The sequence below is a fragment of the Hymenobacter lapidarius genome (assembly GCF_001816145.1).
Taxonomy (GTDB): domain Bacteria; phylum Bacteroidota; class Bacteroidia; order Cytophagales; family Hymenobacteraceae; genus Hymenobacter; species Hymenobacter lapidarius.
The window spans coordinates 115,015-158,120 of sequence record NZ_MDZB01000120.1 but is presented as its reverse complement, the minus strand read 5'-3'; the positions used below and the strand labels follow the sequence as shown (position 1 = coordinate 158,120).

Below are 43,106 nucleotides of genomic sequence, written 5' to 3'. Positions count from 1 at the left end.
CCAGTGCGGGCCTGCTGCATCTGGCAAAGCTACCGAAAGGGAGTAGCAACTAAAGTCTTGCCCTAAAGGGCATAGCTTTAACTAGCGTGCTTGAAAAGTTAAAATCAGAAAACAACAAGCGTTCAAACCCGCGCCGCTGTGGCTCCCCTCTCTTTTGGAGAGGGGCCGGGGGTGAGGTTGCGGCGGGGAGGGCGACGCCTTTACTGCTTACTTCTCCTTCCCGTAGGAAATCATATTGGTAATCAGCCGGTAGGCGCCGGGCACGCCGGCTGGCAGCTCCCGAAACAGCGACAGGCCCGTGTAGATGTAGTGCCCTTTGCCGTAGTCGGCCACCAAAATAGCGCTTTCCTTGGTCTTTTCGCCGGGGTCGGCGCTGCTGATGACGGTTTGGTACTTGGGGTCCCAGGAGCTGGGGTAGTAGAGGCCCTGCTCCTGCACCCAGCCGGTGAAATCCTGGGCGGTGATTTTGTTGGGGGCGCTCAGGAGCGGGTGTTTCGAGAGCGTGACGGGGGCGTCTTCCACGGTTACCCGGTCGCTGCTCAGCTTCAGGGGGTACGGGCCGATTTCGGGTAGGACCGTGCTGCGCGATACCACGTACTGCACCACCACGTTGCCGCCCTGCTCGATGTATTTGAGGATTTCGGGCTGTTGGGTTTTGAGACGGTCGATGGTGTTGTAGGCCCGCACGCCCACCACCAGGGCATCGTATTGCTTGAGGTTGGGCGCGGTGAGGTCCTGGGGTTCGAGCAGGGTCACGGTATAGCCGATTTGGCGCAGGGCGTCGGGCACTTCATCGCCGGCGCCCATGAGGTAGGCCACGTTCTGGCCGCGTCGCTTCAGCTCCAGCTTCACGAGCGGGGCCACGGCTTCGGGAAACAGGGTTTGGGTGGGGATGTGGGGGTAGGTGATTTGCTGAATGCCGCGGCTATAGGCCTGACCGTCGACGTGGCTACGGCGCGCAGCTCGGCTTTGCCGGGGGCGGCGCCAGGGCCGGGCTGCACGCGGAACTCCACGGTTTGCTCGGCGTCTTTGGTGGCCAGGGCGAAGGACTGGCGGGTGGGGGTGCTGGTCCAGCCGGGGGGCAGGGTGAGGGCCAGCGTGCCGGCCACGCCCGCGCGGCCGGCTTTGAGGGTCACGGGCACGGTCTTGGGCTGGGCATCGGCGAAGACGTAGGCGCGGGCGGCGGGCAGGTTCACGGCCACGGGCGGCACTACGGCCAAGGGTTGGTAGAGTTCGCCGAGCACGGGGTCGGTGTGCTTGTATTGGACGGGGACAGTGAAAATCTGGGTTGGCCCACCATTAATACTGTAGAAGAAGGAGGCAGAAGCAACAGGGAAATTTTCAGGAAAGTTGACTACTCTCTCCAAACCTGTTTTGTACATGCCAATAGTCCCCTGTTCACGTAGCCAGTAGGGTTGCGAAATCAAAAAGTTGTTACGGCCGTTAACGGTTAGTTTCCCACTTGCTCGTTTATTCTGCCCTAATTCAGCAGCCTGTGAAGCATCTTCTTCCGGGCCATCATTGGAAATTGTCATTGGGTCTCCCCGATAAGCAACTTTATTGACTTTAACCATTTTCAATTTTATCGGTAGTGCCGAACGATTTACCATCTCGTAAGTAACCGATGCTTCGCCGCCACTTACAAACGTGGATTCATTCGCCACGGCTTCTGCATATACGCCTGCACAAGCTTGTATCAGCGCTGAAGTGGCCCCAAGCTTCTCCCCAATCCAGAATCGTTCCTTATTATTTATGCCCACCTTCCCCATGGCTTCGTGGACTTTCTCAAGCCCCGCCACGCTGGCGCTCGGGTTGCTCGCGTCATACTTGCGAATCACCTCCTCGATGAGCTTGCCCACGGCCGCTCCGCCGGGCACCCGGTTCCAGGTTTGGTCCACGCCTTCGAACAGGTCTTTGGTGGCCTGGGTCCCTTTCAGCGGCTGGAAATACTCCAGCGCCTCGCCCCGCTGGGCGGCCGAGCCAAAGCCCTGGCTGCGGTGGTTGCTACGGCTGCGGGCCGCGATTTCGCCGTACGACTGCCCAAGCAGGGGGTTGTAGCCGCCGGCATCGAGCTTGAGGTAACCGTCCATGTTTTCGCCGGGCTTCACGAAGAAGCTGCCGGTGTTCCAGAACAGGCGCTTGGGCTGCCAGGCTTGCACGTATTGCAGCTGCTCGGGGAAGCGCTTGGGGTCGCCGGCGCGTCGAAGGCTTCGGCGGCGAGGATGGCGCTGGCGGTGTGGTGGCCGTGGCCGCCGCGGCCGTCGGTGGGGAAGCGGGTGATGAGCACGTCGGGCCGGCGCTGGCGGATGACCCACACCATATCGGCCAGCACCTGCTCCTTGTCCCAGATGCGGAAGGTTTCGTCCGGGGTTTTGGAGAAGCCAAAGTCGTTGGCGCGGGTGAAGAATTGCCGGCCGCCGTCGGTGTGCCGGGCCGCCAGCAGCTCCTGCGTGCGAATCACGCCGAGGCCCTCGCGCAGCTCGGGGCCGACGAGGTTCTGGCCGCCGTCGCCGCGGGTGCAGCTCAGGTAGCCGGTTTCGAGCAGGCGCTCGTTGGCCAGGTAGGCAATGAGGCGGGTATTTTCATCGTCGGGGTGAGCGGCAATGTAGAGCACCGAGCCGAGGACGTTGAGCTTTTTGAGGCCCAGCAGGATTTCGGAGGACGAGTAGGTTTTAGGCGTTTGGGCTTGCGCTTCGCTAATTAGTAATTGAGAATTAATAATTAATACTGCCAGGGCGGCCAGGGAGCGGAGGGAACGAATCATGAACGAAGTAAGCGTGGGCGGCGCGTTAGGCCGGGTTTTCCGAAAAGATATCGGCCCAATTCAGGTTCAGCCCCGGCAGGGTGCGGCACGGAATGGGACCGGGGCCGGCGTACTCGCCCACCAGGCGGTAGCGGGCGGTAGTTTCGTCGAGCACGAACACCGAAATGTCGTTGTCCTGGGGCAGCACTATCCAGTATTCAAGCACGCCGGCTTCTTCGTAGAGGTCGAACTTGTCTTTCCAGTCGCGGGCGGCGGTACGAGGCGAGACTATTTCAATAATCAGGTCGGGCGCCCCCAAGCAGCCGCGCGGCTCAATCTTGCCAGGGTCGCAGATAACGCACAAATCGGGCAGTACCACGGTGTAGATGGCCGCGTCGGCGGTACGGCCGGGTTTGGGCAGGCGCACGTCGTAAGGCGCTATGCGTACCTGGCAGGCCTGCCGCCGCAGGTGCGTGTGAAAATGAGCATGCAAATCCCCCAACAACGCTTGGTGGCGGTCGGTGGGGGCACCCATGCGGCGCATAATTTTACCGCGCAGCAGCTCCACTACCTCCGTAAACTGCCAAGTTAGGTAGTCGGCGTAGGAATACGTGTTGTTGAGGTTGAGGTCGGTGAGGGAAGTGACGGGCGTAGGCATAAAGCAAAAATACGCTAGGCCCTGCGATTGGGGGCGCAAGAAGCCACGATGGCGCGGTACTTCGCCCCTTGCCGGCTATTTGTGTAACTCTGGCCCGCTGCTGTAGGGCGAGTACAGCGGACCGGCGCCTGCCCCGCGCCGCCGAAGATGCCCTGCTGGCCGTGGTGCTGGGGCCGCCCGGCCGTGGCCCCGGCGCAACATCGCGCCGGCCGAGCACGTCTTTACAAGACCTGAACTTCATTTGTAGTGAATTCAGTTTGTCTCCTACCTAAGCTGCGCCCAAGCGGCCTTTTCCTGATTTATGACGCTACACTTTTCCCGCGTATCGCTGCCGGTGCTTCTGGCCGCTACGCTTCTTTCCTCGTGTGCCCGCCGCCCCCAGGCCAGCACGGCCGCGGGCTCTACTGCTATCAGCACCCCGGTTCCAGCGCCGGCCGGGGCCACCACGCCGGGAGTGATATCGACGCCGCCCAAACCGGCTCCGGTGGGCGACCTCAGCTCCTCGCAGTGGTATCTGAAAGACCCGCGGCTGGATAAGGTGCCCGGCGTGGGCGCCAACCGGACCTACAGCGAGCTGCTGAAAAACCTGACGCCCCAGCCCGTGATTGTGGCCGTTATCGACTCGGGCATCGACACGGCGCACATCGACCTCAAGCCCATGCTGTGGCGCAACACCCAGGAAATAGCGGGCAATGGCGTGGACGACGACAAAAACGGCTACATCGACGACGTGCACGGCTGGAACTTCCTGGGCGGGGCCGACGGCCGCAACGTGAACGCCGAAACCCTGGAGATGACCCGCATTGTGGCCGCCGGCCGCAAGCGCTTCAAAGGCAAAACCGCCGCTACCGTCAAGCCCACCGAAAAGGCAGATTTTGCGCTCTATCAGAAAGCCGAAAAGGCCTACACCGTCCGCGTCAAGGACGAAACCGAGCGCAGCCAGCAGCTGGAAAGCATGACCGAGCCCATCACCCAAATGGTGGCAGGCATGAAGCAGGCCCTGGGCACGACCATCCTGGACACCACCGCCCTGCGCAACGCCAAAACCGACGACCCCAACCTGAAGCGCGCCATTGCGGGCATGCTGGACATGATGGCCCAGACCGGCGCCCCCGACGCCGACGCCCTGCTCAAGGAGTTGAAAGCCGGCGCCAAACAGGAGCGCAGCCTGCTGGAAAACTCGCTGAACCTGGACTTTAACCCCCGGGCCGACATTGTGAAAGACAACCCCAACGACCTGACCGAGCGCTACTATGGCAACAACGACATTCAGGGCCCCGACCCCATGCACGGCACTCACGTGTCGGGCATCATCGGAGCGGTGCGGGCCAATAACCTGGGCGTGATGGGACTCGCGCCCGACCTGGTGCGCATCATGACGGTGCGGGCCGTGCCCGACGGCGACGAGCGCGACAAGGACATCGCCAACGCCATTCGCTACGCCGTGGACAACGGCGCGCAGATTATCAACATGAGCTTTGGCAAGGAATTCTCGCCCCAGCGTGAGGTGGTGGAAGCCGCCTTCAAGTATGCGGCCGGCAAGAACGTGCTGCTGGTGCACGCCGCCGGCAACGAAGGCGCCAACCTCGACGTGACCAGCAACTACCCGGCCTCGTTCTACATCAACAAAACCGCCGTGCCGAACCTGCTCACCATTGGCGCTTCCGGCCCGCGCGACAACGCCCAGCTCACCGCCAACTTCTCGAACTACAGCAAGAAAGCCGTGGACGTATTCGCGCCCGGCGTGGCTATTTTCAGCACCCTTCCCGGCAGCACGTTTGGCAACGAAAGCGGCACCAGCATGGCCTCGCCCGTCACGGCCGGCGTGGCCGCAGTACTCAAAGCCTACTTTCCCAAGCTCACTGCGGCTGACTTGAAGCGCATCATCATGCAGTCGGCCCAGGTGCACCGCACCAAAGTGCAACTGCCTGGCTCCGATAAGGTGGTTGACTTTTCCACCCTCTCCGTGACCGGCGGCGTGGTGGACATGTACGAGGCCGTGAAGCTGGCGCAGAAGATGGCGCTGTAGGTTTTCGCACGGAGTTAAAAGGAGAAATGGGGAGGTTTACGGAGCCAATGCTTCTCCGTAAACCTCCCCATTTCTCCTTTTAACTCCGTGCAAGAATTTTACAGCACGCCCTTCTCCTCTTTCCGGAAGTGGTTCAGCACCAGCTTATCCATCAAGCCGGGCAGCAGCTTGTTCATGAATACCGTGAACTTGCCCTGGCCCGTGAGCACGAGCGTGCGCCGGCGCTGCTGCACGGCCCGCAGGATTTCATCGGCCACGGTTTCGCTGCTCATCATGGTGCCTTCGTCGCGCGGCGACTCACCTTGCGCGGAGCCGTTGGCGGCCAGCGCCACCTGGCGGATGTTGGAAGCTGTGAAGCCGGGCGCGGCCGTGAGCACGTGCACGCCCTGGTCGAGCAATTCGGTGCGCAGCGCTTCGAGGAAGCCGTTCATGGCAAACTTGGAGGCCGAGTAGCCGGTGCGGCCCGGCAGGCCCCGGTATCCTGCTATACTACTGATGCCCACGATGCTGCCCTTGCTGGCCAACAGGTGCGGCAGCGCAAACTTGGTGGTGAAAACCGTACCGAAGAAGTTGGTTTGCATGAGCCGCTTGATGACGTCCAGGTCGGCGTCCTGGAAGCGGGCGCGCATGCTGATGCCGGCGTTGTTGATGAGCACGTCGAGGCGGCCAAACCGCGCTACGGTTTCGGCAATGGCGCGCTCGGCGGCGGCTTCGTCGCCCACATCGGCCCGCACGGCCAGGTGGGCAATGCCGGCGGCGGCCAGCGCCTGCGCGGTGTCGGCCAGCTTGGCTTCGTCGCGGCCGGTGAGGGCTACCTGGTAGCCGGCGCGGCCAAAGGCCAGGGCGCACGCCCGGCCAATGCCCGACGTGCCGCCCGTGATAAGAACTGTGGAAGTTGACATGGCTGCTAATGCCCGTGGCTTCGCGCCGCAACTGTGAGCAGCACGAGAGGGATTCGGCCAAAATTACGGCTGCCATTGGCTTTATAGGCGCGCCGGGCTCCGCTGCCGGGCCAGGTGCCGCGTGGGGCCGGCCGGCCCGGAACCAGCACCGGGCCCGGCCCGGCAGGAGCAAAACCGCTCGGCGCTTTGGAAAACAAACCTGGCAAACGGCTCAGCCGGGCACCAGCCAGCCCCTGCCGTGCTTATATTTAGCCACTGAATTCCATTCTTTACAATTCGAATACCGTATGGCCCCATTTTTACGTTTCTGGTCCCGCTTTGCACCGGGTGTTGTGGCGGTGTTGCTGGCGGCGGGCGGGGCACCCGCGCAGGCCCAAACCGGGAGCTGCCCCGTGGCCGCGGCCTGCACGCCGGGCCGGGCCAGCGACGCGCAAGCCGCGGCCTTCAACATGGGCATTCTCAACGTCACGGTGGGCAACAGCCTCATCAACCGCACCTCAGTGGGCCAGGCCGAAGGGTACCAGGACCTGAGCTGCAGCACCAACGCGGCGCTGGTAGTGGGCCAGAGCTACGCCATCAGCATTCGCACGGGCGCCAACAGCCCGGAAAACGTGCGGGTATGGATAGACTACAACAACGATGGCCAATTCACAGGCACCACCGAGCTGGCTTTCAGCTCCGATAATGCCACCCTGCACACCGGCAGCATTGTGCCGCCCGGCGCGGCCACTCTGGGCGTGCGGCTGCGCATGCGCGTGGCGGCCGACTTCAGCAACGGCATCATCCCCACGCCCTGCTCCACGCCGCAGTACTCCCAAACCGAGGACTACAGCGTGACGCTGGCCGCCAATAGCAGCGCCCCCACGGCGGCCTTCACCACCAACGGCACCACCACCTGCACCGGCTGCGTGCAGTTCACCGATACCAGCCAGAACCTGCCCACCGCCTGGCTCTGGACGTTTGGCGATGGCACCACCAGCACCGCTCAAAACCCCAGCCACTGCTACGCCGCCGCTGGCACCTACGCCGTGACGCTGCGCGCCACCAACGCGGCGGGCACTACTACCAGCGCCGTCACCAGCATCGTGTACAACGACGCCGTGCCCAAGGCGGCCAGCTGCTCGCCCCAAACCGTGAACTACTTTGCCAACTACGGCATCACCCGCGTTCGGCTGAATACCATCGACAACACATCGGCAGATGGCAGCGCGGGCTACGAGGACTTCACCTGCCTGCAGCGCACCGAGCTAATCGTGGGCGCGGACTACTCGGCCACCATCACCACGGGCGGGGTCAATCCGCACGACATCCGGCTATTCCTGGACAGCAACAACGACGGCGTGCTGACGGCCGCCGAGCAGGTGTTTCAGCGCCTGAACACCCCCCCTCCCGGCGCCACCTTCAGCCTGAGTCTGCCCGCGGGCACAGTGCTCAACCAGCCCCTGCGCCTGCGGGTGGTAGCCGATGCCGTGGGCAACAACCCCGGCCCGTGCACCAGCCCCGCCAACGGCCAGGTGGAAGACTACACCGTGGTGGCCCTGGCCAATACGCGGCCGCCCATAGCCGAATTCAGCAGCAACTACACGCCCGGCGGCTGCGTGAACCCCGTGCAGTTCACCGACGCGAGCCAGAACCTGCCCACTGCCTGGCTCTGGAATTTTGGCGATGGTACCACCAGCACCGCCCAGAACCCCACGCACACCTACGCCGGCGCGGGCTCGTACACCGTGAGCCTGACGGCCACCAATGCCTTTGGCACCACCACCACGAGCCGCCCCGATGCGGTGGTCATCACCGTGCCCTGCCTCACTTACTGCGCTTCTAACGGCTGGGGCGGCATTGGGCCGGGCGGCACAGCGCTGGCCAGCCCATTCTTCACCACTTCGGTGCAGGTGGCCAATGCGCTGCCGGCCTTTTTGAATAGTACTGGGAATGCCCCCGGGGGCTACGCCGACTTTACCGCGACGCCCATCATCGTGAACTCGGGCAGCGCGCTCAGCCTGGTCGTGGTCACCAACCTGTCCATCAGCCACCGCGTGGCGGTCTGGATTGACTTCGACCTAAATGGGGTCTTCGATTCCTCTGAACTCGTGGCTAGCGGCGTGACGCCCAACAACACCAACGCCTACACGGCCAGCATTGCGCTGCCCGCCACCACCAGCCCGCTCAATACCCGCATGCGCGTGCTGAGCGTGGCCAATGCCAATACGCCGGCCCCCTGCTCAGTGAACCTGCTGAACGCGGAAGTAGAGGACTACCAGCTGCGGGTGCAGCCCCTGGCCACCCGCGCCGCCCAGGCCCTGCCCGCCCTCGGCGTTTTCCCCAATCCCACGCCCAATGGCCGGGTGCGCCTGCGCCTGCCCGATACCCGCGCGGCCGGCCGCTACGCCGCCGAGGTGCAGAACGTGCTGGGCGCCACCGTGCTCCGCAGCTCCCTGCGCCTGGGCCCGGCCGCCGATGCCGAGCTTGACCTGAGCGCCCTGCCCCCCGGCGTGTACGTGCTGCACCTGCGCGACGCGCAGGGCCAGACGGCCGTGCGGCGCATAGTACGCGAGTAAAGCCCGCCCGGCTCCCATTCGTTTCTGATGACGTTTCTCCTCCCGGCCCAACGGCTTTTCCCGGCCGTTGGGCAATTACTTCTTCCTTGTATCACCTCCCCTTCTTGTATGTCAACACCTTTACTACGGCAGTTTTTTGGGTCATTGCTGCTGCTCGCGCTGCTGGTGGTAGGTGCGCGTCCGGCGCGGGCCTCGCACTTGCTGGGCGGCGAAATGAGCTACCGCTACCTCGACGCCACCGGCCCCAGCGCCACGCCGTTCCGGTACGAAGTCACGGTGACGCTATACAGCAATGGCTTGTCGGCTATCGACCCCACTGTGGCCAACCCGCCAGCCAACGTAGTGGTACAGATTTACAACCGCACTTCGGGCGCGCTGGTTACCAGCTTCAGTGCTCCCCGCCAAGGCGTCCTCGGCCAGCCCATTCGGCCGGCTATCCCGGCGGGTTGCGCCGTAGTTGGTCCCAACCAGCCCTTTTATCTGCTGAAATACGTGCGTACGGTGAACCTACCGGTGTCCTTTGATGGCTACTACGCGGTGTTTTCGCAACAGGCCCGCAACTACACCCTCGCCAACCTCAACGCGCCGCTCAACGCCGCCCAGCCCCTCACGCTGTTCGTGAGCATGGCCCCGCCGCTCATTCCGAACCGGTCGCCGGTGTTTTCGGATACGGCCGTGGCCATCGTGTGCCAGAACGACACCACCATCACCCTGAACAACGCGTTCGACGCCGACGGGGACCGGCTGGTGTACTCGTTTGGCAGCCCCTACGGCATTCGTACCACCACTGCCACTTTTCCGCCGCTGCCGCCGCCCGTTCCCTACCTGCCGGGCTTTAGCGTGACCAATCCCTTCGGCACGGGGGCGGGCAATTTTGCCCTCATCAACGCCAGTACGGGGGTTGCAAAGTTCGGGGCCCGCAACAACGGCCTGTACGTGGTGGCCGTGGACGTCTCAGAATACCGCACCATCAACGGCCGGGAAGTGCTAATTGGCACCACGCGGCGCGATTTGCAGCTCGTCGTGTCCAGCTGTCCGCCCACGCCGCCGCCGGTTCTGCCCCCGGTGGTTAGTACCCCTCGCAATTACACCATCGAAGAAGGCCAGTCGCTCAGCATACCCATTACGGCCTCGCAATCCAGCGGCAATCCGCTGGTAATGACCGTGAACAGTGCCCTGCTCGACGGCAGCGGGCCCTTCAACACCACCTTCAACGGCAATACCGGCACCGTGCAGCCCGGCAACCTGACGGGCACGGCCACGGCCTCGGGCGTCGGCTCGGTCAGCGGCACGTTTGTGTTCAACTCTGCCTGCGGTAATGCCCGCGACCAGGCCTACGATTTGGCCGTGACGGTGAAAGATAATGGCTGCGGCGGCCGCCTGGTATCAGACATTTTCCGCATTACCGTAACACGGGCCGCCGGCCCCACGGCCATCAACGGCCCCACCACCATCTGCGAGACGACCGTGGCGCAGACCTACACCGCCAGCGGCCCCGTCCCCGCTTCCTACAGCTGGCGGGCGGTGGGCGGCGCCATCAGTGGCGGCCAGGGCACCAGTGCCGTGCAGGTCACGTGGGCCAACGGCGCGACCACCGGCCAGCTCGTGCTCAAGGGCATTTCCTCGCGTGGCTGCCCCACCGATTCGGTGGTAAAGACCGTTGACATTCGCGCGCTTGCGCCCCTGGCCGTCACGCCCAGCGCCGCGCTTATCTGCATCGGCAGTTCTTCCACGCTCACTGTGGCGGGCCAGGCCGGCCTCACCTATACCTGGAGCGGCGGCGGCCAAACGGCTACCGGCCCCACCCTCACCGTGACGCCCACCGCCACCACCACCTACACCGTGGTGGGCACCGACGGTACCTGTACCATCGCGGCCAGCACCACGGTTACGGTCACCCAATTGCCCGCCGCCAATGCCGGCCCCGACCGTAGCGTGTGCCCCGGCGTGGCCTCGGCTCCGCTGGGAGCGCCGGCGGTGGCGGGCATCACCTACCGCTGGAGCCCGGCCCTGGGCCTGAGCAGCACCACCGTAGCCCAGCCCATCGTGACGCTTCCCAACGCCGGCACCACGGCGATTACCCAGGTGTACACTCTCACCGCCACCACGGCCAACGGCTGCGTGAACACCGGCACTGTGACGGTGACCGTCAACCCGCTACCCATTGCCGAGGCAGGTCCTGATGCGGCCGTGTGCGACCGCCAGCGCGTGACGCTGGGCGCCCCGGCCCGCGCCGGCTACACCTACAGCTGGAGCCCGGCGGCGGGGCTCAACAATTCTACCGCGGCCCAGCCCGTATTCACGGGCGTCAACCTCACCGCCACGCCAGTCACCGTTACCCTGACGGTGACCGTGACCTCGGCGGCGGGCTGCGTGAGTACCGATGCCGTGACCATTACCGTGAACCCGCGGCCGGCGGCCGAAGCCATTACCGGCCCGGCTTCGGTGTGCCCCACGGTGGTAGGCCTGGCCTACTCCGTGCCCACACCGGCCGCCACGGCCTACACCTGGTTGATAAGCGGCGGCACCATTGCCAGCGGGCAGGGCACGCCGGCCATTACCGTGAACTGGGGCGCGGCCAGCACCGGCGCCTTCCTCAAGGTTTTCCGCCTGAATACGCAGGGCTGCTCTTCAGACACCACCACCCTGCCGGTCATCATCAACCAGCGCCTGCAAACCGTGCGGCCCACCGGCCCCGGCGACATTGCGGCGTTGGCCCCGCTGCCGCGCTCCATTTGCCAGGCCGATGGCCCATATACCTACCGTAGTGGGGCATTTGCCAACGGCTCCAGCTATTCCTGGGAGATAATCGGCGGCACGCAGGTGAGCACCGCCCAGAACACGGTGACCGTGAGTTGGGCCCCCGTGGCCGTGCCCACCATCGGCAAGATTGTGGTGACGGAAACCAGCAACCCCGCTGGCGGCATCTGCCGGGGCGTTTCCGATACGCTGAAGGTGCTGATTAACCCCACGCCGCGCGCGCTGGCCCTCGTTGGCCCAGTGCGGGTGTGCCAGACCAACGGCCCGGTGACGTTCTCCCTGCCCGGCGGCTTTGTAGGTTCTACTTATGTATTTGAGCTCAACGGCACGGCCCTGGTCGGCAGCGGCAACAGCCGCGTGCTGAGCACGTTGCCTGCGCCCGGCACCTACGCCCTCACGGTGCGGGAAACCTCTGCCAGCGGCTGCGTCGGGCCACTGATTACCACACCTTTCATGGTGAACCCCACTCCGGTGGCACCGGTTATCTCGGGCTCTGGCTTCGTGTGCAACACCGCCGCGCCGCAGAACTACGCCATTGCCAATGCCGCTCCCTCCTCCAGCTTCCAGTGGACGGTGGTGGGCGGCACCGTCACGGCCGGTGGCACGAGCAGTCAGGTAACGGTGCTCTTCAATGCCACCGGGCCGTACTCGGTGAGCGCCGTTGAAATCACGGCCGCGCCGGCTTCCTGTGCCGGGCCAGCCGCCACGCGCACCATTTTGCTGGATAATCCCAGCATCATGTTGCGCGCCGCTTCGGTTGATGCCGCTTCTAACAACCGCATTATTCTGACGCTGAGTGCGCCCAACAGCGCCAACACCCCCAACCCGGTGCGCGTGCTGCGGCGGGTGGCCGGCACCGGCAGTTTTGCCGCGGTGGGCACGGTAGCCGCCTCGGCCACCACTTTCACCGACAACAACGCGGTGGACGCGGCCGCCACTTCCTACGAGTACCAGCTGGACCTGGCCAACGGCTGCACCACCTCCGTGCTCAGCACCCTGGCCCAGACCGTGCGCCTCACGGCCACCAACGCCGCCACGCCCGGCACCGGCGGCCGCAACCAGGGCAGCACCGCCCTCGCCTGGAACGCCTACGTGGGTTTCCCAGTGGCCGAATACCGCATTTTCCGGCGCATCGACGGCGGCTCGCCGGTGCTGCTCAGCACCGTGCCCGCCAGCGCCCGGCAGGCCACCGTAGCCAACGGCGAACCCGGTGCCATCACCGGCGCGGGCTTCCGGCAGGACTTCCGGGTGGTGGCCGTGAGCACGGGCACCGCGCCGCTCCTGGCCAACTCGAACGAGGCCAGCGTGGACTTTGCCAATGCACTCAGCACTTACAACGTCATCACGCCCAACCGTGACGGTCAGAACGACGTGCTGGTCATCGACAACGTGCAGCTGTATCCCGGCAACACGTTCACGGTGTTCAACCGCTGGGGCCGTGAGGTGTACAGCACCACCAACTACCAGAACAACTGGGGCGGCGACGACAAAACCCCGTCCGGCACCTACTACTATCTCCTGAAACTGCCCAACGGCAGCAGCGTGAAGAACTGGTTCGAGGTAATCAAATAGGACCACGGATTAGCGCGGATTGTAGCGGATTTCACGGATTTTGTGGACAGATTGAATGATTTGGAAAAAGCCGCTCACGAGAGCGGCTTTTTTTATGCTGTGCGGGCAACAATGTCCGGATTGGTGCGGCGTCTACAAAATCCGTGAAATCCGAATAATCCGAGCGAATCCGTGGTCCGGGCAGTAGTTTTGTAGTTCTATGAGCAGAGCCAAAAACATTCCCGCCGAGTTACTTCGCAACGTTAAAATTCAGGACATGGTGGCCGAAGGCAAGTGCCTGGTCCGCGTCGAGAACCTTGTCATCTTCGTGTCGCAAGTGGCCCCCGGCGATGTAGTCGATTTGCGCGTCACCAAAGCCAAGAAGAGCTTTCTGGAAGCCGTTCCGGTCAAGTTTCATGAGTATTCCAAGCTGCGCACCACACCGTTTTGCCAGCACTTCGGCGTCTGCGGCGGTTGTAAGTGGCAGCACCTGGAGTACGATTCGCAGCTGCACTTCAAGCAGCAGCAGGTGATTGACCAGCTCACCCGCATCGGCAAGGTAGAGCTGCCCGAGATTCCCTTTATTCTCTCCTCGCCGCAGCGTACGTACTACCGCAACAAGATGGAGTACACCTTCAGCGACAACGGCTGGCTGACCACCGAGCAGATAAACGACGACTCGCGCACCTACAACCGCGAGGTGCTGGGCTTCCACACCCCAACCCGTTTCGACAAGATTATCGACGTGGAGCACTGCTGGCTGCAGCCCGAGCCGAGCAACGAAATCCGCCTGTTCGTGCGCGACTACGCCCACGAGCACAAACTGCCCTTCAACAACCTCGTGCGCCAGACCGGCCTGCTCCGCAACCTCATCATCCGCATTGCCCAAACCACCGGCGAGCTGATGGTCATCCTGCAGTGCTACCACGCCGACGAGGCCATTGAGCCCCTGCTCGACGCGCTGCATGCCAAGTTCCCCGGCATCACCTCGCTCAACTACGTGCTCAACAGCAAGGGCAACGAAACCTTCCACGACCTCGACGTTATCACCTACAAAGGCAAGCCCTACATCGAGGAAGAGATGGAAGGCCTGCGCTTCCGCATCGGCCCCAAGTCCTTCTACCAAACCAATTCCGAAGGCGCCCACCAACTCTACAAAGTAGCCCGCGAATTCGCCGACCTCAAAGGCGACGAGCTGGTGTACGACCTCTACACGGGCGCCGGCACCATCGCCAGCTTCGTGGCCCACCAAGCCCGCAAAGTCATCGGCGTAGAGTACGTGGAGCAGGCCGTTGCCGACGCCCACGTGAACGCCGAAATCAACCACATCACCAACATGGAGTTCTACGCCGGCGACATGAAGGACATCCTCACCGCCGAGTTCACCGCCCACCACGGCCGCCCCGACGTCCTCATCACCGACCCGCCCCGCGCCGGCATGCACCCCGACGTGGTGGCCCGCCTCCTGGAGCTGCGCGCCCCCCGCATCGTCTACATCAGCTGCAACCCCGCCACCCAGGCCCGCGACTTAGAGCTGCTCGATGCTGCGTATAAAGTCACCCGCGTGCAGCCGGTGGATATGTTCCCGCACACCCACCACGTGGAGAATGTGGTGGCGCTGGAGTTGAAGTAGTTTCTCGTTATGAAATACATAGCCAGCGCAATTTTCATTTTGTTCTTTGGTTTCCTGCTGCTAACCCGTAGTGGCAAAAGCAAAGCAGAATTCAACCGTATTAGTGGGCCGGTTACGTATTTCCAGAAGCATCTCCCAGGCAACATCGACCGCCACGATGCTGACAGCGCGATGCGATACTTGCGTATTTCGGGTTTTCCAAAGACGTTTAGCTTCTTCGTTGGTAAAGAATGGGGCGATTTTAAACCGGACTTTGAGCAGCTTGACAAAATAAAACTGGGTGATACCCTGACAGTTTACTTTGCTGACGAACTTGACTTCCAGGCTCACAAGGCGGATGAGATTAACACGGATGCCCAATTCGTTGACCACGGCAGCACACCTTACTTCATCCGCGGAAGCAAGGACCGGCTGGGAGCTTATTTCTTCCTCGGCGTGGGCTCTATATTGCTCATCACTTTAATCATTTTGCTTAAGCGCGGCATTATTCATTAAAATGGACTACTTCAACGACCCCGAACTCAGCGGCAAATACCTCGGTACCATCACCAAGGATTTCGTCGTCGTGTGCGATACCCTGCTCGAAGCCTCTTCCCAGATTCGCAAGGGCGACTTCAGCAAATACCCCATTTTCGTGTTTGCCAAGCAGGAAGTGCCCCTCGGCGGCCTGCTCGTGAATGCCGATGATTTGAACCTGGAGTGGCACGTTTTCGCCAGCTACCTGGAGCTGTTCGTGCAGCAAGGCATTATCAGCGAAGAAGGCGTCGAAGGTTTCCAAGCCACTTACAAAGACGCCGACGAATTCTGCTGCCTCTTCGTGCTGGATAAGGAGTTCACGAAGTTCGTTTTCGTGCCGTACCCAGAAGATTAGCATAGGGAGCAACGTAATAAAAAGAACGTCATGCTGAGCTTGCCGAGGCATCTCCACCGCGATAGTAAATCAACTTGATTCAACGAAGCGGTAGAGATGCTTCGGCAAGCTCAGCATGACGTTCTTTGTTGTAACACCTTTACTTACACCCTACCATGCGCGCCCTTCCATCACTGCTACTTTGGGTCCCAACCCTGCTGCTGATAGGTGCGCAGTGCTCCTCCGCACCCGCCGAAACGCAGGCTGTGCAAGCCGCCCCACTCCCGCCCGAATTCGGCCAGTACTGGTTCCAGGGCAAAGCCGAGCTGACCAGCTACGACCTCACCCAGGCCCGCTACGGCGAGCTGCACCAGGGTGAAGCCGTGCTGATTTTTGTGACCGAGGACCTGTCCCGCAACAAGCAGGTAAAGCTGGACAACCCCGCCGCCGCAGGCGCCGACCGGCTGCCCGTGCTCAAGCTGAATTTCAACAAGAAGTTCAACACCGGCGTCTACCCCTACTCCATCCTCACTTCCACGTTTACGCCTCTGGACCTAGCCGCCGACCCGCACAGCCCCAAGGTGAGCATGTCGATGCAGGAATGGTGCGGCCACGTGTTCACGCAGCTCAATCTGGGTGCCAAGGAGTACCGCGTTTCCCAAAAGTCGTACTTCGAGAGCGAGGGCGACACTGAGACCAAGATGGAAGTGACTCTGCTTGAGGACGAGCTGTGGAACCGCATCCGCCTCAATCCCGCGGGCCTGCCCACCGGCCGCATAAGGCTCGTGCCCGGCGCGGCTTATTGCCGCATGCAGCACCTACCGCTACGCCCCGAGGCCGCCGCCGCCACGCTCAACACGGCCATGCCCGGTTCGAATGCATCCGGCGAAGCACCCTTCCAGGCCTACACCGTGGCTTACGCCGACGCCAGGCAACACACCCTCAGCATTCGCTTCGAAAAATCCTTCCCGTACCGCATCCTCGGCTGGGAAGAAAGCCACCTCGATGGTTTTGGCCCGGCGCCGCGCTTGCTCACCACGCGCGCTACCCGCCGACGCAGCATCAAGCTCGACTACTGGCGCACCCACAACAACGCCGATGCCGCGTGGCGCGATTCGCTGGGACTGCCCCGCTAGCAAGAATGCCACGCTATATCTACACCAAAAAAGGCCTTCATGCTGAGCATGAAGGCCTTTTTCAATCAGGTGTGCGGAAGTAATCTTATTGCATTCAGCACGTCATGCTGAGTTCAATGATTTTGCCCGGTTACTTAGTTTCGGCGCCGCACGGGTAGGCCTTCCAGTTGGGCGTAGCTGAGTTTCCAGGCTTTATCGGCGCCTTTTTTCCACAGGAAAATGTAGTTGCCTTCGCCAATGCCGCCGGGCTGGCCGGGGGCGGGCGGCAGCACGTCTACCGAAAACGTACCGGCTTCGTAGGCCGTGTTGGTATCAGTAGAAGAGCTTACCACGCTGGTTTTCAAGCTGCCGATGGTAGGCATTGTCTCATTCACCCATTTCTGGGACACTTCGCCTTTGCCTTTCCAGTGCACATCGCCCTGCACAAAGCTCACGTCATCGGCGAGGTACCCGTTGATTTTACCGGAATCCTTGCTGTTCCAGGCGCCAATGAATTCCTGGTTCAGGTTCTGAATATTCACCGCTTCGTCGGCTTTGGTGCAGGAAGTGAGCGTAGCGGCCAGGAGCAAACTATACAGGAGGGCTTTCATGATTCGAACTAAAAGGTGAAGAAAAAGTAAATGTAGCCGGTGCTAGCGCATATTGCTATACGGGCTATAATGAATAAACCCCGAGCACGGGGCCCGGGGTTTAGTAGTCAGACAACTCGGCCAATTACCAGCTCTTGCGGCGGTACTCGGAAGTAGAATAGGGGTGCGACGGGTCGCCGTAGGAGTCGTTGGGCAGGTAAGCCGCATTCGAGGCAGCGGGCATGGCCTGAACATTGTACTCGGCGCTCGAAGCTACGAGGCTGTTAGCCGGCATGGCCGTGGTCTGGATGCGGGTAGTCGTGGTGGTCTGGCGAGCGTTGCTGCGGGCAATAGAGCGGCGGTATTCCGCCTCACGGTTAGCGGCCGCACGGTTGGCGGCCGCAATGCGGGCCCGCTCTTTCTGCTTGTTATCAATGTGCTTGCCTACGCCGTAGCCAATGGCCCCGCCGGCCACACCGCCTACCACACCACCCACGGGCCGGTTGCGCTTGTTGATGATGGCACCGGCAGCGGCCCCGCCCAAGCCACCGATTACGGCGCCTTTGGCTTGGGGGCTCCAGCCCTTGCGGTCCTGGGCTTGCACGGAGGAAACGCTGAATATGGCGCTGAGCAGCATAATCAGGCTGAGAACGAATGGGAGCTTTTTCATGATGGAGAGATTAATTTTTTTGAGAGGAAACATCCCCGTTGCCAGGCAAAAGACAATTAGTGTGCCACTCCGGTTTTGTTCCTGCCCATTTTAACGGGTACGCGGGTACCAAGTTGAAGCCTACGCGACCAACTGGGTTAAAAACTCGTCCAACCCTGCGCCTGCAACGGCACAGCCTGTCCGGCCTTGGTCACCAGGTTGGCGCCGTCTTCCTTACCGGTCAGGTGGCCGATGATGGTGATGTCCGGGTGGTTCTTCAGTTTTTCGTGGTCCGTGACCGGCACCGTGAACAGCAGCTCGTAATCCTCGCCCCCGTTCAGGGCACAGGTCAGCGGGTCGAGATTGAATTCGGCCGCGGCCTCCAGCGTGGGGTTGGCCAGGGGCAGGAACTCGGTGAACACCCGGGCGCCGGTGCCGCTGGCGGCGCACAAGTGCAGCACCTCCGACGCCAGCCCGTCCGAAATATCTATCATGCTGGTGGGGCGGATGCCGCGCTCCCGCAGCTCGTGCACGATGTCGAGCCGGGCTTCGGGGCGGAGCTGGCGCTGCACTATGTATTCGTAGTTGGCCAGTTCGGGCTGCGTTTCGGGGTCGGCCAGGAAAGCCTGCTTTTCGCGCTCCAGCACCTGCAGGCCCAGGAAGGCCCCACCCAGGTCGCCGGTCACGCAGAGCAGGTCGGTGGGCTGGCCGCCGCTGCGGCGCACGGCCTCGCCGGCGGGAGCCTCGCCCAGCACCGTGATGGCCAGCGTGAGGCCCCCGCGGCTGGCGGTGGTGTCGCCGCCCACCAGGTCTACATTGTAGGCCTCGCAGGCCAGACGCATGCCCGCGTACAGTTCCTCAATGGCCTCCACCGTGAAGCGCGGGCCCGCCGAAATGCCCACCACCAGCTGCGTGGGCAGGGCGTTCATGGCCGCCACGTCCGACACGTTCACGGCAATGGCCTTGTAGCCAAGGTGGCGCAGCGGGCAAAAAGCCAGGTCAAAATGAATGCCTTCGACCAACAAATCGGTGGTCATCACCAGCTCGGCGCCGGCCGTGGGCGCAATAATGGCCGCATCGTCGCCGATGCCGAGCACCGTGCCGGGCTGGCGCATGCTCATGCCTTCTTGCAGGCGGCGAATAAGGGCAAATTCGCCAATGGCAGTCAGGGGCGTCAGTTCAGACATGTTGTAGTAGTTAGGAACGAGTATAGAAGCAGCAGCGGCACCTCCGCCGCGCGCGGGCTGGGGTTCCGCTGTTCGCGGAGCCGGCCCTCAATGCAAGGCCCACAAAAGTACGCCCACAAAAAAAGGAGGGAATTGCTTCCCTCCTTTTTATAACTTGAGTAGCTGGTTGGCACACCGGCCCCCACCGAATTGGGGTTATTGAACCACCAGCTCCTTGTAGATTTTGGTCTGGCCGTCGGTGCTCATAATCTGCACGAAGTAAAGGCCGGCTTTCAGGCCGGAGATGTCCAAGGTGAGCTTCTCCTGGCCCTGGCCCTTAGCCGCCGCCGAGATACGCTGGCCGAGGTTGTTGAGCACCACTACGCTGCCCACTTTGGCGTCCTTAATCTCCACCGTAGCCGTGCCGCGGGTTGGGTTAGGATACACGCTGATGTTGGCGTTGAACTTCTCCAGCGTGCTGGTGATGGTCGACTGGTACACGCCGTTCGGGCCGGTGTAGTCTAGGTGCTCGCCGAGGCGGTTGTAGAGTTGGCCGCCCGCGTTGATGGTTCCGCCCGCGCCGGTGAAAGCCGAGCCATACGCTACCCACTGGTCGGCAATGTTGTAGCCGCCGGGGTTGCGGGTGGGTGGGTTCGAGCCGGGCACGTTTTGGGGTTTGGGGTTGGCACGCAGGCCGCCCGATACCGCGCCGCGCCGCATAATCGACTGGTTGGCCGACAGCACGAAAACGGCGGGGGTACCGTCGGCACTGTTGGTACCGCTCCAGTTACCACCGACATTGCCGTTGGCTAACAAAGGTTGCTCTCCAATCGAACCGATGATGTCGATGATGATGCCGGCGCTCACGTTGGGCAGGCCCGCCGTGCCGCTGGGGTAGCGCACCAGGGCCATGGCGTCGTCGCCGTTGAACCACACCGTGCCGCCCACCTGAACGATGTTGGGCGAGGTAGTGGTGCTTACTGGCATGTTCTGGCGCGGGGCGCTGAACTGGTTGGCTACGCGCGTAATGTCCAGCAGGGTGGCCTCGGGGTTGGCTACCACGTGCGTGCTTTGCGGGTTCAGCACGTTGGCACCGGTGCGGCGCATTAGCCGCTCCTCTTCCATGAGGGAGCTGCCCAAGGGAATGCCGTTGGAGTAGCGCCGGATGGAATACGGTGCCAAGTTGACCGCCGAAATAGTGGGGTTGAAAATCTCAACGACCTTCTCGTTGCCGGTCGAGTTCGACGCGCCGCCGTTGTAGCTCAGGCCAGGCTGGTGGGCGCCTTCGTTGTATTCAGAAAAGAACAGCTCGGTGCCCTGCGCATGCGCAGCGCCGGTCAGCAGCAAAGCGGCCGACAGCAAATAGTAATGTTTTTTCATAAAATTGATTAGGCTGAGAAAAGTCAGTACCCTAGCAAAGATACTATTTTAGGTGGCTTTGAACCATCATTGCTTCGGATTTAATACCGCCTCGCTTTTCGCTCAAAGGAATAGTAACCAGTCATTCACTCATTATCAACTGAGAGAAAAAAACCTGCAACATTTTTTTGCTAACGAGCGTTAGGAAGTATACCTTTGTAATGCATCATGCCCACTGTAGCTCCCCAACGTTCGCGCAAGGCCCAGATAGACCGCACGGCCACGGCCATGTTTCGGGCGCGGGGCTTTGCCGCTACCAGCATGCGCGAGCTTGCCACCGAGCTGGGCCTGGAAGCCGGCAGTCTGTATTCGCACATCAAGTCGAAAGAGGAAATTCTGCACCGCGTGTGCTTTGGCTTGGCCGAGGATTTTTTTGCGGGCTTTGCCGCGGCCACGGCCCAGGGTTCGGCGCCGATTGCCACGCAGCTGCGGCAGGCCATTGAGGCCCACGTTCGCGTGCTTACCCGTGACAGCGCGGCTTCGGCGGTGTTTCTGCACGAATGGCGCCACCTGAGTGAGCCCGCGCGCACCGAGTTCCTGGCCCTGCGCGACCGGTATGAGGTTGCCTTTCGCGCGCTCATTCAGCGGGGCATGGCCCAGGGCGAGCTGCACGCGCCCGATGCCGTTTTTGCCGCTCTCACGCTGCTGGCAAGCCTTAACTGGCTGCCCGCCTGGTACCGCCCCGACGGCAAGCTCACCCCCGACGAAATAGCCCACCGCCTGGCCGAGCAGCTGCTCAGCGGGCTTCGGCGCACCGAAGAACCGGTCTAGCTACCGGGTTTTTTTCCTCTCTTTCGCATTCATTCAGTCCCACCCTCACTCAAAAGCACTCGATATATGTACGGTTCCGCCAGCACCCACGATTTGCCGACCACCGCCCTGACCGGCCTGGAAAACGAGGACCCCATTCTGTTGGCCGAGTTTGAGGCCCGCATTAACCGAGGCGAGAAGATTGAGCCCGGCGACTGGATGCCGGCCCTCTACCGCAAGCAGCTCACCCGCATGATTGAGCAGCACGCCCACTCCGAAATCATCGGCTCGCTGCCCGAGGGCACTTGGATTACCCGCGCCCCCGGCTTCCGCCGCAAAATGGCCCAAATGGCCAAGGTGCAGGACGAAGTGGGCCACGCGCAGCTGCTGTATTCGGCGGCCGAAACGCTGGGCAAGACCCGGGAAGAAATGCTCACCGACCTCATCAACGGCAAGAGCAAGTACTCCAACGTATTCAACTACCCCACCCCTACCTGGGCCGACTCGAACGTGATTTCCTGGCTGATTGACGCCGGGGCCATTGTAAACCAACTGGCCAACGCCAAGGGCAGCTACGGCCCCTACTGCCGCGCCCTCGACCGGATTTGCGCCGAGGAAGCTTTCCACCTGAAGTACGGGCACGACGCCGTGGTGCACCTGGCCACGGGCACGCCCATTCAGCGCAAGATGATGCAGGAAGCCCTCAACCGCTGGTGGCCCGCCATCATGACCTTCTTCGGCCCGTCAGATAAGATGAGCGTGCACACCGAAATCCTGATGCGCTGGAAGGTAAAAATGGCCAGCAACGACGAATGCCGCAACCAGTTCCTGGACATGTACGTGCCCAAAATCTGGGAAATCGGCCTGACACTGCCCGACGCCAACCTGCGCAAAAACGAGGAAACCGGCCAGTGGGAATTCACCGAGCCCGACTGGGAAGACTTCAAGCGCGTGATTAATGGCGATGGCCCCTGCAATGCCGAGCGCATTGCCGTGCGCCGCGCCGCCGAGGAGAACGGCGCCTGGGTGCGCCGCGCCCTGCTCACGCCTAAAACGCAGTACGTGCGCCCGCTGGCATAAGGAAGTTTTGAGTGTTGAGGGCTGAATGTTGAATTAAGAATCCGACATTTTTAATTCAACACTTACCCCTCAACATTCAACCCTTCTTATGATACATTCCCACGACCCGCGCATGAACCGCCTGGGGCTGCCCGATGCTCCGGCCACCGCCGCGGCCAAAGGCGCCCTGGACCAGTTTGGTACCTACGAGGCCTTTCACCAGAAGAAAGAAGGCGCGCCCTTTGTGTACGTGGGTCCGGTGCATGCCCCGGAGGCCGACGTGGCCTTCCTGTTTGCAAAAGAGCAGTATAGCCGGCGCTTCGCCTGCACGGGGCTGTGGGTGGTGCCCACGGCCGCCATCACCGTGACGGACTACGTGGGCGACCAGGAATGGGCTTACGATTCCCTGCCCTTGCTAACTAATCAGCAAGCCGCCGCTACGGCCACCGCCGACCCGCGCTTCGGAGATGACACGGCGGCGGAGGAAGCCGCCTACGCGGCCGGTGAGGAAGACTACGACATTTTCCATCTCAAAAAGCGCGGCAAGGCGCACCAGCACGTGGGCAAGGTGCGGGCCAACTCGCCGGCCCAGGCGCTTCAGGTAGCCAAAGCCGTGTTTGGCGACCAGCGCCCGGTGGTGAACGTGTGGGCCGCCCGCTCAGCCGACTTCCTGCGCTCCGATGACGAGGACCGCGACATCTGGACTACCACGCCCGACAAGAAGTACCGCGACGCCATTTCCTATAAAGTGCAGGACCGGATTGAACGGTTCAAGGCGGAAACCGGCACCTCGCAAGCCGACTAACTAAGTACCTGTTTCAAACTAAACAGGCAATGCGTTTATTGCAACTATTTGTTAGTGAGCGAAAAGAGCTGACAACTAGAAGTTAATGGCTCCGAAATTACTCCACTATTTGCTGGCGGCCCCAACGCCGCACCCCGCATGAACCCAACGCTCGACCTATTATACCGTCTCGCCGACGACCAGCTTATTCTCGGCCACCGCAATTCGGAATGGAACGGCCTGGGGCCCATTCTGGAAGAAGATATTGCGTTTTCGAGCATGGCCCAGGACAAGCTGGGGCACAGCCTGCAACTGTATTCGCTGCTGCGTGCTTTGGGCGAAGCCGAGCCCGATACGGTGGCCTTTACGCGCAACGCGCCGCAGTTTCATTGCTGCCAGCTAGTGGAGCTGCCCATCGGCGAATACGATTTCAGCTTAACCCGTCACTTCTTGTTTGACCACGCCGAGCTGCTGCGGTTTGAAGCGCTGGCCACCAGCAGCTACGAGCCCCTGGCCCAAGTAGCCCGCAAGCTGCGCGGCGAGCTGAAGTACCACGCGCTGCACGCCAACACGTGGATGAAGCGCCTCGGCACGGCCACGGATGAGGCCATTGAGCGCATGCAGCGGTCCCTGGACTTCACCTTGCCCTATGCCCTGGGCATCTTTGAGAAAACGGACGCCGAAGCGGAAATTATCAGCTCGGGTTTGTTTGTTGGCGAAGACGAGTTGCGGGGCCGTTGGCTGGAAAGCATCAGCAAAGTGCTGGCGCAAACGGCCTTGGAAGTGCCCGACGTGCTGGCCCTGACCCCGGTAATGGGCGGCCGCTACGGCCAGCACACCGAGCACCTGCAGCCGCTGCTGGACGAGATGGCCGAGGTGTTTCGGCTGGACCCCACGGCCGACTGGTAAGTGCTTTTAGCTGCTGGCTAATGGCGGCTAGCTGTTATCTTTTCCCTACCAATATCTTATGCTGACAGAAGCTAACAGTCACCAGCCAATAGGTAAAAGCCAAATATTAGAGTGGCTGCAGGCCGTGAAAGACCCGGAAATCCCCACGATTTCGCTCATTGACCTGGGCGTGGTGCGGGGCGTGGAGGTGGATGCCGTGACGGGCAAAGTATCGGTGCACCTTACCCCCACGTTTGCGGGCTGCCCGGCCATGGACTACATGAAGCGCGATGTGGAGCGCGCGCTGCTGGCGCACGGCGTGCCGGCCGTGGAAGTAGAAATCAGCATGCGCGAAGCCTGGACCTCGGACATGCTCACGGAAGCGGGCCGGCAGGCGCTGCGCCAGCACAAACTGTCGCCGCCCCCGGTCATCGGCAATCAGGTTTTCGACCTCGACTTTCTGGAGTATGCGGAGTGTCCGAACTGCCACGGCAACAATACGGAGCTGCGCACGCCGTTTGGGGCTACGCTGTGCCGGGCGGTGCACTATTGTAATGACTGCCGCCAGCTGTTCGAGCAATTCAAGCCGGTGTAGCTTCGGCGTTGATTTTTACCTGATTTACCTGTTACCACATGCCCAAGACCATGATTTCCTCCGTTAAAACGGCGGTTGTTGTCCTGATGATTACTGGAGGCTGCGCGGCCTCCTGCAAGCGCGACGCCACCAAAACGGCCGTGCTCGACCCGGCTTCGGCTGCTGCCGTGAAAACCCAGTTTGATGTGCTACGCGACTCCGTGGACGTAAAGTGGCGCAACATGACCGAGAGCGACGACCAGAAAATAGCAGTAACCCGCCTGCTGCTACGCGAAATCAAAAACCAGCCGGGCATCAACGCGGCGCAGCTCCAGGGGCTGGAACGTGCCAACACCCGCCTGAAAACCCGCCGCTACACGCAGCAAACCATGGCCAACTCGGACCTGATTGACCAGTACGACACGGCCCAGGATTCGCTGCTGCGCGCCGTGTACCCCGTTGCCGCGCCCAACGACAACGCCCCCACCGAAAACGCCCGCAACTTCGTGGAAGGCCTGCGGCAGCTTGACGAGGGCGTGGTGGGCTTCCGCCTACAGTACGACCGCGCCGCCAGCCAGTACAACACCTACCTCCAGCTCCACCAAACCGAGCTGCAGTCCCTGGGCGGTAAGTATGCAGACCTCAAAAAGCTGCCCTTGTTCACAATCGGCGCCAACTAATCTGGTCCGGATTATTCTATGAAAAAGAGCCTGGCACGCATGTCAGGCTCTTTTTTATGTTGTCGTAAAAAAGCGCTGCTCAGGAACTGCCAAAAAAGATAATCGGGGAAATGAGTCCCGCGCAACCTTGTGAAGCCCGGAGCGGTCAACCGCTTACAGAACCTTTTAAAACCCTTCATCTGTATGCGTCACACATTCATTACCTCGTCGTGGGCCGTTTTGGGGCTATTTGTAGCCTTGGCCTTTACGGGCTGCTCATCAGAGGAAGACGTGGAGCCGACAGCACCGTGCGGCACCAAAGCTACGGTGCGCTTCTGCCCCGGCAAGACGTTGATATGTCCTACTGTTCACACTGGCGCAGATGACTGCCAACGACGACCCCACGTTTCAACACGTGACGCTTTCCTGCCTGGAAGCCAAATCGGAGGACGGGCAGTAGTCTTCTCGTTTTTTAAGCTCCAACAAAAAGCCCCAATGTAACGAATACATTGGGGCTTTTTTTGAGCAACGCGCCTCGATTACAGCGCGGCCATCTCCTCGCGGATAAAGTCGGCCAGAGTGCGCAGGTAATCGGTGCTGAAATCGAAGCGAATACCGGCGGCGGCGTAAATCTGACCGATGGGCGCGGTGTAGCCCAGGGCCAGGGCGCGCTTGTAGGCAGCCAGGCCTTCGGTGGGATTCTGGCGGAAGTTGCGCCACACGGCAATGGCGCCGAGCTGGGCCATGGCGTACTCGATGTAGTAGAACGGCACTTCGTAGAGGTGCAGCTGCTTCTGCCAGAGGTAGGGCTTGAACGCCTCCAGGCCGTTCCAGTCCACGGTGCGCTGGTTGAATTCGTCGAAAATCTCGGCCCAGCGGCCGTGGCGCTCGGCCTCGGTGTGGCCGGGGTTTTCGTACACCCAGTGCTGAAACTTGTCGATAGTAGCCACCCAGGGGAAGGTTTCGAGCACGCTTTCCAGGTGGGTTTTCTTGGCCCGGCGCAGGTCTTTGGCATCGGGAAAGAAGACGTGCCACTGGTCCATGCTCATCAGCTCCATGCTCATGGAGGCCAGCTCCGCTACTTCGGACGGCGGGTGCTTGTCGGCGCCCAGCGGCAGGCCGCGGGTGAGGAAGGAGTGCACGGCGTGGCCGCCTTCGTGCAGCATAGTTACCACGTCGCGCAGGCTGCTGGTGGCGTTCATGAAGATAAAGGGCACCCCCGTCTCATCAAGGGGGTAGTTGTAGCCGCCGGGGGCTTTGCCCTTGCGGCTTTCCAGGTCGAGGTGGCCCATCTGGCGCATGGTGCGCAGGCAGTCGCCCAGGTACGAATCCAGGTTCTGGAAGACGGTGATGGTTTTTTCCAGCAGCTCTTCGCCGGTGCCAAAGGGCCGCAGGGGCGGCTGGCCGCTGGGGTCCACGTCCAGGTCCCAGGGGCGCAGGGCGGGCAGGCTCAGGTCCTGCCGGCGCTCCAGGTCGAAGTCGTCGATGAGGGGCACCACCGTTTCGCGGATGGCCTGGTGGAAATTGAAGCAGTCCTGCGGGGTGTAGTCGAATCGGCCGAGGGCGGCAAACATGTAATCCCGAAAATTGGAGAAGCCGGCGTTTTGGGCCACGTGGTGGCGCAGGCCCACCAGCTCGGTAAACAGGACATCGAGCGACTTGGAGTCCTGCAGGCGGCGGGCCTGAATGGCGCGCCAGGCGGTTTCGCGCACGGCCCGGTCGGGATTTTTCAGGCGGTCGGCGGCCTGGGGCAGGGTCAGCTCCTGGCCGTCGAGGACGACGTTCATAGCGCCCACCGTGGCGGCGTACTGCTGCTGCTTGGTGCTGATGTCGGTTTTAAGCGGAATGTTCTCGACCCGGTAAATTTCCGAGGCCCGGCGTACCGACCGCAGGAACACGCCGTAGCGGCCCTCATCCAACCCGGACAGGTGCGGCGAGGCCAGCATTTTCTCGTTCAGGGCGTGGTCGTAGGGCGCAACCTGGGGCTCCACTTCGTTCACGAAGTACTGGAACGCCTCAACCCGGCCGTTGTCCTGCGTGTCGCACGTCATGCGGATGTAGCGCCAGGCCAGGTCCTCGCTCAGCACCGATTCCAGCTCCGAGCGGTCGAGCAGCCACCGCTCCAACTCGGCAGCCGTGTACACCTCCCGGTGTTGCAGCTCCTGAAAAAACGGTTCGATGGCCGCCCAGTCAGTGACCGTAAAATCTTCGGGTAGGTAGTAGCGCGGCGGCCGGCTGGTGTCGGTGGCCGACTCGGCGGTGGGTTCAGCAATTAGCGTCATGGGATACTAGATACTAGTAGAAGAAATTCAGTAGCGACTGCCTAAAATACAGCCGTGGCGTGTTGGAGCAAGCGCTGGGCCGGCCAGGCGTGAAGCCGAAGCCGCCCCGGCTTCGGCTCTCCAAATTTACCCAATTTCAATTACTACGTCGTCCGTCATGGGATGGCCCACGCAGGTGAGGATGTAGCCCTGCTTCATTTCGGAGTCAGACAGGCCTTCACGCTCGTCCAGGTGCACTTTGCCGCTCAAGCACTTGCCGCGGCAGGCGGTACAAAGGCCGGCCTGGCAGGAATAGGGCAGGTCGATGTCTTGGTCGAGGGCAACTTCGAGGATGGTTTTGCCGGCGGGCACCTCAATGAGGTATTCGCTGCCTTCGTACTGAATGGTGACCGTGCGGGTGGTTTTGGTGTTGTCGGCAGGGTTATCCGTCACGTCGCCGTGGCCGTTGGGCTGGGCGGTGGCGGCTTCGGCCACGTCGGCGCTGGCCACAAAGCTCTCGCGGCGAATGCGGGCGTCGGGCACGTTCAGCAGGTCGAGGGCGGCGCGGGCCTCAATCATCAGGCCCTCAGGGCCGCACATGAAGTACTCGGCTTGCTCGGCCGGAAACTGGTGGCGCTGCTCCAGAATGCGCAGCATCATGGTGCGATTGAGGCGGCCGGTGTGGCGGTGGGGCGCCGCGGGCTTCAGGGGCTGGCTGTACACGTGCTCCACTTGCAGGCGGCCGTTGGTGCTGGCTTCCAGGTCGGCGAGCTGCCGCTGAAAAATCACCGATTCCTCGTTGCGGTTGCCGTAAATGAGCAGGACGTGGCTGTTAGGCTCGGTTTTCACCACGGCCTTGAGGATGGACATGAGCGGGGTAATGCCCGAACCCGCGCCGATAAGCACCAGCGAACGGGCCGCTTTGGGGCTGGGGCTCAGGGTGAAGTTGCCCAAGGGCTCCATCACTTCCATTGCCTGCCCAACCTGTACGGTATCAAGCAAATAGTTGCTAACCAGGCCACCGGGCACGCGCTTCACCGTCACCGACAGGCGCGGGGCTTCGTGCGGGGTGCTGCTGAGCGAGTAGGCGCGGCGCTCCTTTTTGCCGCCGGGCCCGCAGGGTAGAATCAGGGTCAGGAACTGCCCGGGGCGGCTGCTGATGGGCTGGCGGTCGGGCCGCTCAAGGTGAATGGTGACAGAATCGGCGGTTTCCTGGGTCAGCGCAACAACAGTCAGCGTTTGGTAGCTCATGCGGGGGAATGGGGTGGTGGGAGGTTGCGGTTATACGCAGTGCAGCCGTCTCCTGAACTTAAAAAAAGATTAAAAATAAAAGCAGTCCGGCGCCGCCTACGGCGCTAGTTCGTCCGCAAAGGTAACTTGCCGCCGCGGCTGCTATTCAACAGGGTTCCCCGGCAAACTGTTGAGCGCTGAGCTGTCCATTTTCATCCCCTACGCCTTCCATCCTTGTTGCTCGCTTCCCTCCTGCTCCGCCACCAGGCCGAATTCGGCCCCGTACTGCCCGTCGACCTCAATGGCCCGGCCGTGACCCGCCTCGACTTAACTGATAACAACCCCCTGGTTTGCAACGCCGACCTGCGCGACACGCCCGCCTTTGAGCAGATTGTGAACGCCATGCTGGCCGCGCAGGGCGCAAGCATTGGCGTGGGCGGCTACCTCGAAAACCGGGTGATTTACCGCCGCAGCCAGCACTTTGGCCCCGGCCAGGTAGAAGAAGCCCGGTCCCTGCACCTGGGTGTGGACGTGTGGCTGCCGGCCGGCACGCCGGTGCTGGCGCCGCTGCCGGCCCGCGTGCACAGCCTGGCCGACAATGCCGATTTCGGCGACTACGGCATCACCGTTATTCTGGAGCACGAGCTGGAAGGCGTCGCCTTCTACAGCCTCTACGGCCACCTCAGCCGCCTGGAATGGGCGCTATTGCGCGTGAGCCAGCAGCTGGAAAAAGGCCAGCCCTTTGCCAGCGTGGGCCCCTACCCGGAAAATGGCGACTGGCCCCCGCACCTGCATTTCCAGCTCATTGCCGACATGGGCGGGCGAGTTGGTGACTTCCCCGGAGTGGCGCGGCCCTCGGAGCGGGAACTATGGGCGGCGCTCTGCCCCGACCCTAACCTGGTGCTGCAGTGCCGCCAGCTTTAGTCGAACTTGATGGCCACCACCGGCTTAATCCGGGCAATCAGGTAGGTGGGGATTAGCACGGCCAGCAGCGACGTTACGAAGGTGGCGGCGTTCATCAGCAGGAGCATTTTGGGGTCCCAGGAAATCGGCACGCGGTCCATGTAGTAGTTTTCCGGGTCGAGGGGAATGACGTGGAAATAATACTGCAGGGCGCAGAATCCCACGGCGATGACGTTGCCGATGAGCATGCCGCGCACCGTGAGCGAGAGCCCGCGGAAAAAGAACATGCGCCGAATCTGATTGTCGGTGGCCCCCAGGGCTTTCAGGATGCCAATCATGTTGGTGCGCTCCAGAATCATGATGAAAATGGTGGCGACCATGTTGAAGGTGGCCACGAAAATTATCAGAATCAGGAAAATAATAACGTTGCGGTTCAGCAGCTGCAGCCAGTCGAAGAGCTGGGCGTACTGGTCCGTGATTTTATCAATTTTAAGGTCGTAGGGCAGCTTCTCGTAGAAGTTATCAGCGGTGCGGTCAATGGTATCGAAGTCCTTGAGCACGACTTCCATGCCTCCCACCAGCGAGTCGGGCCAGGCGGGCGAGTTCAGCTCCCGAATCTGCCGGATGTCGCCAATAACGTACACTTCGTCGAACTCATCGAGGCCCGTGGAATAGATGCCACTGACCCGAAACTGCCGGATGCGGGCCGGGGTTTGAATGAAGTAGAACAGCGCCTTGTCGCCCACCACGAGGCGGAGCTTGTCGGCTACTTTGCGCGACACCAGCACGTCGTCGCTGGCCGCCGAATCGGGAAAGCTGAGGAACTTGCCGGCCGTCATGTTGACGCGCATCGGCGACGGGCCGTCGGTTTCGGCAATGCCCTTGAGCACCACGCCCAGCACTTCGTCCTTGGTTTTGATGATGGCCGTTTTCACGGCGAAGGGGTGCGTAGACTTTACTTCTGGGAACTGCTTGAGCTCCTCTACCAACAACGGCGCGGCAATGGGCGCCACCTCCAGGGAATTGTTGGTGTCGTAGCGCGAAATTTGCAGGTGCGCCCCAAACGAGAAAATCTTGTTTTGTATCTCGTTGCGGAACCCTTGCAGGATGGCAAACGATACCACCATCACCGCCAAGCCCATGGCAATGCTGATGATGGCTATTTTTGTGACCGACGACGTGAACGAACCAGAATCGGCTCCTCCGTCAATCTTCTGCGAAATGTAGCGGGCGACATTCATTTTTCGACCGTAAAGCTACGTTTTGAACCGGTACTGGCCACGCTCCTTTTCTGCGGGCCTGCCGTTTTGCTACCCAGCACCCTTTTTTTCAGCCTTTTCGCCCTCCTTTATGATTGGTATTACCGCAAAAATCACCCTATCGCTGCTCCTGGCGTTGCCAGCCTGCGGCACCACAAAGCCCGCCGCTACCGTTCCCGCCACCACGGAGCCGGCTGATACGCTGGCCCCGACGGGCGCTCCTGGCAGCGCCGCCGCCGGAGTGGTAGTGGGCGCCGAGCAGCTGGAAAAGTACCTGCCCCAGTTGAAGAACAAGCGCGTGGGGCTGGTTATCAACCAGACTTCGCGGGTGGGCAACGCCTTTCTGGTGGACACGTTGCGGGCGCGGGGCGTGAACGTGACGGCCATTTTCGCGCCGGAACACGGCTTTCGAGGCGAAGAAGCCGATGGCGCCACCATCAAGGACGGGCGCGACGCGCGCAGCGGCGTGGCCGTGCGCTCGGTGTATGGTAAAACCAAAAAGCCCACGCCGCAAATGCTGGCCGACGTGGACGTGCTGATTTTTGATATTCAGGACGTGGGCGCCCGGTTTTATACCTTCATCAGCACGCTGCACTACGTGATGGAGGCGGCCGCGGAGCAAAACAAGGCCGTGCTGGTCCTTGACCGGCCCAACCCCAACGGCGACCTCGTGGACGGCCCCGTGCTGGAACCCGCGCACAAATCATTTGTGGGCCTCGACCCACTGCCCATCGCCCACGGCCTGACGGTGGGCGAGCTGGCCACCATGATAAACGGCGAAAAATGGCTGGCCGGCGGCAAAAAATGCCGCCTGACGGTGGTGCCCATGGCCGCCGGCTACACGCACTCCACCAACTACCCCCTGCCCGTGCGGCCCTCCCCCAACCTGCCCACCCACCATTCGGTGCGGCTGTACCCCAGCATCTGCCTGTTTGAGGGCACCAATGTGAGCGTGGGCCGCGGCACGCCCACACCGTTTGAAATCATTGGCAGCCCCACGCAGCCGGCTAGCCGGCCATTCTCGTTCACGCCCAAGCCCAACGCGGGCTCGCCCACGCCGCCGCTCAACGGGCAGCTGTGCTACGGGCTCAACCTAGCCACTGCGCCGGCCCGCGAATCGTCGGGACTCGTGCTGAAATACTTGCTCGACTTTTATCAGCAAAGCACTGACAAAGCCCACTTTTTTGGGAAATATTTCGAGCAGCTTTCGGGCAGCAACTCCCTGCGCGAGCAAATCATAGCCGGCAAGAGCGAAGCAGAAATCCGGGCTTCCTGGGAGCCGGGCCTAGTCAAATTCAAAACCTTGCGGGGCAAATATTTGCTGTACCCGGAGCGGTAGTCATCGGGTTGTTGAATTTTATTGGCTGGGTTGAATACGGCCGTGCTCCTGCCAGGAAAAACGCCCGGCACTTTTTACTACTACACTGACACCTGATATGTTGAAGCTGGTTTTCATGGGTACGCCCGATTTTGCTGTTCCCACGCTTGAAAGCCTGCTGGCTTGGCCGGGGGGCCAGGTGGTGGCTGTGATAACGGCGCCCGACCGGCCCGCGGGGCGCGGGCGCCAGTTGCAGGCATCGGCGGTTAAAGTGGCCGCCGAAGCGCACGGCGTGCCCGTACTCCAACCCACCAACCTGAAATCGCCGGAATTCCAGGCCGAGCTGCGGGGCTACGGGGCCGACCTGCAGGTGGTGGTGGCGTTCCGCATGCTGCCCGAAATGGTCTGGAACATGCCCCGGCTGGGGTCCATCAACATCCACGCCTCGCTGCTGCCGCAGTACCGTGGGGCGGCGCCCATCAACTGGGCCCTGATGCAAGGCGACACCGAAACCGGCGTCACTTCGTTCTTTTTGCGCCACGAAATCGACACCGGCGACCTGATTTTGCAAGACCGGATTACCATTGCGCCCACCGATGACTTTGGCAGTCTCTACGACAAGCTGAAGGTGGCCGGGGCTGCCTTGGCGCGCCGCTCGGTAGAAGCCATTGCGGCGGGCACCGCGCCCAGCACCGCGCAGGAGCAGCGGGAGGAGTTGCGCCCGGCGCCTAAAATCCAGAAAGAAATCGGCCGGCTTGACTTTACACGGCCTGTGGCCGAGCTGGTGAATTGGGTGCGCGGCCTCTCCCCAATTCCCACGGCCTTCGCCCCCTTGCCCGACGGGCGCATTATCAAAATATTTCGGGCCCAAGCCACTCCAGCCGAGGCCACCGACCAGCAGCCCCTTGCCGCCCCCGGCACCTGGGAATCGGACGGCCGGCACTACCTGCGCGTGGCCGCCGCCAATGGCTGGCTCGACCTGCTGGATGTGCAGCTTGAAGGCAAGAAACGGCTGCCGGTGAAGGAACTGCTGCTGGGGTTTAAGCTGCCCGCTCAATCCGTTTAACTCTTTTCTATTTAACTGTTTCCGATGGTTTCATTTGTAGTAGCCGTGGCCGAAAACGGCATTATTGGTGCCAAAGGTGAGCTGCCCTGGGGCCGCCTGCCCGCCGACCTGCAGCATTTCAAGCGTCTCACCTTGGGTCATCCGGTGCTGATGGGACGCCGCACTTTCGACAGCCTCGGCCGGGCCTTGCCCAAGCGCCCCAACATCGTGATAACGCGCCAGGCCGACTGGAGCGCCCCCGGCTGCGAAACCGCGGCCTCGGTGCCGGCCGCCCTGGCCCGCGCCCGGGAGCTCGACGAGGAAGTGTGCGTCATTGGCGGGGGCGAAATCTACCGCGAAGCCCTGCCCTATGCCGACGTGGTGTACCTCACCGAGGTGCACCACGCCTTTGAGGGCGATGCCTCTTTCCCAACGCTCCCTGCCGCTGAGTGGCGGGAGGAGTCCCGGGAGCACCACGAGGCCGACGAGCAGCACGCCTACGCGTTTAGTTTCGTCACGCTCCGGCGGCGGTAATTACGCGCCCTCATTGCAACAAAAAAAGGCCGCCCAACCGGGCGGCCTTTTTTATTGCGGCGGCAAGTCTTAGCGCATCAGCACCAGCTTGCCCCAATCGTTTTTGAAGGCGCGGTCGCCGGCCGTCTGGCGGCGACCGAACTCTCCGCTCGGGTCGTCCAGCGACACGCGGTAGAGGTAGGTGCCGTTGGCCAGCCGGTCGCCGAAGGAGTCGGTGCCGTCCCAGGCAAAGTCGGTAATGTTGTTGCCGATGTGCAGCGGGCCCAGCTCGTTCATGAAAATCTCGCGCACCACCCGTCCGGTGACGGTCATAATCTGGATTTTCATGTTCGTGGGCAGCTGCTGGCCGGTCACCGTGAACACGAAGCGGGCCTTGCTCGTCACCGGGTTTGGGTACGGGTAAAGGTTCGTAATTTTGGAGTCGTTGACCACCTCAAAGCTCACCTGAAAATCCTGGGCGCCGGCAGCGGCATTGCGCGGGTCGCGGCCCTGCACCCGCAGCGTGTACTTGCCGTCGGCCAGGGGCGCGCCCAGGCCCGGACGGTACTCCAGCTTGGCCACGCTGCCTTTGTCCACTACCACGCTGAACTGGACATTAGCGGCGTTCAAGTCAACCTGAACGGGCGTGGCAGTGCCCTGCTTTTGCAGGGAAAGCGTGAAGGCCGTGCGGTCGGTGATGGTGTTCACCCGGTCTTCGTCGCTAAGCTGAATGGCGATAATTGGCGTGGGCGACACGATTTCGCCGTTGAGGATGTGGCGGCCATCAAAGGCCACGTCCAGGGTTGGCGGCAGGTTGTTGTCGGTAATGGTGAACGGGTCCAGCAGCAGCTCGTTGTTGGAATACAGCTGCTCCGGCTGCACACGCGGGTTCACGAAAACCTCAATAACAAACGTGCCGAACAGGTTTTTCATGCTCACCTTGACCGGGATGGTGGCCGTGGCCCCGGCAGCCAGCACGCCCGGGAACACCACTTCCACCGTTCTCACGATAGGCTGCCCGGACGCGCTGGTATTGCGCACGTTCACCTGGGCCTTGAGCGGGGCCAGAAAGGCCACCGTGGACACGTTCTGGAACCGGACGTTGAAGGCAACATCGCCGGTGCCGGAGGTGGCCTGCTGGAGCAGGGTTGCAGGCGCATAGCTGGCCACGGGCTCCAGGTCGCGGCGCACCACGCCTTCCGGCACGCCCTGGTAGGTGACGAGCCACTGGCGCAGCTGCGGCGGCACGCGGGTCACGTCATCGCGCAGGGCCAGCTCCAGCCGCAGGTACGGGTACTGGGCGGCCGAAACCCCAGCCAGCGACTGCGGCTGCACCATCGACGGCGTGACGTTGGGCAGCACCACTGTTTCGCGGCCTTGGGCATCAACGGCGACCACGCTCAGGGTGCGCACGCCGCTGGCCGTCACGGTGCGGATGTTGGCGAACAGATTCTGCCAGTCCCTGGCGGGGCCAATGAGGGGCGAAACCACCCGGCCGGCCGTGGAGCTTTGCTGCAGGCTGCTGCGCAGCTCCAGGCCCTGGTCGTAGCCGGGCGTAGCGAGCGCGCCATCGGGGCCGACTTCGCGGATGAGGCGGCCGGTGCTGGCGGTGAGCTTCTGGCCAATGAGGGCCAGTGGCTCGCCATCGGCCAGCCTGGTAATGAGCTGCGAGCCCAGCAGGTTCTGAATAGAGGTTTTAAGCGCGGCGGGCAGCAGGCTGTATTGCAAACGGTTGGCCGATACCAGAGCGACGTACGACCCTGCCGGAATGGCCGCCAGGAAAGCGGCCAGCTCCTGCTGGCGGGCGGCGCTGAGGTTCAGGTTATCGGTGGCATCAACCGGCTGGGTGTCGCTGGCCGAGAAATAGTAGAAGCTGTTGGGGGCTTGGCCGCAGCGCTGGTAGTTGCCGGGCATGGTCACGGGGCGCAGGCTGCCGGGCTCGTACACGGCAATCAGCAGGTTGGGCGACCGGACGCCGCAGCCAGAGACCGATGGTACCCCACCGCCGTTTTGCAGAAAAATGCCGGCTCCCGACAGCGAGCCAAATTGCGCGGGGCTGCCAGCGACGCCGCCACCAGTCGTGCGCAGCACTATGGGAATTTCGGTGGGCACAAACGTCCACGCTCCCGATGGAGCACTTACTTCAACGCCGGTCCGCGTGGTGCGCTGCAGCTGCCCGTAGTGGCTCTGCGACCACCCGCCGGGGCTGCCCGGAATCACCCGGAACGAGGCAGTGACCCAGCCGCCGTCCTCGCCGGGCTCGGGGGTGTGGAAGCGCGCGCGCCAGTACCACACCACGCTGTCGCGCGGGGCCACGGCGGGGAGCGTGGGCGCCCACTCCGCCAGCAGGCCCGCCCGAATGAGCGGCGAGCGCAGGACAATGCCGCTGTTGAAGGTGGGAATGGTATCGGCCTCAAAATCGTAGTCGCGCGGTGCCCCGCCGCGGTTGTTGTTCTGCACCACGAGGCGCGGGGTGCTGCTGCTCACAATGGCAAACTCCGTGGGTGCTACCACCGTGAGGCCGCCCTGAAGGAAGGTAAAGTCGATTTGAGCGGTATTATTGGTTTCGCTCAGTTCGGCCACCTTGTTGTTGGGGTCCAGCACCACCTGGAACGTGCTCAGGCCGCCGTCGGCCAGGGTGTTGGGTAGCACCAGGGCGTAGGTGGTGTCCCGGCTCCAGGACTGGCGGCGCGTGAAGTTGAAAACCTGGGCCCGGCCGGCCACGGTCCGGGTTACTTTAATTTCCAGGGGGTCAGTGGTAATCTGGCCCGGATTGGTAACGCCCACATTGAGCACAAAGTCGGGGGAAGATGCCCGCACGGGGCCGTTGCCGGGCGGCGTGGGCACAATCGACAGATTGGCCGAGCTGGCGATAAAATCCGGCCGCTCCGGCGCAAACAGCGCCAGCGCCGGGTCGCCCTGCCAGCCGGTGCCCAGCAGCTGCTCAATGCCAATATCGTCGGTGAAATAGGGCGTGTTCTGCAGGCGCTTTACCGCCTCGGCGTATATCGCCGTGATGGGCTTGCCGTACGTCTTAGGGTCGTTGAACATGAGCTTATAGACGGTATCGAGCGATACTTCCAGCCGGTCAGCGTAACTCAATCCGTATGTGCCCAGCGAACCAAGCGCCCCTTTTTTGTCGGCAAACAGCCAGTCCTCAACTATGGTGTAGCCGCTGGTAAACGTATGGTTGGCCGCGCAGCCGTTGAAATAAAAGAACGGGTACTTCCCGGTGTTTTGATACGTGGGGTCCGATGGCGTGCCGAAGTTCAGGGAGAACGTGTTGTTGGAGCCGTGGCCGAAATAGGTCATCAGGGAGATTCCCGCGTTCAGTTCCGTCGAAATATTGACGCTCACGGGCAGGGCAGCATCCCGGATGTAGGTGGTCACCTTCCCGCCGAACAAAGGCCGCTCGACGCGCGCTTTGTTCCGGTTCATTATTACCGGGAAAACTCTTGCTTCGTCCGGGTCTTTGCTGCCCACCAGGTGCAGCACGTTTTTGCGCCAGGGCTCCAGTCCCAGGGCGTTGTGGGTGCGCAGTTTGCCCAGGTAGTTCGCTATTTGCTGGGGCGTGGTCACGGTGAGGCGACCGGTGCGCAGCTTAGGCACAAAGTCGTCGTTCTGGAAATTGGCCGTCAGCATGTTGTCGGACACGGCCCGAGAGCTGGTGGGCACCAGGTCGAGACCAAACTCGCCGCCGGTGCGATACCGGACCCCGCCCTCGCTGGGCACAATGCCTTTGCCCAGCAAGAGCAAATACCGTTCGGAATTGGTGGGGGCGCCAGCCGCCAGCCACAGGCCAAAGTGCCGCATGGCGAGCCACGAGCGTTCGCCGTAGTGAAACTGGTCATAGAGCTGCGCCGTGGATATGAGCAGCGTGTCGTAGCTGCCGCCAGCCGCGGAGGCTCGGTACTTAGCGTATTCCTTTGCCGCGTTGGGCACCGTGGCACCGTTGTCGGTGGCCGGGCCGTAGAGCTGGCGGTGCGAGATAATGGCAAAGTTTACAGCGGCCTGGTTGATGCTGCGAAAGCGTACCCGCTTGGCTGGCACCGGCACAAAAGGCCGTTGCGCATCGGCCAGAAACAACCGGCGCGACCGGGCCGCAGTGGCGCTCGGAAACACGAAACGCCGCCCCAGCGGGCCCAGCGTAAGGGCAGCGGTGGGCGCCACGCGCTGCACGTTCCACGGGTCGTGAATGTCGTAGCCCACCACGGAGGCAGGGATGTTGTCGATTTCGTAGGTAGCCGGACCGCCCAGCAGGGAGTCGCTGGCAAAAGCCAGGTGCCGCCGTGGGCCCAGCCAGCTATTTGCCTGGGGTGCCACCACGCGAACGAACCCGCGACGGAAATAGTCCGACCGGGTACCGATGTTGCCGGTGCTCCCCAAGAGCTTGACCGTAACCAGACCATTGGGCCCAATTTCGGCCCGTTCCAACGGGAATCTTCCACCCGCCTTATTATATGCAGTAAATACCAACCGGGTGACTGTGCGGTAGGTACCAGTTGCCGGATTCAGGACCGAAACTTCGACGTTGTGCGGCGCAAACGTAGCTCCTACTATGCTCAGCTCCATATACGGCGCCGGCCCCGTGGACACCACGGCCTGCAGCGTCGAATCGATGCTCGTAACTGCCGCTGCTCCGCCTAGCGTCTGCGAGAAAAACCCCTCGCCCGACTCCAGCCAAGGCAAAAAAGTATCGCCGCGGGCGGCGTCGGCAAATTGATTGGTTTCCAGCTTCAGGCTGCTGGCCAGGCGCCAGGCGTGCGGGGTGCCGCCCGCGGCCGCTGGCTCGTCCATGCGTTTAGCGGCCGGGGCCGAGGCGCCGGGGTAGGTCAGGAAATACGCGGCGGTATCGGTGTAGAAGCTATAGAGCTGGTGGGGCTGGTCGGAGGCTTTCTTATACAGGTCGCGGTCGAGTTGGCCGTCGTTGCGCTGCCCGTAGAACTCGATGGTCGTACTGGCATCGAATACCGTGGGGCTGCCGCCCTGGTACACGGCCACTTGCCGGCCCCGGCGCCACAGCTGCAGCCGGCTGGGGTCGATGCCGGACAGGCCGGCCTGGGTCAGGTACTGAAAGTCGAGGCGGTGAATGCCGGTCTGCGTCACCTTCACCTTATAGTATTGCTGGCTGGGCACTATCCACTCGTTGCCGTAGGGCCCCGACTGCGCCATGGCCGCCGGGCCACATAGCATCAACGCCATCAGCCAGACCCACCACCCACCAACTCGTTTTGAAGCAGTACTTGTATTTTCCATGCCTAAGTAGCTATATCTTATTTTATATCCTCTATTTCAGTCTATGGCACCTCTTCAAGCCAACAAACCGGCCCCAAAGGCTTACTTGAACCCGTAGCCAAGCGAAACAATCAGCGAGTTGGTTTGGGAAGTACTGCCCAGCTTTTCAACCGCCAGCCGCGACAGCGCTAGGTCGACGCGCAGGCCGCTGATGGCCACGCCGGCGCCCACGCTGTACTGCCCTTTCCAGCTGCTGCCGGGCGTGCTGCCGGGGCTGGCCGCAAAGTCCTGAATCTTCTGGTAGTTGCCGGCGCCGCCGCGCAGAAACACCAGGTCCTTATAGCCCAACTCGATGCCCACGCGCGGGTCAATGCTGCCGGCTTTGGTGGAGATGGGCGTGTTGCGCTCCCCGTCGGTGGTGGCCTCCAGGTCCACGGCTACCAGGGCCGAGAATTCCTTGGGCAGCGCCACCCGGCGGCCCACACCCAGCACAAAGCGCGGCAGGGTAATTTCGGCGCTGTTGGTGGGAATGGGGTCGTCGCCGTTGGCGATGGTGCTGTTGATGCCTTTCTGGTACTCATCGGCGTTGATGGACCATTGGGTGAAGGTGGTGGTGATGTCGCGCACCATCAGGCCCATGTTCCAGCCGCTGCGGTTGTACTGTACGCCCGCGTCTACGCCAAAGCCGTAGCCGGTGGCAAACTTGCCGATGTTGCGGTAGATGATTTTGCCGTTGACGCCCACACTCAGGCCTTCCACGTTGCCCAGCTTGCGGGCGTAGGACACCAGCAGCGCGTAATCGGCCACCGAGAAGTATTCAATCTTGCTGTAGTCGACGTAGCCGTACTCGTTGATGAGGTTGCGGGTGTCGGCAATGTTGTCCACGCCCAGGCGCAACACGCTCACGCCAATGGCGCTCTGGGCATCGAGCGGCATGGAAAAGGCCGCGTAGTCGTTTTTCACCACGCCCGAAAACAGCTCCGAGTGCATCAGCACGCCGTCGTATTTCTGGGTCTGGTTAGCCAGGCCCGCCGGGTTCCAATAGCCGGCGGTGGCGTTGCTGGCCAAGCTCACCTGCACTTTGCCCATGCCCAGGGCCCGGGCACCCACGCCCAGGTTCAGGAATTCGTTGCTGTACTTCGGCGTTTTGGTCGATTGGGCGGCCGCCGGCAGAACCAGGGCTATGGCAGCCAGCAGCGCAATGCCGCGGACAGTAGAGGAGAGTTGGGGCATATGCAGGAAGGCGAGTTTTAGGGCGCGCCAGCGGAACGCAAGTTACTTCAAGATAGTGCGTCATGCAGCCAAATTCACGCCAAACCCCCGCGATGGCCGGACGAATAACCGGGCTGCCGTAGATGTACGTTTTTTTTCGGGCCTTGGAGTTTGTGCTGGCAGCGGCCCTCGGCCCGCGCCTGATTTGCGGCGCTCCTGGCTGCTGAGTACCGGTTTTTGACCTGACTCGGGGCTTGCAGTTACCTAAATATAAAAAACAGACTCTTGCTATTAAAATTTTTCACATTGATAATCAATGCGTAACAAAATATTTACAAGCATTAATCGGAATTATTCATCCAGTACCTTGCGTTACAAAGTACCTACCATACATTTGTACTGTTTCTCACCCACTACTATTCGTTACGCCCATGAAACTCGAGAACACCCAGGTTCAGATGCGCAAGGGAATCCTTGAATTCTGCATCCTGGAAATCATCGCCCGCGGCGAAGCCTACGCCTCCGACATGCTGGAGGAGTTGACTTCGGCCCGCATGATAGTGGTGGAGGGCACCCTCTACCCGCTCCTGACCCGCCTGAAAAACGCCGCGCTGCTAGACTATGTCTGGAAGGAAAGCACCAGCGGCCCGCCCCGCAAATACTACACCCTGACCGACGCCGGCCGCCAGTTTCTGGCCGAGCTGCGCGACACCTGGGAGGAAATGGCTGCCTCGGTGGCCATCATCCGGCACAGCGCCCCACCCAAGCCCGCTGTTTGATTTAGCCGCCTTTTCCTTCTCCACTCACCAGAACTTAAACGGCCGTTTTTCAGCCTTTTGCCATGAAAAAGAACATCAGCATCAATCTGCAGGGGATTATCTTTCACATCGAAGAAGATGGCTACGAGGTGCTTAGCCGCTACCTGGCCGAAGTGAAAGCTCACTTTGCCAACTACCGCGGCCACGAAGACATCGTAGCCGACATCGAGGGCCGCATTGCCGAGCTGTTCTCGGCTCGCATCTCGCCTATGCAGCAGGTCATCGGGCTCGACGACGTGGAATCCATGATGGCCAAGATGGGCCGCGTGAGCGACTTCGCCACCGACGACCTTGACGCCGAAGACGTGGAAGCCCCTGCCGCCGCTGGCAGCGCCAGCACGTTCGGCCCCGAAGGCCCGTTTGGCCCCAAAGGCCCATTTGGCCCCGAAGGCCCATTTGGTCCAGAGGGTCCGTTTGGCCGCAAAGGCCCTTTCGGCTCCGAGGGCGCGGCCGCTACTGCCGCCGCCACCGCCACCACCGAGCCCAAGCGCCTGTACCGCGACATGGCCCACCGCAAGGTGGCGGGCGTAGCCGCCGGCATCGCGCAGTACTTTGCCATCAACCCGGTGTGGGTGCGCCTGGGCTGGATTGTGCTCGTGTTCCTGCTGCCCGGCGTGTTTGGGGGCTTCAACTTTCGCGACGGCGACAACCACTTCAGCTTCGGCGGCTGGGCGTTTCTGGCCTACATCATTCTCTGGATTGTGCTGCCCAAGCGCTACGACGCCCCGGCGCCCGCCGAGGCCATGCTCAACCAGGGGCCCCTGGCTGGCCGCAAGCTGTTCCGGGACACCGGCACTGCTAAAATCGCGGGCGTATCCGCGGGCCTGGCGGCTTATTTGAACATCGACGTGACCCTGGTGCGGGTGCTGCTGCTGGCCGGCTTGTTTGCCGGGGGCTTCACCTTCATCCTCTACATCATCCTGTGGATAGTCTTGCCCGAAGCCAAAACGGTTTCGGACAAGATGCGCATGCGCGGCGACGCCGTGACGCTGGAAGGCTACGACAGCAGCCTGCGCGCCAATGAGTTTGGCGAGGGCCCGACCATGACCAACCGCCCCGTGGGCGCGTTTGTGGAAGACGCCGCTCGCGGCCTGCGCCCCCTGGTTGATTTTGCGGGCTCGGCCATCCGCATTGTGGCGGGCGTGCTGCTTACCATTATGGGTTTCTCCCTGCTGCTGGGCCTGGCCGTGCTGTTGGGCGCCGGCATCGGCCTCATTCCCAGCTCCGAAAACATTCACTTGGGCGATGCCCCCGCTCACGTCATGCTGAACGGTATTCCCGCCTGGGGCATTGTTGCCGGCTTTTTCGCCCTCGGTATTCCGGCCCTGTCCCTGTTCCTGAGCGGCCTGAACCTGCTGCTGCGCCGCTCACTAATGTCGCGCACCGTGGGCTTGTCTATGCTGGGCCTCTGGATTTTGAGCATTGTGGGCGTGACCATGGCCGTGGCGCAGCAAAGCCGGCAGTACCAATACGAGGCCGAAGTGGAGCAGCTGGAACGCTACCCCGCCATCAGCGCGCCGGTGATAATGCTGGACGCCCGCCGGGTGGAGCGCGACTGGGAGCAGCGCGTGGACGTGCGCCTAGCCGCCGCCGACAGCGGCCGCGCCCTGGAAGTGCTGCGCTTGCTGGGCTCGAAAGGCCCCTCCGAAGACGAAGCCCGCCGCAACGCCCTGACTTCCATTGATTACACCATCCGGACCCGGGGCGACTCCTCGCTGGTATTCGACGACCACTTCTCCTTCCTGCCCAACGCCAAGTACCGCAACCAGGACCTGGCCCTTACCATTCGCCTGCCCCGCGACCGCACCTTCCGCCTGAGCCGCCGCTTTGCCGAAAACATGTTGGAAGACGAAAACTTCGTGAACAACCGCCGGCCCAATACCCCCGAGCAGTACCAGTACCGCCTGCGCGGCAACAAGCTTGAGTGCATTGGCTGCGCCGAAGCCGATGTCGAGTCTTTGAACGAAGACGAAGA

33 protein-coding genes (1 of these 33 running past the window's edge) are annotated in these 43,106 nt (G+C 62.0%); 19 read left to right on the top strand and 14 right to left on the bottom strand.

From position 1 onward, the window contains the following. Positions 1-207 precede the first annotated feature (207 nt). The 4 genes from BEN47_RS22240 to BEN47_RS13675 are packed head-to-tail and all read right to left on the bottom strand — an operon-like array spanning position 208 to position 3,401. Positions 208-864 (bottom strand): type 1 glutamine amidotransferase family protein, encoded by a 657-nt coding sequence (locus BEN47_RS22240; protein WP_239691607.1) that lies wholly within the window; start codon positions 862-864, stop codon positions 208-210. Beyond that, complete coding sequence (locus BEN47_RS22235) at positions 849-2,159, bottom strand: NEW3 domain-containing protein (RefSeq protein WP_239691606.1); 1,311 nt, start codon at positions 2,157-2,159, stop codon at positions 849-851. Before BEN47_RS22235 ends, BEN47_RS22240 begins: the two co-directional genes overlap by 16 nt. After that, complete coding sequence (locus BEN47_RS22230) at positions 2,105-2,764, bottom strand: PIG-L family deacetylase (protein ID WP_239691605.1); 660 nt, start codon at positions 2,762-2,764, stop codon at positions 2,105-2,107. The genes BEN47_RS22235 and BEN47_RS22230 overlap by 55 nt, the downstream gene beginning before the upstream one ends. A gap of 25 nt (positions 2,765-2,789) precedes the next feature. Beyond that, a complete protein-coding gene (locus tag BEN47_RS13675) occupies positions 2,790-3,401 on the bottom strand; it encodes a Uma2 family endonuclease (protein ID WP_070728952.1) in 612 nt (203 codons plus the stop codon). Between the two features lie 301 nt (positions 3,402-3,702). Between BEN47_RS13675 and BEN47_RS13670 the strand changes: the two genes are divergently transcribed. Further along, positions 3,703-5,430 (top strand): S8 family peptidase, encoded by a 1,728-nt coding sequence (locus tag BEN47_RS13670; protein ID WP_083322418.1) that lies wholly within the window; start codon positions 3,703-3,705, stop codon positions 5,428-5,430. A gap of 98 nt (positions 5,431-5,528) precedes the next feature. Here BEN47_RS13670 and BEN47_RS13665 read toward each other — a convergent pair whose 3' ends face one another. Next, positions 5,529-6,332 carry an SDR family oxidoreductase gene (locus BEN47_RS13665; protein WP_070728951.1) on the bottom strand — a complete coding sequence of 268 codons (804 nt, stop codon included), beginning with the start codon at positions 6,330-6,332 and terminating at the stop codon, positions 5,529-5,531. Positions 6,333-6,619: 287 nt separating this feature from the next. Between BEN47_RS13665 and BEN47_RS22700 the strand changes: the two genes are divergently transcribed. The 6 genes from BEN47_RS22700 (at position 6,620) to BEN47_RS13635 (ending at position 16,820) form a co-directional block, all read left to right on the top strand. Next, on the top strand, positions 6,620-8,890 hold the full coding sequence (locus tag BEN47_RS22700) for a GEVED domain-containing protein (protein ID WP_158011015.1): 2,271 nt from the start codon (positions 6,620-6,622) through the stop codon (positions 8,888-8,890). Positions 8,891-8,998: 108 nt separating this feature from the next. Then, positions 8,999-13,222, top strand: a complete 4,224-nt coding sequence (locus BEN47_RS13655) for a T9SS type B sorting domain-containing protein (protein WP_125921677.1) — start codon at positions 8,999-9,001, stop codon at positions 13,220-13,222. Positions 13,223-13,421: 199 nt separating this feature from the next. Continuing rightward, on the top strand, positions 13,422-14,834 hold the full coding sequence (gene rlmD / locus BEN47_RS13650; RefSeq protein WP_070728948.1) for a 23S rRNA (uracil(1939)-C(5))-methyltransferase RlmD: 1,413 nt from the start codon (positions 13,422-13,424) through the stop codon (positions 14,832-14,834). Positions 14,835-14,843: 9 nt separating this feature from the next. Next, entirely contained in the window at positions 14,844-15,329 is a 486-nt protein-coding gene (locus tag BEN47_RS13645) for a hypothetical protein (protein ID WP_070728947.1), read from the top strand. A 1-nt stretch (position 15,330) separates the two neighbouring features. After that, positions 15,331-15,705: a hypothetical protein gene (locus BEN47_RS13640; protein ID WP_070728946.1), complete on the top strand. Its 375-nt coding sequence runs from the start codon at positions 15,331-15,333 to the stop codon at positions 15,703-15,705. A gap of 155 nt (positions 15,706-15,860) precedes the next feature. Next, complete coding sequence (locus tag BEN47_RS13635; RefSeq protein ID WP_070728945.1) at positions 15,861-16,820, top strand: hypothetical protein; 960 nt, start codon at positions 15,861-15,863, stop codon at positions 16,818-16,820. A 134-nt stretch (positions 16,821-16,954) separates the two neighbouring features. Here BEN47_RS13635 and BEN47_RS13630 read toward each other — a convergent pair whose 3' ends face one another. The 4 genes from BEN47_RS13630 to BEN47_RS13615 form a co-directional block, all read right to left on the bottom strand. Next, positions 16,955-17,410, bottom strand: a complete 456-nt coding sequence (locus BEN47_RS13630; RefSeq protein WP_070728944.1) for a YybH family protein — start codon at positions 17,408-17,410, stop codon at positions 16,955-16,957. A 124-nt stretch (positions 17,411-17,534) separates the two neighbouring features. Continuing rightward, entirely contained in the window at positions 17,535-18,059 is a 525-nt protein-coding gene (locus BEN47_RS13625) for a YMGG-like glycine zipper-containing protein (protein WP_070728960.1), read from the bottom strand. Positions 18,060-18,196: 137 nt separating this feature from the next. Then, on the bottom strand, positions 18,197-19,225 hold the full coding sequence (thiL, locus tag BEN47_RS13620) for a thiamine-phosphate kinase (protein WP_070728943.1): 1,029 nt from the start codon (positions 19,223-19,225) through the stop codon (positions 18,197-18,199). Between the two features lie 195 nt (positions 19,226-19,420). Further along, positions 19,421-20,584, bottom strand: coding sequence for a T9SS type A sorting domain-containing protein (locus tag BEN47_RS13615; protein ID WP_070728942.1), 1,164 nt, complete (start codon positions 20,582-20,584; stop codon positions 19,421-19,423). 207 nt (positions 20,585-20,791) lie between these two features. On the opposite strand from BEN47_RS13615, the gene BEN47_RS13610 reads away from it, so the two are divergent. The 6 genes from BEN47_RS13610 to BEN47_RS13585 all read left to right on the top strand — a co-directional run bounded on the left by BEN47_RS13610 (position 20,792) and on the right by BEN47_RS13585 (position 25,358). Continuing rightward, positions 20,792-21,394 carry a TetR/AcrR family transcriptional regulator gene (locus BEN47_RS13610; RefSeq protein ID WP_070728941.1) on the top strand — a complete coding sequence of 201 codons (603 nt, stop codon included), beginning with the start codon at positions 20,792-20,794 and terminating at the stop codon, positions 21,392-21,394. A gap of 66 nt (positions 21,395-21,460) precedes the next feature. Beyond that, the gene (paaA, locus tag BEN47_RS13605; RefSeq protein WP_070728940.1) at positions 21,461-22,453 is read left to right on the top strand and encodes a 1,2-phenylacetyl-CoA epoxidase subunit PaaA; all 993 of its coding nucleotides are present in this window, start codon (positions 21,461-21,463) and stop codon (positions 22,451-22,453) included. An 88-nt stretch (positions 22,454-22,541) separates the two neighbouring features. Then, positions 22,542-23,237 (top strand): phenylacetic acid degradation b, encoded by a 696-nt coding sequence (locus tag BEN47_RS13600; RefSeq protein WP_070728939.1) that lies wholly within the window; start codon positions 22,542-22,544, stop codon positions 23,235-23,237. A gap of 138 nt (positions 23,238-23,375) precedes the next feature. After that, complete coding sequence (paaC, locus tag BEN47_RS13595) at positions 23,376-24,125, top strand: 1,2-phenylacetyl-CoA epoxidase subunit PaaC (RefSeq protein ID WP_070728938.1); 750 nt, start codon at positions 23,376-23,378, stop codon at positions 24,123-24,125. A 58-nt stretch (positions 24,126-24,183) separates the two neighbouring features. Beyond that, entirely contained in the window at positions 24,184-24,699 is a 516-nt protein-coding gene (gene paaD, locus BEN47_RS13590) for a 1,2-phenylacetyl-CoA epoxidase subunit PaaD (protein WP_070728937.1), read from the top strand. A gap of 50 nt (positions 24,700-24,749) precedes the next feature. Continuing rightward, positions 24,750-25,358 carry a hypothetical protein gene (locus BEN47_RS13585; protein ID WP_125921676.1) on the top strand — a complete coding sequence of 203 codons (609 nt, stop codon included), beginning with the start codon at positions 24,750-24,752 and terminating at the stop codon, positions 25,356-25,358. A gap of 518 nt (positions 25,359-25,876) precedes the next feature. On the opposite strand, the gene BEN47_RS13580 is transcribed toward BEN47_RS13585, so the two are convergent. Both BEN47_RS13580 and BEN47_RS13575 read right to left on the bottom strand, forming a co-directional pair. Beyond that, the gene (locus tag BEN47_RS13580) at positions 25,877-27,619 is read right to left on the bottom strand and encodes a M3 family oligoendopeptidase (RefSeq protein ID WP_070728935.1); all 1,743 of its coding nucleotides are present in this window, start codon (positions 27,617-27,619) and stop codon (positions 25,877-25,879) included. Between the two features lie 126 nt (positions 27,620-27,745). Further along, positions 27,746-28,849, bottom strand: a complete 1,104-nt coding sequence (locus tag BEN47_RS13575; protein WP_070728934.1) for a ferredoxin--NADP reductase — start codon at positions 28,847-28,849, stop codon at positions 27,746-27,748. Between the two features lie 213 nt (positions 28,850-29,062). Here BEN47_RS13575 and BEN47_RS13570 point away from each other — a divergent pair, with 213 nt between their 5' ends. Then, on the top strand, positions 29,063-29,752 hold the full coding sequence (locus BEN47_RS13570; protein ID WP_239691604.1) for a peptidoglycan DD-metalloendopeptidase family protein: 690 nt from the start codon (positions 29,063-29,065) through the stop codon (positions 29,750-29,752). Here BEN47_RS13570 and BEN47_RS13565 read toward each other — a convergent pair. Continuing rightward, positions 29,749-30,972, bottom strand: coding sequence for an ABC transporter permease (locus BEN47_RS13565; protein WP_070728933.1), 1,224 nt, complete (start codon positions 30,970-30,972; stop codon positions 29,749-29,751). The genes BEN47_RS13570 and BEN47_RS13565 overlap by 4 nt on opposite strands. A 109-nt stretch (positions 30,973-31,081) precedes the next feature. Between BEN47_RS13565 and BEN47_RS13560 the strand changes: the two genes are divergently transcribed. The 3 genes from BEN47_RS13560 to BEN47_RS13550 all read left to right on the top strand — a co-directional run bounded on the left by BEN47_RS13560 (position 31,082) and on the right by BEN47_RS13550 (position 33,887). Further along, positions 31,082-32,329 carry an exo-beta-N-acetylmuramidase NamZ family protein gene (locus BEN47_RS13560; protein ID WP_070728932.1) on the top strand — a complete coding sequence of 416 codons (1,248 nt, stop codon included), beginning with the start codon at positions 31,082-31,084 and terminating at the stop codon, positions 32,327-32,329. 97 nt (positions 32,330-32,426) lie between these two features. Further along, positions 32,427-33,374, top strand: a complete 948-nt coding sequence (gene fmt / locus BEN47_RS13555) for a methionyl-tRNA formyltransferase (RefSeq protein WP_070728931.1) — start codon at positions 32,427-32,429, stop codon at positions 33,372-33,374. A gap of 24 nt (positions 33,375-33,398) precedes the next feature. Then, positions 33,399-33,887, top strand: a complete 489-nt coding sequence (locus tag BEN47_RS13550) for a dihydrofolate reductase (RefSeq protein WP_070728930.1) — start codon at positions 33,399-33,401, stop codon at positions 33,885-33,887. Positions 33,888-33,956: 69 nt separating this feature from the next. On the opposite strand, the gene porU2 is transcribed toward BEN47_RS13550, so the two are convergent. Further along, entirely contained in the window at positions 33,957-39,122 is a 5,166-nt protein-coding gene (porU2, locus tag BEN47_RS13545) for a putative type IX secretion system sortase PorU2 (RefSeq protein ID WP_083322417.1), read from the bottom strand. Positions 39,123-39,203: 81 nt separating this feature from the next. Continuing rightward, complete coding sequence (locus BEN47_RS13540; RefSeq protein WP_070728928.1) at positions 39,204-40,334, bottom strand: putative type IX sorting system protein PorV2; 1,131 nt, start codon at positions 40,332-40,334, stop codon at positions 39,204-39,206. Positions 40,335-40,744: 410 nt separating this feature from the next. Here BEN47_RS13540 and BEN47_RS13535 point away from each other — a divergent pair, with 410 nt between their 5' ends. Together BEN47_RS13535 and BEN47_RS13530 are read left to right on the top strand one after the other, a co-directional pair. Next, positions 40,745-41,092 carry a PadR family transcriptional regulator gene (locus BEN47_RS13535; RefSeq protein ID WP_070728927.1) on the top strand — a complete coding sequence of 116 codons (348 nt, stop codon included), beginning with the start codon at positions 40,745-40,747 and terminating at the stop codon, positions 41,090-41,092. A gap of 62 nt (positions 41,093-41,154) precedes the next feature. Beyond that, a protein-coding gene (locus BEN47_RS13530) for a PspC domain-containing protein (RefSeq protein WP_070728926.1) crosses the window boundary here: on the top strand, positions 41,155-43,106 show its 5' portion. It continues 766 nt past the right edge of the window; only the first 1,952 of its 2,718 coding nucleotides appear in the window; it begins with the start codon at positions 41,155-41,157; its stop codon lies off the right edge, out of view.

What these genes read in the sequence shown, in the direction of transcription:
- rlmD (WP_070728948.1), top strand. Translation starts at nt 13,422, where the DNA reads ATGAGCAGAGCCAAAAACATTCCCGCCGAGTTACTTCGCAACGTTAAA.
- BEN47_RS13665 (WP_070728951.1), bottom strand. Translation starts at nt 6,332, where the DNA reads ATGTCAACTTCCACAGTTCTTATCACGGGCGGCACGTCGGGCATTGGC.
- thiL (WP_070728943.1), bottom strand. Translation starts at nt 19,225, where the DNA reads ATGTCTGAACTGACGCCCCTGACTGCCATTGGCGAATTTGCCCTTATT.
- paaA (WP_070728940.1), top strand. Translation starts at nt 21,461, where the DNA reads ATGTACGGTTCCGCCAGCACCCACGATTTGCCGACCACCGCCCTGACC.
- BEN47_RS22230 (WP_239691605.1), bottom strand. Translation starts at nt 2,764, where the DNA reads ATGATTCGTTCCCTCCGCTCCCTGGCCGCCCTGGCAGTATTAATTATT.
- paaD (WP_070728937.1), top strand. Translation starts at nt 24,184, where the DNA reads ATGCTGACAGAAGCTAACAGTCACCAGCCAATAGGTAAAAGCCAAATA.
- BEN47_RS13670 (WP_083322418.1), top strand. Translation starts at nt 3,703, where the DNA reads ATGACGCTACACTTTTCCCGCGTATCGCTGCCGGTGCTTCTGGCCGCT.
- BEN47_RS13585 (WP_125921676.1), top strand. Translation starts at nt 24,750, where the DNA reads ATGATTTCCTCCGTTAAAACGGCGGTTGTTGTCCTGATGATTACTGGA.
- BEN47_RS13535 (WP_070728927.1), top strand. Translation starts at nt 40,745, where the DNA reads ATGAAACTCGAGAACACCCAGGTTCAGATGCGCAAGGGAATCCTTGAA.
- BEN47_RS13675 (WP_070728952.1), bottom strand. Translation starts at nt 3,401, where the DNA reads ATGCCTACGCCCGTCACTTCCCTCACCGACCTCAACCTCAACAACACG.
- BEN47_RS13560 (WP_070728932.1), top strand. Translation starts at nt 31,082, where the DNA reads ATGATTGGTATTACCGCAAAAATCACCCTATCGCTGCTCCTGGCGTTG.
- BEN47_RS13610 (WP_070728941.1), top strand. Translation starts at nt 20,792, where the DNA reads ATGCCCACTGTAGCTCCCCAACGTTCGCGCAAGGCCCAGATAGACCGC.
- fmt (WP_070728931.1), top strand. Translation starts at nt 32,427, where the DNA reads ATGTTGAAGCTGGTTTTCATGGGTACGCCCGATTTTGCTGTTCCCACG.
- BEN47_RS13625 (WP_070728960.1), bottom strand. Translation starts at nt 18,059, where the DNA reads ATGAAAAAGCTCCCATTCGTTCTCAGCCTGATTATGCTGCTCAGCGCC.
- paaC (WP_070728938.1), top strand. Translation starts at nt 23,376, where the DNA reads ATGAACCCAACGCTCGACCTATTATACCGTCTCGCCGACGACCAGCTT.
- BEN47_RS13575 (WP_070728934.1), bottom strand. Translation starts at nt 28,849, where the DNA reads ATGAGCTACCAAACGCTGACTGTTGTTGCGCTGACCCAGGAAACCGCC.
- BEN47_RS13655 (WP_125921677.1), top strand. Translation starts at nt 8,999, where the DNA reads ATGTCAACACCTTTACTACGGCAGTTTTTTGGGTCATTGCTGCTGCTC.
- BEN47_RS13615 (WP_070728942.1), bottom strand. Translation starts at nt 20,584, where the DNA reads ATGAAAAAACATTACTATTTGCTGTCGGCCGCTTTGCTGCTGACCGGC.
- BEN47_RS13630 (WP_070728944.1), bottom strand. Translation starts at nt 17,410, where the DNA reads ATGAAAGCCCTCCTGTATAGTTTGCTCCTGGCCGCTACGCTCACTTCC.
- BEN47_RS13540 (WP_070728928.1), bottom strand. Translation starts at nt 40,334, where the DNA reads ATGCCCCAACTCTCCTCTACTGTCCGCGGCATTGCGCTGCTGGCTGCC.
- BEN47_RS13635 (WP_070728945.1), top strand. Translation starts at nt 15,861, where the DNA reads ATGCGCGCCCTTCCATCACTGCTACTTTGGGTCCCAACCCTGCTGCTG.
- BEN47_RS22700 (WP_158011015.1), top strand. Translation starts at nt 6,620, where the DNA reads ATGGCCCCATTTTTACGTTTCTGGTCCCGCTTTGCACCGGGTGTTGTG.
- BEN47_RS13640 (WP_070728946.1), top strand. Translation starts at nt 15,331, where the DNA reads ATGGACTACTTCAACGACCCCGAACTCAGCGGCAAATACCTCGGTACC.
- BEN47_RS13580 (WP_070728935.1), bottom strand. Translation starts at nt 27,619, where the DNA reads ATGACGCTAATTGCTGAACCCACCGCCGAGTCGGCCACCGACACCAGC.
- BEN47_RS13645 (WP_070728947.1), top strand. Translation starts at nt 14,844, where the DNA reads ATGAAATACATAGCCAGCGCAATTTTCATTTTGTTCTTTGGTTTCCTG.
- BEN47_RS13550 (WP_070728930.1), top strand. Translation starts at nt 33,399, where the DNA reads ATGGTTTCATTTGTAGTAGCCGTGGCCGAAAACGGCATTATTGGTGCC.
- BEN47_RS13565 (WP_070728933.1), bottom strand. Translation starts at nt 30,972, where the DNA reads ATGAATGTCGCCCGCTACATTTCGCAGAAGATTGACGGAGGAGCCGAT.
- porU2 (WP_083322417.1), bottom strand. Translation starts at nt 39,122, where the DNA reads ATGGAAAATACAAGTACTGCTTCAAAACGAGTTGGTGGGTGGTGGGTC.
- BEN47_RS13600 (WP_070728939.1), top strand. Translation starts at nt 22,542, where the DNA reads ATGATACATTCCCACGACCCGCGCATGAACCGCCTGGGGCTGCCCGAT.